Below are 56469 nucleotides of genomic sequence, written 5' to 3'. Positions count from 1 at the left end.
CCGGGCGGTGGTGCCCGTCGAGGGTCTCGCGGAGGCGCGGTTGGTCGAGGGCGTCGAGGTGCTCGGCGCGACCCGGCTGGACGAGGTGGTCCGCTGGCTGCGCGGCACCGCCGACCTGGTGACCGAGCCGCCGGAGCTCGCCGCTCCGGTGCGCGCGGAGCCCGAGGACCTGGCCGACGTGCTGGGCCAGCCGGAGGCGCGCTGGGCGCTGGAGGTCGCCGCGGCGGGCGGTCACCACCTGCTGCTGGTCGGGCCGCCGGGAACGGGCAAGACGATGCTGGCCCGGCGGCTCAACGGGCTGCTGCCGGAGCTGTCCGGGCAGGAGGAGCTGGAGGTCGCCGCGGTTCGCTCGGTGGCGGGTGAGCTCACCGGCGCGGTGCTGCCCGAGGGGCCGCCGTTCGTGGCCCCACACCACTCCACCTCGATCCCCGGCCTCATCGGTGGGGGAGCGGGCCTGGCGCGGCCGGGCGCGGTCAGCAGGGCGCACCGGGGAACGCTGTTCCTGGACGAAGCGTGCGAGTTCGGGGCGCGACACCTGGAGGCGCTGCGCACCGCCCTGGAGGAGGGGGAGGTCCGGTTGTCCCGGCGGGACGGGACCCTGCGCTACCCGGCGCGGTTCCAGCTCGTGCTGGCCACCAACCCGTGCCCCTGCGCCCCGGCGCGGGACGTGGACTGCCATTGCGCGCCGCAGGTGCGACGGCGCTACTTCGGCAGGCTCTCCGGGCCGCTGCTGGACCGGGTCGACCTGCGGGTGGACATGCGCCCCGTCACCGCGACCTCGATGCGCGGCGGGGATCAGGTGGAGGCCTCGGCGGCGGTGCGGGAACGGGTGTGCCGGGCGCGGGAGTGCGCGGCCCGGCGCTGGGCCGGCCACGGTTGGCGGACCAACGGTGAGGTGCCGGGTCCGGTGCTGCGCCGGGAGTTCGCGCTGCCGGGCGCGGCGACGGCGCTGCTGGACCGCGGGCTCGACGTGGGCGCGCTGACCGCGCGCGGTGCGGACCGCTGCCTGCGGGTGGCGTGGACCCTGGCGGACCTGGACGGCCGCGAGCGGCCCGAGGCCGAGCACGTCGCCTCGGCGCTCGCGTTCCGGGAACGGAGGGTCGGATGACTCCCGTGCAAGCGTTGCCAGCGATTCATCTCGATTCCGGGTGGTGCTCGTCCTGGACGCGGCGGACGCATCGGTTCGCCGTGCCGGACCACGATCACCCGGAGTCCGGCGGGACAGGCGGGGGGAGGCGGTCATGAGCCCTGACGACTCGCTGCGCCGGGCCAGGGCCTACCTGGCGGCGGTGGCGGAACCGCCGGCGCCCGCTCTGGCCGCGTGCGTCGCGGAGCACGGACCGGTCCGCGCCGCCGAGCTGGTGCGCCGAGGCGCGGTCCCCGGGGCCGTCACCGACGAGGTCGAGGCCCGCCGGGAGCACGTCTCCGGCACCCGGCTGCTCGCGGAGGCGGACCGGGCCGGGGCGCGGCTGCTCGTCCCGGAAGACCCGGAGTGGCCGCTGGAGCGGCTCGGCCTGCTGGCCGGGGCCGCCGAGGTGGGCGTGCCCGGCATGGGCGCCCCGCTGGCGCTCTGGGTGCGCGGCCGCGGCGACCTGCGCTCCGCGCTGAGCTCCTCGGTCTCCGTCGTCGGCGCCCGCGCCGCCACCGGGTACGGCGAACACCTGGCCGCTGAGCTCGCGCACGGCTTGGCCGGGGCCGGGTGCGCGGTCGTCTCCGGCGCGGCCTACGGGATCGACGGGGCCGCGCACCGGGGCGCGCTCAGCGCTGGCGGCACCACCCTCGCGTTCCTCGCCTGCGGCATCGACCTCGACTACCCGGCCGGGCACAGCAGGTTGTTGCGGGCGATCGCCGAACAGGGCGCGGTGGTGACCGAGTACGCCCCGGGCACGCCACCGCGGCGCCACCGGTTCCTGGTCCGCAACCGGCTCATCGCCGCCTGCGGTCAGGGCGCGGTGGTGGTCGAGGCCGGGGCGCGCAGCGGGGCGGGCAACACGGCGAACACCGCCGACGCGCTGGGACTGCCGCTGATGGCCGCGCCGGGGCCGGTGACCTCGGCGAGTTCCGTCGGCTGCCACGACATGATCCGATCCGGGAAGGCGGTGCTGGTGACCTCGACGGCGCAGGTGCTCGAAATGATCAACCCGCTCGGGGCGGCGCCACCGGTGGACCCGGTGCCCGCCTCGCGCCGCACCGACTCGCTGCAACCGCGCGCCCGGCTGCTGCACGATGCCGTGGTCGCCTGCAGCGGAGCGGATGCCGGGCAGCTGGCGCAGGAGTGCGGCCTGCCGCTGCGCAGCGTTCGGGCCCTGCTGCCCGAACTGGAGCTCGCCGGGTTGGTCGAGCGGCGGGACGGGGGCTGGAACGCGAGCGCCGGATGAACGCCCAGCGACCGCCGGTGGAATCGGGATGGGAGCGCGTTCACGGCGTGGCCCCCTTGACCGGACACCCGCCAAGGACGAGCGTTTCCGATATGGAACGCAGACGGCCCGCTGCGAGAGCCGACCTGCGCGCGGCGCGCGCGTCCCTGGCGAGCGAGCCCAGCTCCGCCGTCGACAGGTTCGAGCGCCACCTCGCCGCCGAGCGCGGCCTGTCCGAGCACACCGTGCGGGCCTACGTCGGGGACGTCGTCTCGCTGCTCGCGGACATCGCCGAGCAGGCGGGGGAACCGGTCGGCCTGGAGGCCGTGACGTTGCCCGCGCTGCGTGCGTGGCTGGCCGGCCAGCACGGCCGGGGCATCAGCAGGGCGACGTTGTCCCGGCGGGCCGCGTCCGTGCGGACCTTCACGGCGTGGGCCCACCGCGCCGGTCTGCTCGCGGCCGATCCCGGCCCCCGGCTGTCCGCCCCGGGCAAGCAGCGGACGCTGCCCGGGGTGCTGCGAGCCGAGCAGGCCGGATCGGCGATGGAGTCCGCCGCGCTCGGCGCCGAGCAGGGCGACCCGGTAGCGCTGCGCGACCACGCCCTGCTGGAGCTGCTGTACGCCACCGGGGTCCGGGTCGGAGAGCTCTGCGGGCTCGACCTCGACGACCTCGACCGGGAGCGCAGGCTGCTTCGGGTGCTCGGCAAGGGCGGGCGGGAGCGCGCGGTGCCGTTCGGGCTACCCGCCGATGCGGCACTGGAACGGTGGCTGTCGGCGGGACGCCCCGCGCTGAGCACCGAGCGCTCCGGCCCGGCCGTCCTCCTCGGCGCCCGCGGGGGTCGGCTGGACCAGCGCACGGCCCGCCGCGTCGTGCACGACGCGGTGCGCACGGTGCCCGGCGCCACCGACGTCGGGCCGCACGGGCTGCGGCATTCAGCTGCGACCCATCTGCTCGAAGGAGGAGCAGACCTCCGTAGCGTTCAGGAGTTGCTTGGTCACGCTACGCTCGCAACGACCCAGCTTTACACCCACGTGACCGTCGACCGGCTGAAGGCGATCCATGACCGAACCCACCCCCGTTCCTGACGACGCCGGGGGCGGTGCCCGCACCGTGGCCGCGGAGGCGACGTCGAGAGCGATGTCGTCGAGGAGGGACCCCGGCGAGTCGACCGCGCGGCAAGGCCGGAACGGCCACGGCCCCGCGACCAACGGCGCGCAGGTCAACGGCAGCCGCGACGAGGACACCGCCCGCCCTGGCGCGGCGTCCCGGTCCGCCCGCCCGGCCGAGCCGCGGCGGACGGCGGCGGCCCGGCTCTCCTACCTGGTCGACGACGACCAGCGCAGCGCGGACGAGGTCGAAGCGGGCATCGTCGCGCTCTGGCAGGCCTTCGGCGAACACCGCGACCAGGAGCTGCGGGACCGGCTGGTGCTGCACTACGCGCCCCTGGTCAAGTACGTCGCGGGCCGGGTCGGCACCGGCCTCCCCTCGCACGTCGAGGTCTCGGACCTGGTGCAGTCGGGCATCTTCGGGCTGGTCGACGCGATCGAGAAGTTCGAGCCCGAGCGCGGGCTGAAGTTCGAGACCTACGCCATGCAGCGGATCCGGGGCGCCATCCTGGACGACCTCCGCGCGCAGGACTGGGTCCCCCGGTCGGTGCGCAGCCGGGCGCGCGATCTCGAACGGGCTCTGGAGCGCCTGGAGGCCAAGCTCCAGCGGCACGCGACCGACGTCGAGCTGGCCGACGAGCTGGAGGTCTCCGCCGAGGAGCTGCACGATCTGTTCGCGCAGCTGCAGATGACCAGCGTGGTCGCCCTCGACGACCTGATCAGCGGCAGCAGCGGTCCCGCCTCGCTGGCCGAGACGCTGCCCGACGATCGCGCCGAGGACCCGGTGGCCGCCCTGGTCGACCGGGACAGCCGCAGGCAGCTGGCGGAGGCGGTTGAGCGGCTCAGCGATCGGGACCGGGTCGTGGTGACCCTCTACTACTTCGAGAACCTCACCTTGGCCGAGATAGGCAAGGTGCTCGGCGTGACCGAGTCCCGCGTCTGCCAGCTGCACACCCGCGCGGTCCTGCGGTTGCGCGGCAAGCTCACCGAGCCCCAGACCTGACCGCGCCGGGCACGCGCCCCTGAGCGCCTCGGCCGGTCAGTCCCACGGCAGGAGCCGGACCTCGACCCCGCCGAGCAGGGCCATCGGGTCGAGGTAGACCTCGCCCCGGAGCGCCCCCCAGTGCAGGCAGGCCGGGACGGCGCAACCGGGATGCCCAGGGGCGAGCAGCCCGATCAGCTGTCCGGCCGCGACCCGCTGGCCCGCTTCGACGACGGGCCGAACCGGCTCGTAGGTGGTGCGCAGCCCGCCCGGGTGCTGCACGGACACCAGCGGCCGTCCCGCGAGCGGTCCGGCGAACAGAACCACGCCCGAGCCCGCTGCCGACACCGGAGCCCCGGCGGCTCCCGGCAGGTCGATGCCGCGATGGCCAGGGCCGTAGGCCGTGGTGGGCGGGGCGAACGGCCGGGACACCTCGCCGCCGGGCAGCGGGCGCCGGAACCCGGCCTGCCCCGGTGGCTCACCGGAGGCGAGCGGCGCCCCGGCGCCGGGCCACAGCAGCACCGCCACCACGATCGGGGGGACCAGCGACGCGACCCGGTTCCGGCCGGCCTGACCAGCGCGGGAACGGGGAGATCGGGGAGCGGGGAACATGCTTCCACGGTGCGCGGTCGGCGGCGGCGCGGACAGGGTCGATCCGGAAATCTGTGGACGGATCGGCACCTTGTGGACAACTCCCGACCTCGCCCTGGGGTGCTTTGCCCGTCGAGTACACTGTTACCGCGGTTTCGTGTGCGCACGATCCGACTTCGCGTGTCCGCGCGTCGCCATCGCGAGATCGCACGATTCCAGTCCCGGAACCACGTGGCCGTCCCGTTCCCGCTCGACGCGGTGAACGCGGCCGACCCGGCCGGAGCTGGATCGCGCGATCGACCGACCGGCGGAACGCGGTGCCCTCGCGGTCCCGGCCCGGCAGGGCCTGGGTGGGGGCACCTGGTGCGGACACCAGGGCGGCAGGCCACCCGGCCCGCCGCGAGAACCGAACCGCGCACCGCCAGGCGGTGCGCCCGACACACGAGGTGCGAACAAGGCCATGGCCGTCGTCACCATGAAGCAGCTGCTCGACAGCGGCGTGCACTTCGGGCACCAGACCCGGCGCTGGAACCCGAAGATGAAGCGCTACATCTTCACCGAGCGCAACGGCATCTACATCATCGACCTGCAGCAGACGCTGTCGTACATCGATGCCGCGTACGACTTCGTCAAGCAGACGGTCGCCCACGGCGGGACGATCCTGTTCGTCGGCACCAAGAAGCAGGCGCAGGAAGCGATCGCGGAGCAGTCGCTGCGCGTCGGGATGCCCTACGTGAACCAGCGCTGGCTGGGCGGCATGCTCACCAACTTCCAGACCGTGCACCGTCGTCTCCAGCGGCTCAAGGAGCTGGAGACCATGGAGCAGACCGGGGGCTTCGAGGGGCGCACCAAGAAGGAAATCTTGATGCTGACCCGCGAGAAGGACAAGCTCGAGAAGACCCTCGGCGGCATCCGCGACATGTCCAAGATCCCCAGCGCGATCTGGATCGTGGACACCAAGAAGGAGCACATCGCGGTCGGCGAGGCGCGCAAGCTGGGCATCCCGGTCGTCGCGATCCTCGACACCAACTGCGACCCGGACGAGGTCGACTACCCGATCCCGGGCAACGACGACGCGATCCGCTCCGCCGCGCTGCTGACCCGCGTCGTCGCCGACGGCGTCGCGGCGGGCCTGATGGCCCGCAGCGGCCGCGGCAACGGTGCTGGCGAGGGCGGCGGCGAGGAGAAGCCGCAGCCGACCGGCGAGGAGCCGCTGCCGGAGTGGGAGCAGCAGCTGCTGACCACCGGCGCCGGTGACGGCGCCGCGGCTCCGGCCGCCGACGAGCAGCCCGCGCAGTCCTGATCGAATCGTGCTGGTCGCCCGCCGCCGCGCGGGTGACCAGCACGATCTGCGAGCCGACCGGCCACACTGGTGGCCGGGGCCGCCGCGGTGGGCGCCTTGGCGCGACCACCGCCTCTCCGCGTCGCGAGCGGTCCCGACGGTCCTGGTGCCGCGGGCACCGCCGCCGAAACCTACCGCTGTGCACACATTCCGAAAAAGGACGGACCCGCACGATGGCTAACTACACCGCGGCCGACGTCAAGCGTCTCCGTGACCTGACCGGCGCCGGCATGATGGACTGCAAGAAGGCCCTCACCGAGACCGACGGGGACTTCGACAAGGCCGTGGAGGTCTTGCGCATCAAGGGTGCCAAGGACATCGGCAAGCGCGCCGAGCGCTCCGCCGCCGAGGGCCTGGTCGCCGCCGAGGACGGCGCGATGATCGAGCTCAACAGCGAGACCGACTTCGTCGCCAAGAACGACGAGTTCATCTCGCTGGCCGCCGAGGTCGTCAAGGCCGCGAAGGCCGCCGGTTCCTCCGACCTGGAGACCGTCAAGGCCGCTCCGCTGGGTGACAAGACCATCGGCGAGGCCGTGCAGGAGCTCGCTGTGAAGATCGGCGAGAAGCTGGAGCTGCGCCGCGTCGTCGTCTTCGACGGCCAGGTCACCACCTACCTGCACCGCCGCGCCGCGGACCTGCCGCCGGCCGTCGGCGTGCTGGTCGAGTACACCGGCTCCGACGAGGACGCCGCGCGCAACGCCGCGATGCAGGTGGCGGCCCTCAAGGCCACCTACCTCAGCCGCGACGACGTCCCCGCCGACGTGGTGGCCAACGAGCGCCGCATCGCCGAGGAGACCGCCCGCGCCGAGAACAAGCCGGAGCAGGCCCTGCCGAAGATCATCGAGGGTCGCCTCAACGGCTTCTTCAAGGAGAACGCCCTGCTCGACCAGCCGTCGGTGCAGGACAACAAGAAGACCGTCAAGGCCCTGCTCGACGAGGCCGGCGTGACCGTGACCCGCTTCGAGCGGTTCGAGGTCGGCCAGGCCTGATCTCGTCCGGGGCGGCGCCCGTCGCCGCCCCGGACCCGCGTCGCCGCCGCCGGATCCGAGGCGTTCCGGCGGCGGGCTCGCGATCCCAGCACGCCCCGCCTCCGCCCCTGGGAGGGCGGGGCGTTCGCGCAACGCACCGGAATCCGGTGCCTCGACCACCGTGGAACAACGGCCTCGGGAGGAACCCAGTGACCGACGACGTGTCGGAAGACGGCTACGGGCGGGTGCTGCTCAAGCTGGGCGGTGAGATGTTCGGGGGTGGCGCCGTCGGCGTCGATCCCGACGTGGTGGGCAACGTCGCCAGGCAGATCGCCGAGGTCGTCGCTGGCGGCGTCGAGGTCGCCGTGGTCATCGGCGGCGGGAACTTCTTCCGCGGCGCCGAGCTGCAGCAGCGCGGCATGGAACGCGCGCGCGGCGACTACATGAGCATGCTGGGCACCGTGATGAACTGCCTCGCGCTGCAGGACTTCCTCGAACGCGAGCACGACATCGACACCCGCGTGATGACGGCCATCGAGATGGGCCAGGTCGCCGAGCCCTACATCCCGCGCCGCGCGAGCAGGCACATGGAGAAGGGCCGCGTGGTCATCTTCGGCGCGGGCACCGGGATGCCCTACTTCTCCACCGACACCGCCGCCGCCCAGCGCGCGCTGGAGATCGGCTGCGAGGTCGTGCTCATGGCCAAGGCGGTGGACGGCGTCTACACGGCGGACCCGAAGACGGACCCGACGGCGGAGCGCTTCGACTCGGTGAGCCACCGCGAGGTCCTGGAGCGCGGGCTCAAGGTCGCCGACGCGACCGCGTTCAGCCTGTGCATGGACAACCAGATGCCCATCCTGGTGTTCAACCTCCTGCAGGAGGGCAACATCGCGCGCGCCGTGCGCGGTGAGAAGATCGGAACCCTGGTCAGCACCCCGGCCGCAGCGTCGGAGTGACCCTGCTGGGATCCTGATCGGACCCGCTGCCGACGTCGCCGCGTCGAGCGGGGCGCGCACTGCACACACCGGCCGGCACACCTAAGGAGCAACCGTGATCGACGAAGCTCTCCTCGAAGGCGAGGAGAAGATGGAGAAGGCGGTGCAGGTGGCCAAGGACGACCTGGCCACGGTTCGCACCGGTCGTGCCAACCCGGCGATGTTCTCCGGCATCGTGGTCGACTACTACGGCTCGCCGACGCCGCTGAACCAGCTGGCCAGCATCAGCGTGCCGGAGGCCCGGCTGGTCGTGATCAAGCCTTACGACGCCAGCCAGCTGGCGGCGATGGAGAAGGCCATCCGGGACTCTGACCTGGGCGTGAACCCGTCGAACGACGGCCAGCTGATCCGGATCGCGATCCCGCAGATGACCGAGGAACGCCGCAAGGAAATGGTCAAGGTCGCCAAGCAGAAGGGCGAAGAGGGCCGGGTCACCGTGCGGGGCATCCGCCGGAAGGTCAAGGAGACCATCGACCGCGCGGTCAAGGACGGCGAGGCGGGCGAAGACGAGGGCACTCGCGGTGAGAAGGAGCTGGACAACCTCACGCACCGCTACACGGCGCAGATCGACGAGCTCGTCAAGCACAAGGAAGCAGAGCTCCTCGAAGTTTGAGAGGCTGTCTTGCAACTGTGGTTCGCGGCTGCCGGGCCGCTCTCGCCGGCGGTGCCCGAGAGGGCACGTGGTCGTTCCCGACCGTCACCCTCCGTCGCCCGGCCGTGCGCGGTGCCGGGTCCTTCGGCCCCGGGCGCCCCTCGGTGACGACCAGCCAGCGCGAAGGTGAGTCCGGGATGTCTGCTTCCGCACCGGACCCGCCCTCGCGTCCGTCCCGGGCGGGCCGCGACCTGCGGGCCGCGATCGCGGTCGGGGTCGTGCTCGGCGCCGCGATCATCCTGTCGCTGCTGATGCTGCGGCACCTGTTCATCGGCATCGTCGCGGTGGCCGCCGCGATCTCGACCGTGGAGCTGGCCGGGGCGTTGCGCCGCGGTGCCGACATCCGGGTCAGCCTGGTTCCGGTGCTCGCGGGCGGGCAGCTGATGATCTGGCTGTCCTGGCCGTTCGGTCTGCGCGGGGTGCTGGTGGCCTTCGCGATCACGACCCTGGGCTGCCTGGCCTGGCGGTTCCGGCACGGCGTGGACGGCTACCTGCGCGATGTCACGGCCTCGGTGTTCACCGCGGCCTACGTGCCGATGTTCGCCTCCTTCGCCGCGATGCTGGCGGTGCCGGAGGACGGCGCGTTCCGCGCGCTGTGCTTCATGATCGGTGTGGTGGCGTCCGATACCGGCGGCTACGCCTTCGGCGTGCTGCTGGGCAAGCACCCGATGGCGCCGTCGATCAGCCCGAAGAAGTCCTGGGAGGGCTTCGGGGGCTCGATGGTGACCGGCGCCGTCGCCGGTGCGCTGTCGGTGTGGCTGCTGCTGGGCGGGCAGTGGTGGCAGGGGGTGCTCTTCGGCGCCGCGCTGGTGTGCTGCGCGACGCTGGGCGATCTGATGGAGTCCGTGATCAAGCGGGACCTGGGCATCAAGGACATGGGCACCCTGCTGCCCGGTCACGGCGGTCTGATGGACCGGATGGATTCGCTGCTGCCCTCGGCCGTGGTGGCCTGGATGATCCTGTCCTGGTTGCTCCCGCAATGATCGGCCCGGTGCGGCGGGCGGTGCGGTGATCGGCTCCGATCCGGAGCCCCGGATCACGCCGAGCCCGAACATCTGGCACTGGCCGGACGTCTACGAGCGGGAGAACCGCGCGCAGGACGTGACGGGCGCGCTGTGGGCCGCGCTGCGCGCGCGGTGCGGCTGGTCGGGGCGCGACGTCGTCGACGTGGGCTGCGGGGACGGCTTCCACCTGGAGACCTTCGCGGGGACCGCCCGCTCGGTGATCGGGATCGAACCGCACCCGCCGCTGGTCGAGCGGGCTCGGCGTCGGGTCGCCGGGTTGCCCGGGGTGGACGTGCGACTGGCTCCGGCGCAGCGGCTGCCGCTGCCGGACGCGAGCGCGGACCTGGTGCACGCGCGGACCGCGTACTTCTTCGGGCCGGGTTGCGAGCCGGGCCTGGCCGAGGCGGAGCGGGTGCTGCGGCCGGGCGGCACGCTGGCGATCATCGACCTCGACGGCGGTTGCGCGCCGTACGGCGACTGGATGCGCGCGGACTCGCCCCGCTTCGATCCGCCCGGCGTGGAGCGGTTCTTCCAGTTGCACGGGTTCCGCAGCGAGTCGGTGCGTGCGGTGTGGCGCTTCGCGGATCGCGCGGAACTCGCCGAGGTGCTGGGCATCGAATTCTCCCCGAGAGTGGTGCGCCGAGCCTTGCGGCAGATCTCGGGATGTGCTCTTGAAGTGGGTTATCGGGTGCGCATTCGGAGTCGGCCGAAGGGCTTGATCCGGGGTCCGGCGCATTCGGATTCCTGATGCTCGAATGGCGTGTTGAGCCGTACTCGCCGGTAGTCCGTTGCGCGGTGAAATACCTGGTGAGAAGGTGTCCGCGTCGCCGCTCCGCCGAGTCGTCGACACGTGGGGTGATGGCCCCTCTCGAAGGGTTGGGAAACCGCACCGACCGGCCTATCAAGCCAACTCGCATTGTGCGGTCCTGTTACCCCCCGGTGCTCCCGGTGCAATGTCGACGCCCCCGAATGACGCCTTGTTCCAGTCGGTCCCCCGTGATCGACTCGTACTGGTGACGGAGTGCGCGCGCGGCGACCGCGCCGCGGCCGCTCCGGGCGCCGCAGCGCTCCTCGCGGGACGCCCGGGTCCCGGCCGAGGCGGGGGTACACCCGATCGCGGTGCCCGGAACACCCTTGGAACCGATCAGCAGCACCCCGGCGCGCGGCGCGCGACCCGGACGGCACCTCGCGCGGCAGGAGCGACCCAGATGGCCATTCACGCGGGCGGACCGGTGACCGCGGGCTTGAGCCAGGTCGCCCGGATGAGCCGGCGGGAGCGGGCCAGGCTGGTCCGCGACCTCGCCGGGCAGCACTCGCTGTTCCGCGCGTTGTGGCGGCGGCTGATGCTGGCCAGGGCCATCGCGTTCACCTCGGTGGTGCTGCTGGCCGCGGCGGTGGTCCTGGTGCTGCAGCGCGAGGTGCCCGCGGAGTGGGTCTCGGTGCTGGTGCTCGGCGGGCTCGGCGGTTTCGCGCACGTGGCGATCGTGCTCTCCGATCACCGCTTCGACCTGCTGCTGGCGGTGCTGGGCGCGCACCGCACCGACGAGCTGCACGATCGCCTGCTCGGCGATGAGCTCTACGGCGCCGATCACCCGGAGGACGGCTCCGGGAGCGCCGAGCGGGAGCCGGGGTGGGAGCGCCGCGCCTGCTGAGCCCGGTCAGGTGCGGATCGAGAGCGTGCCGGCGATCTCGGTGCCGAGGAAGTGCGTCTCCGCCTCCGCGGCCTCTCCGATGCGCACCACGAGCGGGCCGCCGAAGGGCTTGCGCTCGACGACCTCGATGCGCGCGCCGAGCGTCATGCCGTGGTCGGTGAGGTAGCGCAGCAGCTCCGAGTCGGTGTCCCAAACCCGGGCGATGGTGCCGATCGTGCCCGGCTCGACCTGGTCCAGCAGCCGGGTGGCCGGCTTCTCGACGACGCCGTCGGCGGTGGGGATCGGATCGCCGTGCGGGTCGTGCGTGGGGTGGCCGAGCTTGGCGGCGATGTGCTCGATGAGCTCGTCCGAGACGGCGTGCTCCAGCGCGTCGGCCTCCGGGTGGACCTCGTCCCAGGTGTAGTCGAGCACCTCGACCAGGAACAGTTCGAGCAGCCGGTGCCTGCGCAGCACGTCGTAGGCGAGCCGGCGCCCGTCCGCGGTGAGCTCGACGCTGCGGTAGCGGACGTGCGTGACGAGGCCGAGCTGGGCCAGCTTGGTGATCATTCCGGACACCGACGAGGGGCTCAGACCCAGCCGCTGCGTGAGCGTCGCGTTGGTCACGGCCACTCCGCGCTCGGTGAGCCCGTAGATCGCCCGGACGTAGTCCTCGACGGACGCGGACGGACGCTCGGCCATGCTTGTCATGCTCTCCACGATAGGAGACCGACCCGCCCCCCGGACGGGTGGATCACGGCGCCGCGGCCGCTGCCGCGCGCCGCGTGCGCCGCCGCAGCAGCTCCCGCACGAGGCCCTGACCGGGCGCGAACAGGTAGGCGAGCAGGAACAGCGCGGCCTGGCAGAGCACGATCATGCCGCCGGTGGAGGTGTCCAGGTGGAAGCTCAGGTAGGTGCCCGCGATCCCGCTGCCCACCGAGAGCGCCGAGGCGGTGGCGAGCATCCGGGGGAACCGCCGGGTGAGCAGGAAGGCCGTCGCGCCCGGGGTGATCAGCATCGCCGTCACCAGGATGACCCCGACCGCCTGCAGCGCCACCACGACGGTGAGCGCCAGCATCGTCAGCAGCAGCGCTCCGATCCGCTTCGGCCGCAGCCCGATGGCGTGGGCGTGGGTGGGGTCGAAGGCGTAGAGCGTGAGGTCGCGGCGCCGCAGCAGGGCGATCCCCAGCGTGATGGCGCTGATCACCAGGACCTGCGCGATGTCGCCGTCGGTGACGCCGAGGACGTTGCCGAACAGGATGTGGTTGAGGTCGACCTGGCTGGGGATGCGCGAGATGAGCACCACCCCGAGCGCGAACAGCCCGGTGAACACGACCCCGATCGCCGCGTCCCCCTTGAGCCGGGTCGTCCCCCGCACGGCGCCGATCATGGCCACGGCGAGCCCGCCGAACAGGAACGCGCCGACCGAGAACGGCATCCCGAACACGTACGCCAGCACCACCCCGGGCAGCACCGCGTGCGAGACGGCGTCGCCGAGCAACGACCAGCCGATCAGCGTCACCCAGCAGGAGAGCACCGCGCACACCAGCGCGGCGACCACGCTCACCAGCAGCGCGCGCCGCATGAACCCGAACTGCAGCGGTTCCACCAGCCAGATCAGCAGGTCGTTCACCGGACTCCTCCCGGAACGCCGAAGGTGCGGGCGAGGACGTCCGGGGCGAGCACCTCGTCGACGGGACCGTGCGCGAGCACCCGCTGGTGCAGCAGCACCGCCTCGTCGCAGAGCGCGGGCGCTCCGGCGAGGTCGTGCGTGGAGATCAGGATCGTGCGGCCCTCGTCCCGCAGCTCGCGGAGCAGCTCGATGATCATCGCCTCGGATCCCTTGTCGACCCCGGCGAACGGCTCGTCGAGCAGCAGCAGCTCCGCTTCCTGCGCGATGCCCCTGGCCACGAACGCGCGCTTGCGCTGGCCGCCGGACAGCGCGCCGATCGGGTTGCGGGCCAGCGCGGTCAGGCCGACCCGCTCCAGCGCGTCGGCCGCCGCCCGCCGGTCCGCGCTCCGGGCCCTGCGGGTGAGCCCCATCCGGCCGTAGCGGCCCATCAGCACGACGTCCGCGACGGTCACCGGGAAGGTCCAGTCGACCGCCTCCGACTGCGGGACGTACGCGATCAAGCCCTCCGCCCGCGCCCGCCTCGGATCGCGGCCGAGCAGGTCGATCTCGCCCCGGTCCGGGCGAACCAGCCCCATCAGCGCCTTGAACAGCGTCGACTTGCCCGATCCGTTGACCCCGAGCAGCCCGCAGACCCGGCCGGGCGCGATGTCCAGGGTGACGTCGTCCAGCGCGAGGGCCTCGCGGTAGGAGACGGTGACGTGGCGTGCCCGCACGCTCATCGGCGACCTCCGGTGAGTCCGGTGACGACGGTTTCGGCGTCGTGGCGCAGCAGGTCCAGGTAGGTGGGCACGGGTCCGCCGGCTTCGGACAGCGAGTCCACGTAGAGGGTGCCGCCGAAGCGCGCCCCGGTCTCCTCGGCGACCTGGCGCTGCGCCTTGTCGTTCACGGTCGACTCGCAGAACACCGCCGGGATCCGGCGCTCCTGGACGAACCTCGTGGTGCTCTTGATCTGCTGCGGGGTGCCCTCGGAGTCGCTGTTGACCGGCCACAGGTACGCCTCCTGCAGGCCCGCGTCCCTGGTCAGGTAGGAGAACGCCCCCTCGCAGGTCACCAGGGCCCTGCGCTGCGCGGGAAGCCGGTCCAGCTCGGTGCGCAGGTAGGTCTCGATCTCGTCGAGCCGCCGGGTGTAGTCCTCGGCGTTGGCCCGGAACAGCCCGGCGTGCGCGGGGGAGAGGCGGGTGAGCGCGTCCCGGATGTTCGCCACGTAGATCTTCGCGTTGCGCGGCGACATCCAGGCGTGCGGGTTGACCGCCCCCGGGTGGCCGCCGGCCCGGATCGGGAGCGGGTCGATGCCGGTGCTCAGCGTCACGTGCGGGGCTTCGCTGCGGGCGACGAACTGCGCGAACCAGCTCTCCAGGCCGAGACCGTTGTCCAGGACCAGGTCGGACTTCGCGGCGGTGAGCAGGTCGCTGGGAGTGGGTTCGTAGCCGTGCACCTCGGCGCCCGGCTTGGTGATCGACTCGACGGCGATCGCGTCCCCGGCGACCGCGCGGGTCATGTCGGCGAGCACGGTGAAGGTGGTGACCACCGAGGGCCGCTCGTCCTCGGCCCGGCCGAGACCGGCGCCGCAGCCCGCCAGCAGCGGTGCTCCCGCGGCCAGCGCGGCGAGCACCGCGACCGCTCGGCGCGCCCTCGTGGCGCGCGGATTTCGGCGCACCGGTGAGCGTGGTTTCGGCATGGCGAAACGGTATCCGATGGGAGGAGGACCCGACCAGGGACTCCCGTCGCGGACGTGCCGACGGGAGCGCGCCGCCGCCGTGGGACACTGGGGGACGCTATGCCGACTTCACTGCCGCTGGTCTTCGACGCGCCCAAGCGCGGTATGCCTCCCCGCCACCTCGCCGACCTCTCGGCCGAGGAACGCCGCGCCGCCGTGGGCGAGCTGGGCGAGAAGCCGTTCCGCGCGAAGCAGCTCGCGCACCACTACTTCGGCAGGCTCAACGCCGACGTCGAGTCGATGACCGACATCCCCGCCGCGAGCCGGGCCAAGCTCGGCGCCGACCTGCTGCCCACGCTGCTGAGCCAGGTCCGCACGCTGGACACCGACGAGGGCACGACTCGCAAGACGCTGTGGCGCGCGCACGACGGCACGCTGATCGAGAGCGTCCTCATGCGCTACACCGATCGCGCCACCGTCTGCATCTCCAGCCAGGCCGGTTGCGGCATGGCCTGCCCGTTCTGCGCCACCGGCCAGGGCGGCCTGCAGCGGAACCTGTCCACCGCGGAGATCGTGGACCAGGTGCGCACGGCGGCCGCGATGATGCGCGACGGCGAGGTCCCCGGCGGGCCCGGGCGGCTGTCCAACGTGGTGTTCATGGGCATGGGCGAGCCGCTGGCGAACTACAAGCGGGTGATCGCGGCGGTGCGGCGGATCTGCGACCCCGCCCCGGACGGCCTCGGCCTCTCGCAGCGCTCGGTCACCGTCTCCACGGTCGGCCTGGTGCCGGCGATCAGGCGGATGACCGCCGAGGACCTGCACGTGACGCTCGCCGTCTCGCTGCACACCCCCGACGACGAGCTGCGCGACACCCTGGTGCCGGTGAACAACCGGTGGAAGGTCTCCGAGGTGCTGGAGGCCGCGCGCGGCTACGCCGACCACACCGGGCGGCGGGTGTCGATCGAGTACGCGCTCATCCGCGACATCAACGACCAGCCGTGGCGCGCCGATCTGCTGGGCAAGCTGCTGCACAAGCACCTCGGCCAGTTCGCGCACGTGAACCTCATCCCGCTGAACCCGACCCCGGGCAGCAAGTGGGACGCCTCCCCGAAGCCGGTGCAGCGCGAGTTCGTGCAGCGCGTCCAGGACGCAGGGGTGCCCTGCACGGTCCGCGACACCCGCGGTCAGGAGATCGCCGCGGCCTGCGGTCAGCTCGCGGCGGAGAGCTGACGGCGCGGCGTCATCAGGACGGATGATCCGCGCGGCCGCGCGCACCGGTGGTGCCCGCGGCCCGGTCGTTGATTCCGCACATACCGGGGTTTCCGTCATGGCGCTCTCCTGACCAGCGCGAACGCTCCTCCCCTGGTGGGGTCGAGGTGGGTCGCGCCGTCCGTGCCGGGCAGCGAGCGGGCCCCGTGCAAGGGGTGTCCATCGACCGTGTGGAGGTCCTGGAATCCGGGCCGCGCGCAGATCATGCTGGGAAGCGTGGTCCCGGTGCCCAGCCGGGACACCGGCCCGGCGCCGACGCCCCCGACCGGTGTCGGGCCTGCCGCGGGCCAGTCGGACAGCGCTCCCTTCCCCTCGCACCGCGCTGTCCGGCTGGCCTCCCACCGCGATGGCGGCTCGGGCGGGGGAACCCGACTTCGAGCTGAGCGGTGGCGTTGCTGCCCGCGTCCCGGCCGGCGCCGTCAGCAGCGCCCCGGGGCGAGCGCGGGAGGTCCCGCGTCAGGGGAGGTCCTGGGGCCAGGAGATCGGGGTGCCCACGGGGTCGCCCAGGGCGGGTTCGGGGGCGGCCGTTCCCCGGGCGTGGATCTCGTCGTCGGTGAGGGCCTCGCGGAGGGCGATGAGGACGCAGAGCTCGTAGGCGGTGCGGTCCACCCGGCCCTGGCGGTCCAGGACCGCGTGCAGCCAGGGGGCGGGAACGATGCCGCGCAGCGGCACCGACCGGCCGTCGAGGTAGCGGCGCTCCGAGCCCCAGCAGCGCGTAGCCTCGCCGACCTGCTCGCCCAGCACGGCCAGCAGCGGCCAACGCGCTCGATCGGAGCACCCGAACTCGAGGACCTCCAGGATCGCCGTCAGCACCTGCCGGTAGTCGGAGGTGAACGCGACGTGCAGCGCGGCACGCGCGGCCCGGCAGCGGTGCTCGTCCACGTCCTGCGGCAGCCAGCCATCGCCCCGCTGCTCCCACCGCTGCCAGCGGCGCCCGCCCGCCGGGGCGGTGGCTCGGCGAATCCGCTCGGCCACGCGCTCCCGCAGCTCGCCGATCAGCGCGAGCAGCACCGCGAGCAGCTCGCGGGTCAGCTCGGCCTGCCTGCACCAGCAGAGGGCGGCCAGCAGCGGCAACCGGGCACCGGGCGACTCGGCGGGCAACCCCGCGAGCGCGCGGTGCCGCCAGCAGTCGACGGTCGCGGCGGGAACCCCGTCGAAGGCGTCCCCCGGGAGCCGCAACGCCCGCAATCGGCCCAGCCGGTCGACCTCGCGGAGCAGCACGGGCAGCAGTTCGGGGGCGGGAGCTCCGGCGACCTCGTCCAGGAACGCCGTCGGCAGCCGCAGCGAGCCCACCGCGCTGAGCCCGTCGAGCTCCCGGCACAGCCCGCGCACGTCGATGCGCGCGGGGGTGCCGAGGAGTTCGTGCGGGATCCGGCCGCGCCCCCGAGCGCTGAGCAGCTCCGCGAGTTCACCCTCCGCGGCCCCCAGTCGCCCCAGGACCAGCCGGTGCAACCGCGGCTCCGGGTAGTGGCCCACGAGGCGCAACGTAGACCTCGCGGGGCAAACCCGTTCGGGCGACCTCCGGAGCAGCGGTGATCATCACCGCAGGTCGCGCAGGGCCTCCGAGCGGCCGAAGAGGTGAACGCCCTCGGAGGACGGTTCAGTCCGGGCAAGTTCCAGCAAGAATCGCCCGAACGGGGTCAGCGGCGCAGGCGGGAGCGCCGACGCAGGTCGGCCAGCAGGCCGACGGCGACGATCGCGGCGATGCCGATCAGCCAGAGGTCTTCCAGCTTGAAGGTGTCACCGCCGCTGAGGATCCCGTGGTGATTGCCCACGAGCATGATCAGCAGCGCGAACACGGTGAACCAGCCGGCGATCTGGGTGGCCTTGGGGAAGCCGCCGTGCCAGCCCCAGTCGACGGACGGCTCCTCCGCCGCATCGGCCTGGCCGGACTTGGTCTGCAGTTCCGTGCTCGCCACGTAACCCTCCTGCACCGCAACCGGCCACCGGGTCGGTTGGACCTGCTCCTGGACGCGGCCCGTGCCACGTGTAGTGCATCTTCGCATATGGGCGCGGCAGCTCCGGTGGACCCGGGTGGCCCGGTGGGGTGCCGACGAAAAGCCGCGGAACGGGATCACCCGTTCCGCGGCTTCCTGGGAGTGGACCTGGGGCCTGTCAGCCCCTCTTGGCGGCCTTGCCGGTCCGGCCGACGATCAGCCGGTAGATGCCGAGCACGATCACCGCACCGATGATGGCCAGCAACCAGGTGCGCCACGACCAGAAGCTCTCGAGTCCGACGTTGAACACCCAGTTCCCGATCAGGCCGCCCACGAAAGCCCCGACCACGCCGAGCAGCAAGGTGACGAGGATCCCGCCCGGATCCTTGCCCGGCATGATCAACTTTGCGATGGCGCCCACGATGAGTCCGAGAACGATCCATCCGATGATGCCCATGGCGCGACCCCTTCCTGCCTGGTGAGCTGGACGCCGAACCAGCGGGAGCCCCTGGTTCGGGCGCCCCGTGCCCGAGGCTTCCCCCTCGATCGTGACGCCAATCGCGTCTTCGCGCACCGCGAGCGACCGCCGACCACCTGGGTCGGGGAGAATGGCGGTGATGGACACCGCGACCCCCGCCTCGAGCGCGCACCCCGAGTCCCCCGTTCCCGGCTCCCCGCGCCGCGTGCTGATCCTCGGTTCCACCGGGTCGATCGGCACCCAGGCGCTCGACGTGATCCGCGACAACCCCGGCCGGTTCGAGGTCGTGGGCCTGGCCGCGGGCGGCAGCGATCCGGCGGCGCTGGCGGCGCAGGCGCTGGAGTTCCAGGTCGGTGCGGTCGCGGTCGCCAAGGACGAGGCCGTCGAGCAGGTGCGCGGCGCGCTGCGCGCGGAGGCCGAACGCCTCGGGCGCGCCGACCGCGCGCTGCCGGAACTGCTGGCCGGGGCCGACGCGGTGACCGAGCTGGTGCGGCGGGAACCGGCCGACGTGGTGCTCAACGCGGTCGACGGATCCCGCGGCCTCAAGCCCACGCTGGCCGCGCTGGAGTCCGGTGCGACCCTCGCGCTGGCCAACAAGGAGTCGCTGGTCGCGGGCGGCTCGCTGGTGCTGCGCGCGGCGAAGCCGGGGCAGATCGTGCCGGTGGACTCCGAGCACTCCGCGCTCGCCCAGTGCCTCGCGGGCGGCAAGGCCGCCGAGGTCGACCGGCTGGTGCTCACCGCCTCCGGCGGCCCGTTCCGCGGCCGCGAGCGGCACGAGCTGGAGGGCGTGACGCTGGAGGAGGCGCTCCGGCACCCGACCTGGGCGATGGGCACCGTCGTCACGATCAACTCGGCGACCCTGGTGAACAAGGGGCTGGAGCTGATCGAGGCGCGGCTGCTGTTCGACGTGGACTACGACAGCATCGACGTGGTGGTGCACCCGCAGTCGATCGTGCACTCCATGGTCACCTTCGTCGACGGGTCCACGCTCGCGCAGGCCAGCCCGCCGAACATGCGGTTGCCGATCGCGCTGGGGCTGGACTGGCCGCACCGGATCGCGAAGGCCGCGCCGCCGCTGTCGTTCACCGAGGCGTCCTCGTGGACCTTCGAACCGCTCGACGACGAGGCCTTCCCCGCGGTGTCGCTGGCCCGCCACGCCGGGTCCACCGGTGGCTGCCTGCCCGCGATCTTCAACGCCGCGAACGAGGAGGCGCTGGCCGCCTTCGTCGAAGGGAGCAGCGGCTTCACCGGGATCGTGCAGACTGTGGAGCGAACCCTCGCCGCCGCCGACCAGTGGCGCGGCGAACCGCGGAGCGTGGACGAGGTCTTCGCAGCAGAGGAGTGGGCGCGAGTGAAATCCCGCGAGCTCGTCGCGGCCGGGAAGGGGCAGTGATGCTCGTCGTCATCGGCATCGTCCTGTTCTTCGCCGGGCTGCTGCTGTCCATCGCGTGGCACGAGCTGGGCCACCTGCTCACCGCGAAGCTGTTCGGCGTCAAGGTCACTCAGTACATGGTCGGCTTCGGTCGCACCGTGTGGTCCCGCAAGACGGGGGAGACCGAGTACGGGCTGAAGATGATCCCCTTCGGCGGCTACATCCGGATGATCGGCATGTTCCCGCCGAAGAGGGACGAGGAGTACGGGCGCACGGCCTCCTCCGCGCCGTGGCGGGTGATGATCGAGGACGCCCGCGAGGCGGCGGCCGAGGAAGTCGTGCCCGCCGACGCGCACCGGCAGTTCTACCAGCGCAAGCCGTGGAAGCGGATCATCGTGATGGCCGCCGGGCCGTTCATGAACCTGATCCTCGCGGTGCTCATCTTCGCCGGGATCCTGATGGGGTACGGAACCCCGCAGCCGACCACCACGGTCGCCTCGATCAGCGAGTGCGTGGTCCCCGCCGATGCCAAGGACACCAGCAGCTGCCCGGCGGGCGCGCCGCCCTCGCCCGCCGCGGCCGCCGGCTTCGAGCCCGGCGACAAGATCGTCGAGTTCAACGGGAAGCCCTACGACTCCTGGACCGACCTGCAGCTGGCCATCCGCGGCTCGCAGGGCTCGGTGCCGGTCGTGGTGGAGCGCGACGGGCAGCGGCAGACCCTGCGGGCCGACCTCATCCAGGACGAGCGGCCCTCGCTGCGGAACCCGGACCGGACCGAGGTGGTCGGCTTCCTCGGGCTGTCCCCGGACCAGGTCCTGGTCCGCCAGGACATCGGGGGCGTGGCGAGCACCATCGGCGGCTTCGTCAGCCTCACCGCGCAGAAGATCGTGGAACTGCCGCAGCGGGTGCCGGACCTGATCTCGGCGATCGGCGGTCAGGAGCGGTCGGCGGACTCGCCGGTGGGCATCGTGGGCGCCAGCCGCATCGGCGGCGAGGTGCTGTCCATGGACGACGTGTCGGTGGCGAACCGGCTGATCACCATGCTCAACCTGCTGGCGGCGGTGAACCTCTCGCTGTTCGTGATGAACATGCTGCCGATCCTGCCGCTGGACGGCGGGCACATCGCCGGTGCGCTGTGGGAGTCGCTGCGCCGCGGCTTCGCGAAGCTCGTGCGCAGGCCGGACCCGGGGCCGTTCGACACGGCGCGGCTGATGCCGCTGGCCTACGGGGTGACGCTGGTGTTCATCGCGTACTCGCTGCTGGTGCTCGTCGCCGACGTCGTGAACCCGGTGACGCTGCTCTAGCGCGGCGGGTTCGCGCGCGGTTCGCTTCGGAGCGACGAGGTGACTCGCTCGGCCGGTTTCCCCCGCTGATCACGGTCGGTGATCTCGCCTGCGCCGAACCTTGGCCTTTCGGGTGAGCGGCTATCGGTATCGTGGGTTCGGGAACGGCGCGCGACGGATGGGCGGGAGGCCGGTCCGGAGCGCACCGGGCAGCGGGTTCCGCCGCGCTGTCCGCGTTCGCCGGGGCGCGTGCGCATCGCTCGCCCCGCAGGCACTCGTCAGCGCACCCGCGCAGCGCAAAGGTGGAGAGGAATCGATGACCGTCGATCTGGGGATGCCCGCAGCACCCGCCCCGACACTGGGCGAACGACGCAAGACCCGTCAGTTGCAGGTCGGGCCGGTCGGGGTGGGCAGCGACCACCCGATCTCGGTGCAGAGCATGACCACCACCAACACGGCCGACATCAACGGCACGCTGCAGCAGATCGCGGAGCTCACCGCGGCGGGCTGCGACATCGTCCGGGTGGCCTGCCCGAGCGCCGACGACGCCGAGGCGCTGCCCGCGATCGCGAAGAAGTCGCAGATCCCGGTGATCGCCGACATCCACTTCCAGCCGAAGTACGTCTTCGCCGCGATCGAGGCGGGCTGCGCGGCGGTGCGGGTCAACCCCGGCAACATCCGCAAGTTCGACGACCAGGTCAAGGAGATCGCGCAGGCCGCCAAGGACCACGGCACGCCGATCCGGATCGGCGTCAACGCCGGCTCGCTGGACCCGCGCCTGATGAAGAAGTACGGCAAGGCGGTGCCGGAGGCGCTGGCCGAGTCGGCGTTGTGGGAGGCGAGCCTGTTCGCCGAGCACGACTTCCACGACATCAAGATCTCGGTCAAGCACAACGACCCCGTCGTGATGGTGCGGGCCTACGAGCTCCTGGCCGAGCAGTGCGACTACCCGCTGCACCTGGGCGTGACCGAGGCCGGTCCGGCCTTCCAGGGCACGATCAAGTCGGCGGTGGCCTTCGGCTCGCTGCTGCGCCAGGGCATCGGTGACACGATCCGCGTCTCGCTCTCGGCGCCGCCGGTCGAGGAGATCAAGGTCGGCACCCAGATCCTGCAGTCGCTGAACCTGCGCCCGCGCAAGCTGGAGATCGTCTCCTGCCCGTCCTGCGGTCGCGCCCAGGTGGACGTCTACACGCTGGCCGAGGAGGTCACGGCGGGCCTGGAGGGCATGGAGGTGCCGCTGCGCGTCGCGGTCATGGGCTGCGTCGTCAACGGCCCGGGAGAGGCCCGCGAGGCCGACCTCGGCGTCGCCTCCGGAAACGGCAAGGGGCAGATCTTCGTGAAGGGCGAGGTCATCAAGACCGTGCCCGAGGCCAAGATCGTGGAGACCCTGATCGAGGAGGCCATGCGCATCGCGGAGACCATGGAGGCTCCCGAAGCCGAGGGCGAGGGCAGTCCGGTCGTCACCGTCGGCTGACCGGGTCCCGGAACCGCGCCGGGTGTTGCGGACCGTCAGGGAGGCCGGCGAGGGCGGTCGCGTCATCCGGCCATTCGGGTGATACCCGGACGGATTGACCTGCACACGCCGGGTAGGCGACCCCGCGGTCCGCGCGGTCTGGCAGTCTTGTCCCGTGCTGAAGCTCGTCGGTGCCCGCCTCCTGGAGGAGCGGGACGCTGCGCAGGTGCGCGCCGCGCTGGCCAGGGACCCCGTGGCCGCCTGCATGGTCGCCTCCCGGGTGGAGGCCGCGGGGCTGCGGCCCGGCCGCCTCGGCGGCGAGGTCTGGGGCTTCGGGGGCAAGCTCGACGGGCTCTGCTTCTCCGGCGTGAACCTCATCCCGCTCACCGGCGGACCGGACGCGATGCGCGCGTTCGCCGAGCGCGCGCTGCGCCGCCGCCGGGCCTGCTCCTCCCTGGTCGGTCCCGCCGAACAGGTGCTGCCGCTGTGGGACGAGCTCGTCGGCGAGTGGGGTCCCGCGCGCGAGGTGCGCGAGGACCAGCCGCTCATGGTGCTGACCGGTGAGCCGGCGGTCCCCCCGGACCCGCTGGTCCGCCAGGTGCGTCCCGAGGAGCTGGACCGCTACCTCCCCGCCGCGATCGCCATGTTCACCGAGGAGGTCGGCATCGACCCCTCCCGCGACGGCGGTGCCGCCGGGTACCGCGCCCGCGTCGCGGAGCTGATCGCCAGCGGCCGGGCGTTCGCCCGGTTCGAACACGGCGAGGTCGTGTTCAAGGCCGAGATCGGCGCGATGTCCAGCACCGTCGGCCAGATCCAGGGCGTGTGGGTGCACCCGGACAAGCGCAGCTCCGGGCTCGGCACCATCGGCACCGCCGCCGTCGCGGACCGGCTGGTGCGGGGCCTCGGGCGGGCGGCGAGCCTCTACGTCAACGGCTTCAACGTCGCGGCCCGGGTCGCCTACGGCAAGGTCGGCTTCCAGCAGCTGGGCACCTTCAGCACGGTCCTGTTCTGATCCGCGGGCCCTGCTGAGCCGTCGCGCCGCGACCCGGCGGGTCGGGTGGCGGCAACCGCCGCGCGCTCCCGCTTCCCCGCACCCGTGCGGCTGCTCCGGGCGGGGAGACGGCTGGCGGGACCCGCGGGGCGAACGGGTGGGCGGTACGGGGTGTCGGTCGGCTTCGGCATACTTCGGCGGGTGCGTTCCTCACGGATCTTCCCCCGGCCGGGTTCGCGGGCGAGGGTGCTCGCCGCGTTCACCGGACTGGCGCTGACCCTTCCCCTCTCGGGCTGCGGCCTGTTCGATTCCGGGCCGTCCGCCCGGGAGGTCGCCACGTCCTTCCTGGACACCTACGCCGCCGGTGACTCGGCGGGAGCCGCGGGCCGGACCGACGCGCCGGAGCAGGCCAGGCAGGCCCTGGACGCCGCGCGCCGGAGCCTCGCCCCGCAAGCGGTGCGCTTCGCCGTCGGCGATGTCGCCGAGGACGAGGGGGGCGCCCCGGCGCGGGCCACCTTCGACGCGAACTGGGACCTCGGCGACGGCCGCGCCTGGCAGTACCGGGGCGCGGTGGAGCTGACCGAGACCGACGAGGGCTGGAAGGTGCACTGGGACCCGTCGGTGCTGCACCCGGAGCTGGAGCCGGGCCAGCACCTCGTGCTGGAGGAGCAGCGCCCGCAGCTGCTGCCGGTGCTGGACCGCGAGGGCACCGAGCTGCTGCACCCGGAGCAGATCGTCACCGTGAGCCTCGACCCGCAGCAGGCCGGGGACCTGCCGGACGTGGCCTCCCGGCTGGCCGAGGGCCTGGCGCCGGTGGATCCGGAGATCACCCAGCGGACGATCCTGGACGGCGTGGGCCGCACTCCGCCGGGTCAGCCGTACGCGGTGGTCTCGCTGCGGCAGGACGACTACGACCGGGTGCGCCCGGCGATCTACGACCTGCCGGGGGTGCGCTTCCCGGCGCAGGCGAAGCTGGTGGCCGCCGAGCGCGGGTACGCCTCGCGGGTGTTGTCCGGGGTCGTCGGCGAGGTGGACGAGCAGGTCGCGGCGAACTCCGGCTGGCGCGTGGTGACCGCCGACGACGCCGGGACGGTGGGGCAGGTCCTGCGGGACGAGCCCGCCCGCCCGCTGCGACAGGCGCGGACCACGCTCAGCGACCGCACCCAGCGGGCCGCGGAGAAGGCCGTCGAGGACGTCCCGCAGGCCGCCATGGTGGTGGCGCTGCAACCCTCCAGCGGCGACGTGCTCGCCGTGGCGCAGAACGACCCGGCGGACGCCCAGGGCGCCCCGGCGCTGACCGGGCAGTTCCCGCCCGGGTCCACCTTCAAGATCGCTACCGCGGCGGCGGGCCTGGAGGCGGGCGCGGTGACCCTGGACGGCCCGGTGGAGTGCCCGGCCAGCAAGGTCTTCGACGGCCGCACCGTGCCCAACGACAAGGACTTCGACCTGGGTGTGGTGCCGCTGCGCACGGCGTTCGCGAAGTCCTGCAACACGACCTTCGCGCAGCTGGCCGTGGACCTGCCCGCGCAGGCGCTCACGGACGCGGCCCGGCAGCTCGGCGTCGGCGTCGACTTCGACGTCCCCGGGATGATCACGATCACCGGGCAGGCTCCGCCCGGGGAGACCACGACGGCCCGCGCGGCGAACGGCTTCGGGCAGGGAAAGGTGCTGGCCAGCCCGTTCGGGATGGCGCTGGCCTCGGCGACCGTGGCCCGCGGCTCGATGCCCACCCCCCGGCTGTTCGAGGGCGCGGAGACGAAGGCCGACTCGCAGGTGGCCCCCCTGTCCCCGAAGGTGCTGGACCAGTTGCGGCCGATGATGCGCGAGGTCGTGCTGTCCGGGACCGCGACCGGGGTCGCCGGGGCGGGCGAGGTCGCGGGCAAGACCGGGACAGCGCAGTTCGGCGACGGCACCCACTCGCACGGCTGGTTCGTCGGCTACCGGGGCGATCTGGCCTTCGCCGTGCTGCTGGAGGACGCGGGCGAGTCGAAGCCCGCCGTCGCCGTCGCCCGGCGGTTCCTGTCGAACGTCCCGTGAGGCGTCCGCGCCGGCGGGCCCGGTCGTCCCGGGCCCGCCGGCCGGTGCCTGAACAGCGGTGACGGGATCCGCTCCGGTGCGGGGCGGGGCGCGGCCGGGGGCGGGCGGCACGTTCTAGAGTGAGCACATGCCCGTACGCGCACCGTTGCAGCCAGGAGTCCAGACGCCCCGCCGGCCGGTGCCGGTGACGATCGAGCGGCCCGAGTACGTCGACAAGCCCGCGCCCCGGCGCAACGCGGACCCCGACGTGCAGCCTCCCGAGGTGATCGAGGCGATGCGGGTGGCCGGGCGGATCGCGGCGCAGGCCCTGGAGCTCGCGGGCAAGACGATCGAGCCGGGAGTGACCACCGACCGCATCGACGAGGTGGTGCACGAGTTCTTCCTGGACCACGGCGCCTACCCGTCGACGCTGGGCTACCGGGGTTTCCCGAAGTCCTGCTGCACCTCGCTCAACGAGGTCATCTGCCACGGCATCCCGGACTCGACGGTGATCGAGGACGGCGACATCGTCAACGTGGACGTCACCGGGTTCATCGGCGGCGTGCACGGCGACACCAACGCCACCTTCATCGCGGGCGAGGCGTCCGAGGAGGTGCGGCTGCTGGTGGAGCGCACTCACGAGGCGACGATGCGCGGCATCAAGGCGGCGAAGCCGGGGCGGCAGCTCAACGTGGTGGGCCGGGTCATCGAGTCCTACGCGAAGCGCTTCGGCTACGGGGTGGTGCGGGACTTCACCGGGCACGGCATCGGCCGCTCGTTCCACTCCGGGCTGGTGGTGCTGCACTACGACGAGCCGTCGGTGCAGACCGTGCTGGAGCCGGGCATGACCTTCACCATCGAGCCGATGATCACGCTGGGCACCCACGAGTACGACATGTGGGAGGACGGCTGGACCGTCACCACGCAGGACAAGTCGTGGACCGCGCAGTTCGAGCACACCATCCTGATCACCGAGGACGGCAACGAGATCCTCACCCGGCCGTGAGCGGTCTGCTCGTCGCGGGCACGACCTCGGACGCGGGCAAGAGCGTGCTGGTCGCCGGGATCTGCCGCTGGCTGGCGCGCTCCGGGGTGCGGGTGGCGCCGTTCAAGGCGCAGAACATGTCGAACAACTCCGTCGTCTGCGCGGACGGCGGGGAGATCGGCCGCGCGCAGGCCGTGCAGGCGGCGGCCTGCGGGCTGGCGCCCTCGGTGCGGTTCAACCCGGTGCTGCTCAAGCCCGGCGGGGACCGGAGTTCGCAGGTCGTCGTGCTGGGCGAGGTCGCGGGGGAGGTCACCGCGCTGTCCTACCGGGACCGCAAGGCCGCGCTGCTGGAGACCGTGGCGAGCACGTTCGAGGGGCTGCGCGAGGACTACGACCAGGTGATCTGCGAGGGCGCCGGGTCTCCGGCGGAGATCAACCTGCGAGCCACCGACATCGCGAACATGGGCTTGGCGCAGGCCGCGCGGCTACCGGTGCTGGTGGTCGGCGACATCGACCGGGGCGGGGTGTTCGCCGCGCTCTACGGGACGCTGGCGCTGCTGGACGCGGCCGATCAGGCGCTGGTGTCCGGCTTCGTGATCAACAAGTTCCGGGGTGACCCGGCGCTGCTGACCTCGGGGCTGGAGCAGGTCCGCGCGCTCACCGGGCGCTCGGTGCTGGGCGTGCTGCCCTGGTCGGACGAGCTGTGGCTCGACGCCGAGGACTCGCTGTCCTACGTCGCGGACGGTGTGGTCGGCAGTCCGGCGCCGCCGCGCGGGCAGCAGTGGCTGCGGGTCGCGGTGCCGAAGCTGCCGCGGATCTCCAACGCGACCGACATCGAGGCGCTGGCCGCCGAGCCCGGGGTCGCGGTGCGGTTCGTGACCGAGCCGTCCCGGCTGACGGACGCCGATCTGGTGGTGCTGCCCGGTTCGAAGGCGACCGTGCAGGACCTGGCCTGGCTGCACCGCACCGGGCTGGCCGACGCGGTGCTCGCGCACGCGCGGGCGGGCCTGCCGGTGTTCGGGATCTGCGGCGGGTTCCAGATGCTGACCCGGCGGATCACCGACGAGGTGGAGTCCGGCGGCGGCGTGGTGGACGGTCTCGGCCTGCTCGACCTGGAGATCGAGTTCGCCGCCGCCAAGACGCTGCGGACGCCGCGCGGCACCGCCCTCGGCGCCGAGGTCACCGGCTACGAGATCCACCACGGGCAACCGGTGCGGCCGGGCGACTCGCTGCGACCGCTGATCGAGGCGGAGTCCGGACCGGAGGGCGCGGTGCGCGAGGCGGTGGCGGGCACGCACTGGCACGGGTTGTTCGAGAACGACGGGTTCCGCCGCCGGTTCCTCGCGGAGGTCGCGGAACGGGCGGGCCGGGACGGCTTCGAGGCCGCTCCGGACGTCTCGTTCGCGGCGCTGCGGGAGCAGCAGCTGGACCTGCTGGGCGACCTCGTGGAGCAGCACCTGGACACCGGTGCGCTGCGGCGGTTGCTCGATCGCGATGCTCCCGGCGGGATGCCGGTGATCGGACCCGCCGCGGTGCGAGCCGGGGAGCTGCCCGGGTAGCCTCGGGGGCATGGCGACAGAGATCTCCGCTGACGACGCCCAGGACCGGCTCCCGGAGCTGCTCGACCGGGTCGAGGGCGGGGAGGAGATCGTCATCACCCGGTTCGGCGTCCCCTCGGCGACGTTGCGACCAGCCGCCGACGGCGGCCGGTCCCGCACCGTGATGGCCGGGGTCGTCGCGGGGGCGTGGATCCCGCCCGTGTCCGACGGCCTGTCCCACCAGGGCGGGTTCGACGTCGGCACCGACTACTCGGTGGGGGACTCCGGCTTCTCCGGCTGAACCTCGATCGCGTCCAGCAGCTCGTCCAGGAACCCGCCCGCCTCGGCGGCGGCCAGCTCGGCCTCGCCGGAGCGCACCGCCTCCAGCAGCGCCGTGTGCGAGACCTGGGTGACCGAACCCGGGTCGAAGGTGGTCGCGACGCTGGACTGCACCGCCTCGCTGATGCCCTCGTAGAGCCCGACCAGCAGCGGGTTGTGCGAAGCGGCGACCAGCCGCAGGTGGAACCGGGTGTCGGCGCTGACGACCGTGCCCCGGTCGAGCCGTTCCACCGCCTCGTCCCGCGCGGTCAGCAGCGTGTCCAGCTCGGCGAGGTCGTCCTCGGTGCGGGCGGCGGCGGCCAGCCGGGCGGCCTCGACCTCCAGGGCCCGGCGCACTTCGAGGATGCGGCGCAGCTCGGAGCCGCAGAGCCTGCGGACGGCCCCGGAGAGCTCGTTGGTGGCGCGGACGAACGTGCCGTCGCCCTGGCGCACCTCCAGCAGGCCCGCGTGCGCGAGCGCCCGCACCGCCTCGCGCACGGTGTTGCGCCCGACGCCGAGCGCGGTGACCAGCTCGGTTTCGGTGGGAATGCGTTCCCCGAGCGGCCACTCGCCCGCGCTCACCAGGGACCGCATCTGCGCGATGACCTGCTCGACCAGACCCGTGCGCTGGGTGGTGACCAAAGGCACTGAAGGGTCCTTTCATCCAAACATCCTATGTTTGCCATACTAGGTGCCGATGTCTGCCGAGTCGCACACCCAGCCCCCGATCGATCGAGTTCCCGCCGACCGTGTGACCGACCAGGATGCCAGCAGGGCGGCCGCGCCGACCCCCGGCACCCTGGCCGACGACGCCTCCGCGCTGGCCGCGGCCGAGGCGTTGGTGAACGAAGGCGCGGCTGAGGCGATCCCGTCCCGCCGCCGCGCCGCGGCCGGTGGCGGGCTGCTCCTCGCGGGCGTCGCGCTCGCGGCGGCGAACATGCGCCCGGCCGTGACCAGCCTCGCCTCGATCCTCGGCGAGGTGCGCGACTCGCTCGGCGCGTCGAGCACCTGGGCGAGCGTCGTGACCTCGGTGCCGACGCTGTGCTTCGGCGTGGCGGGCATCGGCGCCCCGCTGCTGGCGCGCCGGTGGGGGATGAACCGCGTCGTCGGCGCCTCGCTCGCCCTGCTCACCGCCGCGATGGTCGTCCGCGTGCTCGGCGGCCCGGCCACGCTGCTGGCGGGCACGGTGCTGGTGTGCGCGTCGATCGCGATGTGCAACGTGCTGATCCCCGTCGTGGTGAAGGAGTCCTTCCCCGGTCGGGTCGGTCTGGCCACCGGCCTGTACACCACGGCGATGGCCGCCGGTGGTGCCACCGGCTCGGCGATCACGCCGTGGCTGAACTCGGCGTCCGGGAGCTGGCGCTGGTCGCTGGCGACCTGGATGGTCGTGGCGCTCGCCGCGCTGTGCGTCTGGGTGCCCGGTACCCGCAAGCGCCCGGCTTCGACGGCGGTCGGGGCGGTCAAGGGCGAGCGGCGCTCGCTCATGCGCAGCCCGCTGGCCTGGGTGATCACCGCCTACTTCGCGATGCAGTCCACGATCGCCTACGTCGTGATGGGCTGGCTGCCCGAGGTGTTCAAGGGCGCGGGCATGGACGCCACCTCGGCCGGGGCGCTGCTCGGTGTGCTGCTGCTGATCGGGGTGCCGATCAACATGGTGCTGCCGCCGCTGGTGACGCGGACCCGCGGTCAGTCCGGGTGGGCGCTGCTGATGGGCGCGCTCATGTTCGCCGGGTTGCTCGGGCTGCTGCTCGCGCCGCTGAGCGCGCCGGTGCTGTGGGCGGTGCTGATCGGGCTCGGCATGAGCGCGTTCCCGCTGGCGCTGGTGATGATCTCGCTGCGCACCCGCAACGCCGCCGACACCGGGCAGCTCTCGGCGATGTCGCAGAGCATCGGCTACCTCATCGCGGCCTCCGGTCCGTTCCTGTTCGGGATGCTGCACGACGTCACGGCGACCTGGACGTTCTCGATGGTCGCGGCGCTGGTGATCGTCGCGGTGCAGACGGTCCTGGGTGTCGTCGCGGGGCGGCCGCGCACCATCTGAGCCGCCGGAGCCACGGCCCTCCACCCGCGGGTGGGGGGCCGTTCGCCTACCCGGCGAGGATGCGCCGGATGGCGCGGCGGGCGCGGTCGGCGGCGGCCCGGTCGCGGTGCAGCTGGAGGTCCTGGTTCAGCGCCAGGCCGACGGCGATGATCTCGAAGACCGCCTGTTCGGCGTCGAAGTCCGCCGGGAGCTCGCCCGCCGCCACGGCGGTGCGCAGCTCCTCGCCGAGCCGTCCCCGCCACCGCGTCCAGCGCTCGGCGACCGCGTCGCGCACCAGGCCGGGGCGGCCGTCGAACTCGCTGGAGGCGGCGGTCAGCAGGCAGCCGCCGGGCAGCTCGATGGTCGACAGGAAGAGCACCGAGTTCTCGCAGAGCGCCCGCGTCCTGGTCAATCCCGGCGGGTGCTGCGCCGTCGAGTCGACGACGCGCCGCCAGAAGTCCTCGAAGGCGTCGTCCAGCGTCGCGGCCTGCAACGACTCCTTGGTGCCGAAGTGCCCGAGCACGCCGGACTTGCTCATCTCCAGCTCGCTCGCCAGGCGGCCGATGGTGACCCCTTCGAGCCCTTCCTCGGACGCGATCTCCGTGGCGCGGCCGATGATCTTCATCCGGGTGGCGCGGGCTTCCGCTGCGGATCGGCGTGGCGACATGCCTCCCAGCTTAGCGTCCACTCGTTCGCTATTGACTTGGCGAACGACCGGACGCTAAATTTCGCCGCACTCATCGGCGAACTGAGAGGAAGCGCGATGCACATCCGGCGTCTGGCCTGGGCGGGCCTGGAGATCGAAGCTGCGGGAACGACCCTGGTGGTGGACCTGGTCCGGTACCCGACTGAGCTGTTCGGGTTGCGGAACCCGGAGGCGGAACTGCCCCTCCCCGCCGCGGGCTCCGTCGACGCGGCGCTGGTCACGCACCTGCACGCCGATCACACCGGCGTGCCCGCTCTCGTGCGGGCACTGCGGCCGGGGGCACCGGTGTTCCGGCCCGCGCCCTTCGCGGACGCGCTCACCGAGCAGGTCGAGCGGGACCTGAGCGCGAGCGGCCTGGTCACCGAGGTGATGGCCGAGTGGGATCGGCGCGAGGTCGGCCCGTTCCGGATCACCGCGGTACCGGCTGTCGACGGTTTGGGCTCCCCGCAGGTGAGCTGGGTCGTGGAGGCGGGCGGCAGGCGGGTCCTGCACGGCGGCGACACCCTGTTCCACGGCGCGTGGTGGTCCATCGCGCAGCGCTGCGGGCCCTTCGACGCGGTGTTCCTGCCGATCAACGGTCCGGTGGTCGACGCGCCCGCGCTGCAGCCACCGAGCCCGTTCCCCGCGGCGCTGACCCCGCGGCAGGCGGCGGTGGCGGCGCGCATCCTCGGCGCGAGCGCGGCGGTGCCGATCCACCACGACGACGAGCACCTGATCAAACCCGCCGGCTACGTCGAGGCCGATGGGCCGATCGCCGAATTCCGCCGCCACGCGGGAGAGCTCGCGCACGTCCTCGACGTCGGCGAACACCTCGACCTCGCCCCGGACCTCGCCGCGTGAGCGGACCGTCGGTCTAGTCCGGTTGGTCGAACGGTCCGTTGACCCGGTTCAGTTCTCGGGTGAGCGGACCGTCGGTCCAGTCCGGTTGGTCGAACGGTCCGTTGACCCGGTTCAGTTCTCGGGTGAGCGGACCGTCGGTCTAGTCCGGTTGGTCGAACGGTCCGTTGACCCGGTTCAGTTCTCGGGTGAGCGGACCTTCGGTCCAGTCCGGTCGGTCGAGCGGTCCGTCGTCCCGAAGCCGGGGAGGGGTGAGCGGACCGTCCGTCCCAGCGGGTTGGTCGAACGGTCCGTTGACCCGGTTCGACCCCCGGGTGAGCGGACCGTTCGGCCGGAGCGGTTGGGCGGACGGGCCGTTCACCCCGCGCCCGTCGGGCGTGCGCGGGGCGAGGTGCCGCGGCTGGTCCGGCCTGCGTCAGATCTGGGCGAAGCCCCCGTCGACGGCGAGCTCGGAGCCGTTGACGTAGCTGGACGCGTCCGAGGCGAGGAAGACGGCCGCCGCGGCGATCTCCTCGGGCTCGGCCAGCCGACCGAGCGGAATCGAGGCGCCGGCGACGTCGAGCTCCTCGGCGGGCACCAGGTCGATCAGGCCCTGCGTGCGGGTGCTGCCGGGCGAGAGCGCGTTGATCCGGTACTGGCGCGCCCCGGATTCGTGGGAGAAGCCGCGAACCAGGTTGCGGATCGCTGCCTTGGTCGCCCCGTAGGCCGGCAGGTACGGCTGGGGCCGGGAGCCCGCCGTCGATCCGGTGAGGATGATCGAGGCCCCGGGGTTGAGCAGCGGCAGCGCCTTCTGCACGGTGAACAGCGCGCCCTTGACGTTGGTGGTGAACATGGCGTCGAACTGCTCTTCGGTGATCTCGCCCAGCGGGGCCGCGATGCCGATCCCGGCGTTGGCCACCACGACGTCGATCCGGCCCGCCCGCTCGGCGACCGTCGCGTAGAGCGCGTCGATGTCGTCGAGCCGGCCCACGTCGCAGCGGACCCCGGTCACCTCGGGGCCGAGTTCGGCCTCGGCCGCGTCGAGCCGGTCCTGGCGGCGTCCGGTGACGAACACTCGCGCGCCCTCGTCCCGGTAGGCCCGCGCGATCGCCAGCCCGATGCCCGCGTTCCCCCCGGTCACGACCGCGACCTTGCCCTCCAGCGCCTTCATGCGCACTCCCGCCTCAGATTGTGGACTGGCTGGTCCATAAAAGCCCATATGGACCGTTCGGTCAACAACTCGCGGGCATCGTGCCGCACGTCACCGTCGCGGGGAGGAGGCTCAGGGCGCGGATAGCAGGGCGTCGACCAAGGCCTCGGCCGTGGTCGCCAGGGTCTCCGGGTCCTGGCCGATCCGGCCGAGCACGATCAGCCCGAGCTGCCCGGCCAGCACCGCGCGGGCGACGACCTCCGGGTCGCGGTCCGGAGCCACGTCGCCCTCGCGCTGGGCGCGGCGCACCGCGTCGGTGAGCACGGCGGTGGTCGCGGCATAGCTGCGCCGCGCTTCCGCCGCGACCTCGGCGGCGTTCGCCGACAGCTCCATCGCGGTGTTGGCGAGCAGACAACCTCGGCGGGCCTGCTCGCCGCTGGGGTCGCGCGCAACGCCGGTCGCGAAGCGGCGGATCACGTCGACGCCGCGGTCGGCGTGCTCCAGCCAGGTGCGCAGCATCCGGTCGTTGGCCTCGTCGTACTCGCGCAGCACGCGCAGGAACAGGCGCTGCTTGTCCCCGAAAGCGCCGTACAGGCTGCCCTTGCCGAGGCCGCTGGCGGCCAGGAGGTCTTCGAGCGACGTGCCCGCGTACCCGTTGTCCCAGAACGCCGACTGCACGGCGGACAGCACGCGATCCTCATCGAATTGGCGTGGACGCGGCATGAGCCCGAGATTACCGATTGTGGACCGACTGGTCCATGCCGGAGCGCGGCGAGCGGCCCGTCCGACACGATGGTCGAACGGGCCGTCGGCTCCGGTCCGGGCCCCTCGGACGGGTGGAGTCGGCGCACGCCTCCTCGGACCGGCCCGTCGCGACCTGCCGGCCAGGTCGGGCGGGTGGCCTCGCGCTCGGCGGCTGGTCCTCAGGTGCGTGGCGGCAAGCGGTGCAGCTCCACGTCCCCGAGCGTCCCGCCGCTGATCTCCGCCGTCTGGTAGGTGCAGCGGGGCTGGCGGCGGCGGTCGGTGGGGGAGCCGGGGTTCAGCAGGCGCAAGCCCGCGGGGGTGACCGAGTCCCACGGGATGTGGCTGTGGCCGAACACGAGCACGTCGGTGTCGGGGAAGTCCCGGTCGCAGCGGCGTTCCCGGCCCTGGGCGGACCCGGTCTCGTGGACCATCGCGAAGCGCAGGCCGTCGAGCTCGACCCGCGCCACCTCCGGCAACCGCCGCCGCAGCTGCTCGCCGTCGTTGTTGCCGAAGACGCCGACGAGCCGCGCGCTGCGGGATTCCAGCTCGTCCAGCAGCGGCGGCTCCACCCAGTCCCCGGCGTGGAAGACGACGTCGGCGCGCTCGACCTCCCGCCACACCTGCTCGGGCAGCGCCTTCGCGCGCTTGGGCAGGTGCGTGTCGGCGATCAGCAGCAGGCGCACGCTCACTCCGGGTGCAGCTCCAGGCCCAGCAGGGCGTTCTCGATGAGTTCCGGCATCGCCGGGTGGATCCAGTACTGGCCGCGAGCCATGGTCCGCGCGTCCAGCCCGAACTGCATGGCCTGGATCAGCGGTTGCAGCAGCGTGGGGGCCTGCGGGCCGATCAGGTGCGCGCCGAGCAGCGCGCCGTCCGACGGGTCCGCCAGCAGCTTCAGGAAACCGGTGGTGTCCTCCATCGCCCAGCCGTAAGCGATGTCGCCGTAATCCTGGACCTTCACGACGTACTCGATCCCGCGCTCGCGGGCCTCCTGCTCGGTGAGGCCGACCGCCGCGATCTGCGGCGAGGAGAACACCGCGTGCGGGACGTAGGTGTGGTCGGAGTCGATCAGCTCGTCGGGGTGCAGCAGGTTGTGCCGCACGACGCGCATCTCGTGGTTGGCGACGTGCTTGAGCTCGTGGTCGGAGCTGATGTCGCCCAGCGCCCAGACGCCCTCGACGGAGGTCCGCTGCTCGGCGTCGACCCGCACCTTGCCGTCCTCGCGGACCTTCAGGCCGCCGGCGGTCGCGTCGATGAGGTCGGAGTTCGGCCGCCGCCCGATGGCCACGAGCAGCTGCTCGGCCTCCACGGACTCCGGGCCGTCCGGCCCCTCCAGGTGCAGCCGCACCACGTCGCCGTCGCGCTCCACCGAGGTCTGCCTGCGGTTCAGCCGCACGTCCCAACGGGCCTGGGCGAGCTCGGTGAACCGCCGCGAGACGTCCTCGTCCTCGTAGCGCAGCAGGGCTTCGGAGCGCGCGATCAGCGTGACCTCGACGCCCAGCGCGGAGAACACGTGCGCGAACTCGGCGGCGATGAAGCCGCTGCCGAGGATGACCAGGCGGCGGGGCAGCTCGTCGAGCCGCATCACGCTGTCGCTGGTGTGGAAGCCGACGTCCTCGATGCCGGGCAGGTCCGGCACCACCGGGCGCCCGCCCGCGGCCACCACGAACCGGTCCGCGGTGAGCGTTTCCGCGCCGTCGGCGGTGGCGACGGTCAGCTCCTTGACGCCGGTGAAGCGGGCTTCGCCCTCGAACAGGCGCACGTTCGGGCTGCCCTCGGCCCGGTAGCGGCGACCGCCGTCGGAGATCGAGTCGATGCGACCGAAGATCCGGTCCCGGATCTCGCGCCAGCGCACGTCGCGCAGCTCCAGGTCCACGCCCAGCTTGGCGCCGACCCCGGGGCTCGCGGCGGTGTCGGCGGTGTGCACGAACATCTTCGTCGGGATGCAGCCCACGTTCAGGCAGGTGCCGCCGTAGCTGCCGGTGCTGCCGACGCCCTTCTCCACGATGGCGACGTTCCAGTCGGCGAACCGCTCGTCGAGGATCGAATTTCCGGAACCGCTGCCGATGATGACCAGGTCGAAGTGGGGCATGTCCATCCTGTGCTCGTGGGTGCGGGCGTCTTGGCGTACAACCGCGGCGGCGGCCCGCGGATTCCCGGCCGCGCCGCGGTGGGCCCGCCGAGCTCGTCCGCTACCGCGCAGGTTTACCCCGGATTCACCCCTCTGGTCGGTGGTCCGGGAACGACCAAGATCACTAACTTGGGGTTCGCGTCGTCGTGCGCGATGCCGGAACGGGTGCGGTCGCACGACGACACGGGGAGGCACGGGCAGGGATGGCCTCCAGGGGGGTGGCCATCCCTGCTTGCCCGGGCCCGCCGGAGCACCCGCGGCCGCGTTCGGCCGCGGGACTCCCCGGTTCGCTCAGCCCGCCAGGCCCCGCTCGATCGCCTCGATGATCCGGGGCCGCAGCTGCGGCGCGCTGATGATCTCGTCCACCGAACCGACCTCGACCGCGCGCTGGATGCTGTGCACCCGGTCGAACTCGGAGGCCACCTCGCCCAGCTTCTCCGCCCGCACCGAGGACTGCACCTCGGCCAGCTGCGCGTGCAGCGCGGCCCGCTCGGTGGCCGGTGCCTCGCCCGCGCGGGCCTGCAGCTCGGTGACCCTCGGGTCGTTCGCGGTCCGCTTGCTCACCTCGGCGGAGAACACCACGGCCGCCGCCGGGGCACCGCCGAGCACCGAGGCGAACGAGCCCTCCAGCGCCAGCACCGTCATGTTCGGGTTCAGGGCCTTGGAGAACACCACGAACGCGCCGCCGTGGTAGCGCGAGATCACGCAGAACACGATCGGGCCCTCGAAGTTCACGATCGCCCGGCCGATCTCCGCGCCGTACTCCAGCTGGAGCTTGCGCATCGACTCCGGTGAGCCGTCGAAGCCCGACAGGTTCGCCAGCACCACCAGCGGCCGGTTCCCCGACGCCGCGTTGATCGCCCGCGCCGCCTTCTTCGACGACCGGGGGAACAGCGTGCCCGCGGTGTAGGCGTCCGGACCGTCGGTGGGGGGGAAACCGCGCCGCTGCACCGAGCGGGACTCGATGCCCAGCAGGCACACCGGGTGCCCGCCCAGGTGGACGTCCTGCACGGCCGCGGTGTCCGCGTCCGCCATGCCCGCCCAGCGCTCCAGCACCGCGTGGTCCTGGTCGGACAGCGCGCGCATCACCGTGCGGATGTCGAAGGGCTTCTTGCGGTCCGGGTTGTGCTCGGCCGAGAAGATCTCGCCGACCGTGCGGAAGTCCCCGCCGAACTCGTGCGGGTAGGAGGAGACGTCCCGGTCCGACGGGTCGGTGGTGGCGGCCGCGCGCGGCGCGGACTCGCCCGGAACCACGTAGGTGTGGTCGTAGTGCGCCATCAGCACGTCGCGCGCGGCGGGCAGGTTCGGCGCCCAGTACTGCGCCTGGCCGTTCGGGCCCATCACGCGGTCGTAGCCGCCGATGCCGAAGTTGTCCTCCGCCGACACGCCGCCGGAGAAGTCCAGCGACTGCTTGCCGGTGAGCACCATCGCCGAATCCGGCGTCATCACCAGGATTCCCTTGGTGTGCATGAGCATCGTGGCCTCGGCGTTCCAGTACGGCTGAGCGCCGACGGTGATCCCGGCGACCACGATGTTGATCTCACCGCCGCGCTGGGTGAACTCCACGATCCGCTTCAGCGCGGCCGCCACCCAGTCCATGTTCTCGGTGCCCGAGGACATCGAGATCCGCGCGCCCGCCGAGAGCGCGAACCACTCCAGCGGCAGCTCCAGCCGCTCGGCCAGGTCCAGCGCGGCGATCACCCGCGCGCACTCCGGCTCCGAGAGCGCGCCCAGCGCCTTCGTCGGGTCGCCGAGCAGCACCACGCGCCGCACGCCCTCCGGGTGCCGCTCGGTGGGCGTGGAGATCACGCCCGCCACGAGCGCCGCCGAGTTCTGCCCGCGCGGGCGGTCCACCGGAACCAGCGCGCCGCGCTCGTCGAGGTCGTGCTCGACGAACCCGCCCCGGTCCCCGGCCAGCATCCCGGTCAGCTCGTACGGGTAGGCGTTGCCGCGCCGCGCCGCGCGCAGCACCTTCTGCCGGTAGTCGTCCAGCGGCAGCAGCGGCTCCGTCGAGGGCTCCTCCACGTGCAGCTGGGCGTCGTCCCCGCTCAGCGCGATCCGCACCGCCATGTCGGTGAGCTCCCCGTCCGCGCCGCGCTGGCGGGCCAGGAAGGTGACCTCCTCCACGCCGGAACCGGCCGTGGTGGGCAGGATCCGCTGGGTGAGCGTGTTGAGCTCCTCGGTGGTCAGCTCGGTCGGCGGCCACACGTACATCAGGATCCGGTTGGTGTCGAAGCGCTTCTTCGCCGGGCGCTGCGCCTGCACGGTGCGGATCGCGTCCAGGCAGCCCGCGAGGGTGTCCTCGACGGCGGGCAGCGCGACGAGCCTGCCCTCGGCGTCGCGCAGCGGCGTCAGGTCCCGGATCTGGGCCATCGCGACCAGCCGCTCGTCCGCCGGGTTCTCCCTGGCCACGCAGGTGAACAGGTAGACCTCCTCGTCGGCGGAGGGGACCCGGGTGAGGTCGAACTCGCGCAGCCGCTCCAGCTGCATCCGCTGCGCGATCAGCGGGTGCAGCCCCCGGATCAGCCGGTCCTCGGCGAACCCGCCGTCCGCGGTGCGGCGGAACGTGCAGTGGTGGTGCATCACCGCGCCCCGGGTGCCCGCGACGGTGGTGGTGATCCGGCCAACGGCGGCGGGCAGTTCCTGCGCCGCCAGCTCCTCGCCCAGGCGGGCGGCCATCGCGTCCGCGTCCGGCTGGCCCTCCCAGGTGACGTAGAGGTCGGCGACCGCGCCGGTTCCCTCGGGCACGTCGGCGGCCAGCTCGCCGACCGCGCGCACCGCGGCGGGCAGCTCGGCGAAGTCGACGGCGGTGGTCACCAGCCGGGTCGCGCCCTCCGGCGCGGAGTGCTCGGCGGTGACGAACCGGCATCCGGCCGCGTCCCGCGCGGTGACCTCGCGCAGCGAGCGGTTTCCGTAGTACCGCCGGGTCAGCACCTCCAGCAGCGGGGCGTGGTCGTAGCCGCCGCGCACCACGCGCTGCCCGAGCAGCCGCACCAGCGGTTCCGCGCTGGCGACCATCGCGGCGACGCGCTCCGCGCGGTCCGGGGAGTCCGGGTGCTCGTCGAGGTGGCGCAGGTGGGCGCGCACGCCCGCGTAGACCTCGGCGCGCGCCCTGCGCAGCAGCGGCTGGGCGAACCAGCGGAACACCACGCCCCTGGCCAGGTCGGAGACCGCCGGGAAGCGCACCTGGGTGGCCTTGACGACGTGCTCCAGGGTGAGCCCGGCGTGCTCGTGCAGGTCCTTGCCGGGCGGCGCCTCCACGGCCCACTGCCGCAGCAGCGCGGTGACGATGGCGACGTCCGAGGACGCCCGCTGCTGGGCCAGGAAGATCCGGAATACCGCGGACTCCAGCTCCGGCGAGCGCTCCAGGTCGGTCACGCCGTAGTGCGCCAGGACGCGGCGCAGCCTGGTCTCGAACTCGGAGCTGACCCCGGCCCGCTCCACGTCGAGGCTCTGCAAGTAGCTGTGGAAGAACTCGCGCGGGCTGTGCACCGGGCCGGCCTGCTCGTCGCGGTCCCCGGCGGGCCGGTTGCGGCTGAGCTCGGAGAGGTCGGCGAACACGCCCAGCAGCTCGATCTCGTCCGGCAGCGAGGCCGCCGGGGCGTCCAGCTCGGCGCGGGCGGCGAGGTAGCCGCTGAGCACCCGCTTCTGGTCGTGCGGGTCCACGTCGAAGCCGAGCAGCAGGCTGCGCAGGTCCTGCAGGCCGCGCTCGGCGCGCTTGGCGGGGGAGACGCTGCTGGGCTCCGCGGGCAGCTCGATCTCGGCGGTGTCCCCGGCGTCCTGCTGGTCGCCCTCGTCGTCGTCGGCCAGCGGCTCCAGGCGCATCAGCGGGGCGCCGGTCTCGACCTGGCTGCCGGTGGAGACCGGCAGCTCCCGCACCCGGGCGCGGAACGAGGCGCGCAGCACCGTCTCCATCTTCATGCTCTCCAGCACGAGGATGGGCGCCCCCGACTCGACCTCGTCGCCGACGGCCAGCGGAGTGGCCACCACCAGCGCCGGGGCCGGGGCCCGGACCACGCCGCCCTCGTCGCGGGTGACGCGGTGGGTGACCCCGTCGACCTCGACCAGGTGGATCGGGCCGTGCGTGCCGCTGACCAGGCGGAACCGGTGTCCGTTGACGGTGATCTGGCCGCTGTGCGCGTCGAAGCGGTCGATCTCGACGTCGGCCGGGTGGACCTCGCCGCCGCCGGAGATGCCGACCCGGAACCGCGAGCGGCCGACCCGGGCGACGCCGACCCGGTAGCCGACGCCGCGCAGCTTGAGGTCCAGCGGGCGCCCGCTCTCGTGCTGGACCTGCGGGCGGCCGCCGAAAGCGGTGGACAGCAGCCGCTGCCGGGTCGCGGTCTCCTCGTCCTGGTAAGCCTCGATGGCGGCCGCGGCCAGCGCGATCGCCGAGTGTCGGTGGGTGACCAGGCGGCCCTCGGCCCGGACCCGGTCGATCCAGCCGGTGTCCGCGCTGCCGTCGATCACCTCAGGCTGGTCCAGCAGCTCCAGCACGAAGCTCTTGTTCGTCGCGCCGCCCTCGATGATCACCGTGGTCTCGGCCATCGCGCGGCGCAGCCGGGCCAGCGCTTCGTCCCGGTCCCGGCCGAAGGCGATGATCTTCGCGATCATCGAGTCGAAGTCCGCCGGGATCGTGTCGCCCTCCGAGACGCCGGTGTCGACGCGGACCCCCGGCCCGGCGGGCAGCGCGAGCCGCGCGATGCGGCCGGGCGCCGGGGCGAAGTCGCGGTCCGGGTCCTCGGCGTTGAGCCGCGCCTCGACGGCGTGCCCGCTCTCCACCGCGCGCAGCCCGTCGAGCGTGCCACCGGCTGCCACGTGCAGCTGCAGCTTGACCAGGTCGGTCTCGGTGGTGATCTCGGTGATCGGGTGCTCGACCTGCAGGCGGGTGTTGACCTCCAGGAAGGCGAACAGCTCCTCGCCCGGGTGGTAGAGGAACTCGACGGTGCCCGCGCCCCGGTAGTCCACCGCCAGCGCCAGCCGCTCGGCGGAGGCCTTCAGCTCAGCGGCCTGCTCCGGCGACAGCACCGGGGAGGAGGACTCCTCGATGATCTTCTGGTTGCGGCGCTGCACCGAGCAGTCGCGCACGCCCAGCGCCAGCGCGGTGCCCTGGCCGTCGGCGATGACCTGCACCTCGACGTGGCGGGCGCCGGTGACCAGGCGCTCCAGGAAGACCACGCCCGAACCGAAGGCGCGCAGCGCCTCCTGGCTGGTGCGCTCGTAGGCGTCGGCGAGCTCCTCGGCCGAGTCGACCCGGCGGATGCCGCGGCCGCCGCCCCCGGCGGTCGCCTTGAGCATCAGCGGGTAGCCGATCCGCTCGCCCGCGGCCAGCGCCTCCTGCTGGCTCGCGACCTCGCCCCGGCTCCACGGGGCCACCGGCACGCCGACCTCCTCGGCCAGCAGCTTCGCGCCGATCTTGTCGCCGAGCTTGCGCATCGCCTCCGCGCTCGGGCCGACGAAGGTCACGCCGGTCCGCTCGCACAGCTCCGCGAAGGCCGGGTCCTCGGCCACGAAGCCCCAGCCGACCCAGGCGGCGTCCGCGCCGGACTCCACCAGCGCGCGCTCCAGCACCGCGTGGTCCAGGTAGGGGCGGGCGGAGGCCGGGCCGAGCGGGTAGGCGATGTCCGCCTCGCGCACGAAGGTCGCGGACCGGTCGGCGTCGGTGTAGAGCGCGACCGTCTCGATCCGCTTCCCGGTTGCCGCGGAGAGATCCCGGACGGCGTGGATGAGCCGCATCGCAGCCTCTCCACGATTGACGATGGCGACACGACTGAACACCGGCTGAGCCTCCTGATTGCCACGCACAACAGGCGACGTCCGGTTCTCGGAGCGTCGCCTGCACCTGTCCTACACCCTGCTCCGTCCGCGCCCGGCGCACCAATGTGCGCAGCGGCGCACGCCGGGCCCGAGGTTTTGTAGGAACCCGCCAAAAAGCTAACCGAGATCGCCGTGGGCGCGAACAACCGGGGCGGGCTACCACACGAACTCGGGTCCGTTCCCGCGAGATGCGCCCGCGCGGGGACCGGGTTCCCGGGGCGGCCCGGCCCCGGTGGCGCGGGATTCCCCGCGCGGTTCGCACCGCGTTCGTCGGCCACCACCCGCCCGGCATCGCCCGAACCCGCCGCTCGGGCCGCGAGGGTGCCGCCCCGGCGCGCGCCTCCGCCCGGCGGCACGGTTTGATCGGCCGGTGCGAACGGGTGAAGGGTTGGGGAGCGGTCGGTGCCGGGCGTCGGCTCCAGCGCCGGCTGCGCGCTCCCAGCGGTGGCGCGGTCCGGCCGGCGGGGGAGCCGGCGCGTGATCCGCGTGCTCGTCGTCGACGACCAGGAGCTGCTGCGCGCCGCGTTCGCCGCGTTGGTGCGCCACACCCCGGGCATCGAGGTGGCCGGGGAGGCCGCGAACGGCCGGGAGGCCGTCGAGGTGGCCGCCGAGCTGCGGCCCGACGTGGTGCTGATGGACCTGCGGCTGCCCGGCCTCGACGGGGTGCGGGTCATCGAGCTGATCCGCTCCGGGGATCCGCCGCGTCCCGGAGTCCTGGTGCTCACCACGTGCGACCTGGACGACCACGTGCGCTCGGCGCTGCGGGCCGGGGCCTCCGGCTTCCTGCTCAAGGACAGCCCGCCGGAGACGCTGCTGGCCGGGGTCCGCGCGGTCGCCGAGGGCGGGATGCTGTTCGGGCCCACCATCACGCGGCGGCTGGTGGAGACCTACGTGCGGGTGCCGCCCGCGCGCTCCGGCGCCCCCGCTCCGCTGGCCGCGCTGACCCGGCGGGAGCTGGCCGTGCTGCGGCTCATCGCCACCGGCGCCACCAACGCGGAGATCGCCGACCGGCTCGTGGTCAGCGAGGGCACGGTGAAGACCCACCTGAACCGCGCGATGACCAAGCTCGGCGTCTCCAGCCGGGCGCAGGCGGTGGTCGTGGCCTACGAAACGGGCCTCGTCGTCCCCCGGAACTCGGGGTGAGTTCGCGCCGCGATCGGTCCGGCCCCGTCCGGCGGCCTCGCCCCGGGCAGGGCGGGGCCGAGACCGCTCCCGGCCGCGCACGAGCGGTCGGGAGCTCGCGTCAGGCCAGGCCCGCGTCGTGGGTGGCGATGGCGACCTGGGTCCGGTTCGAGGCGCCGAGCTTGCCCATGATTCGTCCTATGTGGACCTTCACGGTGGAGGCGCTCATGTAGAGGTGCGCGGCGATCTCCGCGTTGCTCAGGCCCTGCGCCACCGCGATCGCCACCTCCCGTTCGCGGGCGGTGAGCTGCTCCAGCTTCCGGCGCGCGTCGGAGTTCTCCTTGCCCGCCGCGAAGGCGCCGAGCAGCCGCTTGGTGATCCGCGGCGAGAGCATCGCCTCCCCGGAGGCCACCGTGTGCACCGCGGCCGCCAGTTCCCGGGGCGGGGTGTCCTTGAGCAGGAATCCCGACGCGCCCGCCTGCAGCGCGGCGTGCACGTACTCGTCCACGTCGAAGGTCGTCAGCACCAGCACCGCGGGCGGGTCCGGCAGCGCCGCGACCCGCTTGGTCACCTCCAGGCCGTCCACCCGGGGCATCTGGATGTCCGTGATCACCACGTTCGGCTGGTGCTTGGCGATCAGGTCGACGATCGTGGAACCGTCGGCGGCCTCGGCGGCCACCTCGATGCCCGGATCGGATTCGAGGATCAGGCGGATGCCACCGCGCACCAGCTCCTCGTCCTCCAGCAGGACCACCCTGACGCCCACGTGACTCCCCGTGCCCGACGACGTTGCCGCCCCACGGTATCCAGCGCGGTCCCGGCAGCGGCACCCGGCTCGTCCGCGACGAGCCGTCCGAGGTGATCGGCCCGCGCGCCCGCGCCGGTCAGGCGGTGGCCGGTTCCAGGGCGGGGAAGGCCGCGCGGACGCGGTAGCCGCCGCCCTCGGTGCGGCCGACCTGCAGGGTGCCGCCCGCGAGGGTGACCCGCTCCCGCATCCCGATCAGCCCGTACCCCGAGCCCTCGACCACGGTGGCCCCGCCGCCGCGCCCGTTGACGACCTCCACCACGAGGCAGTCCTCCTCGGCCGCGACCCGGGTGCGGACCGGGGAACCGGGAGCGTGCTTGCCCGCGTTGGTCAGGGCTTCCTGCACCACCCGGTAGGCCGCGCGGCCGACCGCGGACGTGGTCTCCGGCATCTCCCCGGGCAGCTCCAGCGCGATGTCCGCGCCCGCGGCCACCGAGTCGGCCACCAGCTCCTGGACCCCGTCCAGGGTCGGCGCGGCGTGATCGCCGCCCGGGTGCTCGGCGTCGTCGCGCAGCGCGCGCAGCATCTCCCGCAGCTCGCTCAGCGCCGCTGAGCTCGACACCCGGATGACCTCGGCGACCTCCTCGGTCCGCTGGTCCTTGGCGGTCATCGTCAGCGCCCCCGCCTGCAGCGAGATCACGCTGACCCGGTGGGCCACCACGTCGTGCATCTCGCGGGCGATGCGCCGCCGCTCGGCGGTGACGGCCCGCTCGGCGAGCAGGTCGCGCTCCCGCTCGGCCTGCACCGCCCGCTCGCGGAGGCTGCGCAGCAGGTCCTGGCGCCCGTACAGCCACAGGCCCAGCAGCGTCGGCATCCCGACCATCGCGACGATGCCGAACGTCAGGCCCAGGAAGACCGTCATCAGCCCGTCTTCCCACAGCCTGCCGGTCTCGGGCAGCAGCAGCCGCACCACCAGCGCCGCTCCGATCACCGCGACGGAGCCCCAGGTCGAGGCGCTCGGCCCGCGCCTGCTGGCCATCGTGTAGGCCGCCACCACGACAGCCGTACCCGCGCCGTCCGTTCCCCCGAGCGGTGACATCGCGGCGGCGACGATCACCGCGGCCCACGGGAACCGCCTGCGCAGCAGCAGCGCGCAGAAGAGCACGATGTTGCCCGGGATCAGCACCCACTGCTGCCAGGGCGCCGGATCGTCCGGCATGGCCACGGCGAAGAACGCGATCAACAGGTCCAGCAGCAGGGAGCGGAACTTCCCGTCCCACCACGCCAGCCTGGTCTCCCACTTGCTTCCCTCTCGCACCCGGTCACGGTAAGCGGCGGCCCACTGCATCACGCGCCCCACCTGCCGAACGCGGCGCTCCCGCTCGTGGCGATTTCCCCGGCGGCGCCCGCCCGCTCTTGCGCAGTGATCATGTCCTGCTCCTCTCCGGGGACCAGCGTCCTGCGCGAGGGCCGCGCGCGGCGTCCCGCTTCGGGACAGCCGGGCGTACGACTTTCCGCCAAGTCGATCCGGACCGCTCAGCCGACGTGCGCGGACCCCGGCCCGGGGCACGATCGTTCTCGTCGCTGGCAACGGCCACCGGCACCGAGGACCCCGGCTTCTGCGCCGGGAACACGAACAGGAGGCACTCCCATGCCGGAGATCCAGCTCACCGCGCTCGCCCAGGCCGCCGACACCACGCCCCACGCGTTCTTGACCGTGCTGGCGATCGCCGTCCCCGTGCTCATCGGGCTCGGCCTGCTCGCGCTGTTCATCGGCGCGCTGGTCAGCATCTTCCGCTCCGAGGCCGACAGCACCGGCAAGGCCGTCTGGACGCTGATCGTGCTGTTCGCGCCGGTGCTCGGCTGCGTGCTCTGGTTCCTGCTCGGCCGCTCCAGCACGCGGGGCCCCGCCCCCGCCGAACAGCCGGTCACGACCGCCTGACCGCCCCGTGCACCCGTCCTGCGCAGGGGTCCGGTGGCGAGCTCCCGGCGTCCCTCCCCGGGGCGCGGGAGCTCCCCGCACGGCGCCCTCGCGCCGACCCCGGCGCGAACCGAGGCCGGTCCGCGCCGCTCACCGGCTCCGCCGCGAGCACCTGGAGGGCGCCGCGGTGGACGCGGTTCCGCGAGCGGTCATCGGACCGCTTCGGCGGTGGCGCGGGCGTCGACCAGGTCGGTGCCCGCGAGCACGCCGGTGAGCCCCCGGTGGTGGCGGCTGCGCGGCACCACCAGCGCGTGCGCCGCGCACCAGGCGAGCGCGAACGCGGTCCCCGCGACCGGGAACAGCGCGTTGATCAACCCTTCGGCCAGCGCGAGCCCGCCCAGCCCCGCCAGCCAGCGCCGCAGCACCGCGCGGATCCGGGGCCGACTCCCGTCATCCACGACGCGCAGCAGCACCGCCCGCTGTCCCAGCGAGCTGCCCCGCCCGGCGGCGGTGGCGAGCAGCAGCACGGCGGCCGGGACGAACCACAGCGCCGCCGACTCCAGCCACAGCCGCGCCACCGGAGCGAGGTCCACCCCGCCGAGGCGCAGCAGCAGATCGGCGGCGCGGGCCAGCGCCACGCCCAGCCACCACAGCAGCAGCACGTCGCACACCATGCCGAGAAGCCTGCGGTAGGGACCGACCGGGCGGGGCGAGCCCGCCTCGGCGCGGTCGAGCTGACCGGGGATCCGCCGCAGCACCGGCGCCAGCAGCGCACCGAGCAGCGCCCCCGAGGTGTTCGCGATCAGGTCGTCGACGTCGAACAGCCGGTACGGGCACGGGTACAGGAACCAGATCCCGGTGATCTGGGTGAGCTCCACCGCCAGCGAGGTCATGAACCCGGCGAGCACCGCGCCACCGATCCCCTCGCGCAGCAGGTGCCGCACGAACATGCCCAGCGGCACGAAGAGCAGCACGTTGAAGCCGAACTGCTGCACCGAGGAGTCGGTGAGCAGCCCGGTCAGCTCCGACCAGCTGCCGGGGCGCCGGACCTGGTCGAACCCCGCGAACGGCCGCCACTGCGGGCGCAGGTCGCCGAAGACCTCGCAGAACCCGGGTCCCACCGGCGGCAGCGGCACCAGCACGTAGGCGACCAGGCCGAGCGCGTAGAGCAGCGCGGCCGCGGCCAGCAGCACCGTGCCGGGCCGCAGCTCACCGCGCCTGCGGTGCTCCCGGGCCACGTAGGGCACGAACACCAGCACCACGAGGGCCACCGCGACCACCGCGGCGGCCACCGCGGGCAGCACCCGGATGTGCACCGGGACCTCCTACCGGGGTCAGTGCGCGTAGGTGGGGCTCAGCACCGCGCGGCCGAGGACGTGGCCGAGCGCCGTGAAGTTGACGACGGTGGGCGTGACCTGGTCGTCCACCCCGAGCTTCGGCACGTCCAGCGCGAGCACCGCGAACATGTAGCGGTGCGGCCGGTCCCCGGGCGGCGGCGCGGCGCCCGCGTAGGCGCGCTCGCCGAGGTCGTTGGGCACCTGGAAGGCGCCCTCGGGAAGCCCGGCGCCGTTGGCGGAGCCGGCGCCGGTGTCCAGCGAGGTGACCTCGGCCGGCACGTCGACGACGGTCCAGTGCCAGAATCCGCCCGGCACCGGTGCGTCCGGGTCGAAGCAGGTGACGACGAAGCTGCGGGTCCCGTCGGGGAAGCCCGACCAGCTCAGCTGCGGGGAGCGGTTCTCGCCGCCCGCGCCCATGCCGCTGTAGACGTGCGCCAGGGACATCGGCTCGTCCGCGCGGACGTCCTCGGACGTGAGCGTGAACGAGGGCACCTCCGGCAGCAGCGAGTACGGGTCCGGGTCGATCGGGCGTTGCAGGCTCATGCGATCTTCCTCTCGCGACGGGCGGCAGGGCCTGGACGATCATCGGTGTCGCCCGGGGGGAGCCTAGTGGGAAGGCTGGGGCCGTCCCGGCCGGGAGGCGCCGCGCACCGACCGCGACCACTGCCGATGCAACCCGTGCAAGTATTCACTTGATCGAGTTATTGTCGCTGTCGGCGGGGATCGAGATCATGGATATCGAGCCATGCCGATCCCGGTGTGGAAGGCTGCGGTCAGGTGAGATCGGCGCAATTCCGCGCGGTACTTTCCTTTGCCGGTTTCGCCGGTGCGCGGTGGCTCCGGAAACCGCGTGATCGCCCACTGCGAGAATCGGTCCGCCGGATTCCGGACGTCCGGAAAAGCGGCCCGGTCCGATGGTGTACACATGTTCACTGATCCGCGCGGCCCGGTCTTCGGCCACGCCGGATTTCGCCAGATCCGAGCCAGGGATGTCGATGCTGGGGGAAAGCGCAGTCATGCCGGGAAATCGCCACACGTCAGTCCGGTCCCGTCAGGTGGCGGCAGAACTCCGCCGCCACCGGGAGCGCGCCGGGCTCAGCTGCACCGCCGCCGGAGCGCGGCTCGGCGTGTCCGGGAGCAAGATCAGCCGCATCGAGACCGGCGCCAGCGGAGTGCAGCTCGCGGACGTCACCGCCCTGCTGCGGCTCTACGAGGTGGGTGAACGGGAGCGGGCGCACCTGGTGGAGCTGGCCCGCAACGCGGGTCGCTCCGCGTGGTGGCAGCGCGCGTCCGCCGCGCCCGCCCGGTGGCGCGATTTCCTCGACTACGAGGGCAAAGCCGTCCGGATGCACAGTTTCGAGCCGATGCTGATACCCGGCCTGCTGCAGACGCCGGAATACGCGCGGGCGGTCATCTCGGGTATGGAACCGGGGCGTTCCGAAGAAGAACTCGACGAACTGGTCGCGACCAGGATGGCCCGGCAGATCATTCTGAGCCGATCCCGCGCCCCGCTGTTCCACGCGGTGCTGGAGGAAACGGCGCTGCGCCGCCCGATCGGCTCTCCCGGGGTGATGAAGCGGCAGCTGCTGCACTTGCTGATGATGGTGGAATCCGAGCACGTGTGCCTGCGACTCGTTCCGCGTTCGGTCGGGGCCTATCCCGGACTGCACGGGTCATTTCTGCTTTTGGAATATGACGGGGAGCCGGACGTCGTCTACGTCGAAAACCACCACGCCGCCGCCTTCCTGGATTCCGAGCGCGCCGTGAGCTCCTACCGCGGGATGCTGGGCGACATCCTGCGGCTCGCCCTCACCCCCGATGCCGCGGCCGAGCTCATCCAGCGGATCCTCGGCGAGCTCTGACCGCGTCTGCCCGGCCGCCGCCCGGGCGCGGACGGGAAGTGACCCGTTCGGCCGCTCGGGGCGGGGCGCGGCCGGGTGGCGTCGGCCGGACGCGATCTCCGACCCCCTCGGTGGTTCCCGGGGTCGGGAAGCGCCACGGCCGGCGGGTTGCTCCGGTCCGGTGATCTCCTGCGCCGACCGGGTGACCGCGAACCCGTTTGCGCGAGCGTCGCGGGCGGCCCGGCCGGGCCCGGGTGCTCGCGCGGGCCGCGTCGGCACCAGTTCGCCGCCGTTCCCGATTCGTCCGATGTGGACTGAATGCACTGCTCCCCGCGAGGGATTTTCTCCCGATATATCACCTGATCAGGTAACGCCGATCGGCCGTTGTGGACGATTGCCGCGCCGTGATCGGCTCGCTCCGCGACACTGTCACGAGCCGGAGGCGGGCCGGTCGCCCCGACCGCGCCGCACGGGCTCCGGGGGATGGAGAGCAGCGGGATGACACGCACACAGCGCTTGCGCACCCGGTGGTGGTCGGCGTCCGGGGCACTCGCCGCGGCCGCGCTGGCCTCTGTCGCGATCACGGCTCCGGCGGGCGCGAGCGCCCCGCCGCGATCGGAGTCCGCGGGTCCGGTCGGCGCCAGGATCGTCGGCGGCGAGGCGGCGAGCACCGCCCAGTACCCGTGGGCCGTCTACCTCACCGACTCCGCCGGGAACCAGTTCTGCGGCGGCACGATCGTCGGCGACACCAAGGTCGTCACCGCGGCGCACTGCGTCACGGGCAGTGCTCCTTCGCGGATCACCGTCGTCGCCGGCCGGGACGACAAGACCACCGAGGAGGGGACCGAGGCGGCGGTCCGCGACGTCTGGGTGCACCCCCGGTTCCAGAGCGCCAGCACCGGCGCGGACGTCGCGGTGCTCACGGTCGACCAGTCGCTGAACCGGCGGACACTGCCGCTGGCCTCCGCGCGGGACGAGGCGCTCTACGAGCCCGGGACGGCGACCACGGTGCTGGGCTGGGGGACCACCGAGGAGGGCGGCTCGCCCTCCCGAACCCTGCGCCAGACGCACCCGCCGATCAGCGGTGACCAGGACTGCTCGCGCGCCTACGGCGGGCAGTACGACCCCGCCGCCATGGTGTGCGCGGGCCTGCCGGAAGGCGGGGAGGACAGCTGCCAGGGGGACTCCGGCGGCCCGCTCGTGGCGAACGGGCGGCTGATCGGGATCGTCTCCTGGGGCAACGGATGCGCCCGGCCGGGGACTCCGGGCGTGTACACCCGCGTCAGCACCTATCACGACGAGGTGCGGGCCCAGCTGGGCTGAGCCGACGCGGGTGGTCGGGGAGCAAGGACCGGGGTCCGCCCCGGTCCTTGCTGTTTCCGCTGTTCCCCCGACCGTCGCCCGCTCCGCCTGGCGATCAGCTGGCGACGAGTCCCGCGGAGATGGTGAGGAATGCCGCCGCGCTGACCACGTCCAGGGAGCGGGCGATGCTGGGGCGGCGCAGCCGGTCGGCGATGCGAGCGGCGGCCAGCACGATGACGAGCTCCCAGATCGCGGCCAGCACCAGGAACACCGCGCCCAGCAGCACCAGCTGCAGCGGGGGAGAGGTCGCCGCACCCACGAACTGCGGCAGGAACGCCAGGCTGAACAGCAGCATCTTCGGGTTCGTGAGGTTGCTCAGCAGGCCCTGCCAGTACGGCCGGCCGGACGTGGTGCCGCGCTCCAGCCCCTCCCCGGTCTCGGCTCGGGTCAGCCACAGGCCGCGCACGATCATGATCGCGAGGTAGCCGAGGTAGGCGGCGCCCGCCCACTTCAGCGCGGCCAGCACTCCCGGGTTGTTCGCGATCAGGGTGCCGAGGCCGCAGATCACCAGCGCCACCTGCAGGACGCTCGCGGTGTGGATCCCGGCGAGCGCGCGCAGTCCCGCGCCGACGCCCCGCCGCAGCGAGGTCCGCAGCAGCAGGAACGCGTCGACCCCGGGGGTCAGCACCACCACCGCGCTGGCGATCAGGAACGCCGGCAGGGTTGTGAGGTCCAGCAGCATGACGGGGTCGCTCCTCGGGTTCGGGTCGCGGCGCGGATCTCGCGCGCGGAGGTGGCCGGTGGGCGGGTGTGCCCACCGGCGGGTGTCACCGGATCGGGGGTGATCCGGGAGCCGCCGCGTCGCGGTCGTCCCGGATCGGAAGGCTGGAATGCGGGAGGAACGGCGATCGGCCGTGCTTATGCTCCGCAGCTTTTCCTGCCTGTAGCCATATTAACGAAAAATTCTTGTGATGCGGTGTGACCTCGCCCTCGTGATCTCGCGGTGATCGGCTCGCTACCGTGTGCCGCCGTACGCAGCAGCGAGCCAGGAGGTCGCCGTGTCCGACCACGCCCGCCCAGCCGTCCGGACGGCCTCCGGAGGCCTCGCGGCGACCGCCGCCCTCGCGCTGCTCGCCGCCCCGGCCCACGCCGGGGAGCGGGTGCTCGGCGGCACCGAGGAGGCGTCCGCGTCCTGGGTGGTGGCGCTGACCGACCGGGACGGCCGCCAGTTCTGCGGCGGCACGCTGGTCACCCCGGTCAAGGTCGTCACCGCCGCGCACTGCGTGGACTCGCGCGCTCCCGCGGGCCTGCGGGTGATCAGCGGGCGGCCGGACCTGCGCGCGAGCACCGGCGCGGTGCGCACCGTGGGCGAGGTCTGGGTGCACCCCGGCTTCCGCGACGTCACCGCGGGCGACGACGTCGCCGTGCTGACGCTCGCCGAGCCCGCACCGGAGCCGACCTTGCCGCTCGCGGGGGCGGAGGAGACCGAGCGCTACCGGCCCGGCGCCCCGGCGCGGGTCTTCGGCTGGGGTCGCACCACCGAGACCGGGCCCTCCTCCGAGGTGTTGCGCTCCGTCGAGGTCGCGATCAGCGACGACGCCGGGTGCCGGGTCGCCTATCCGGAGCACGATCCGGGAACCCGGGTCTGCGCGGGCGTGCCCGACGGGGGCAGGGACGCGTGCGCGGGCGACTCCGGCGGCCCGCTGGTCGCGGACGGGATGCTGATCGGCGTGGTCTCCTACGGCACCGGATGCGGTCGCCCCGGCGTGCCGGGCGTGTACACCCGGGTCTCCTCGGTGGCCGACGCGGTGGCGGCGCGGCTCTGACCGCCCGCCCGCGCGCCCGCCCGCGCGCCGGCCCGGCGGCAGCCGCCCACCCCGGGGAGGGCGCTGGTCGCGTGGAATGTCCGTTTCCCCGGGGTCGTCGGGGCGTGCGCAGCGCTTCCCGCTCGGGCGGCGCCGCGGACCCCTGATCGCGGAGCGTGTCGTGCGCTACTCCCGCCGCAGGTGATGGGGGTTCCGTAGCCGGAATGTGATATCCCGTGGGGGTGACCCTGCAACCGCTCGCCACCGCCGTCCACCGCGCCTACACGGCCGACCTCGACGCCGAGGACCTCTACCGCATGCTCCGCCTGCGCGTGGACGTGTTCGTGGTCGAGCAGAACTGCGCGTACCCGGAGCTCGACGGGCGGGACCTGGAGAACAGCACCCGCCACTTCTGGATCGACTCCGCCGACGGGTACGTGCTCGGCTACCTCCGGTTGCTGGAAGACCCCGATGGCGGCTTCCGCATCGGCCGCGTCGCCACCGCGAAGAGCGCGCGCGGTCTCGGCCTCGGGCGCAAGCTGATGCGCGCGGCGCTGGCGGAGATCCAGCGCGCCCCCGCCGCCCTCTCCGCGCAGAGCCACGCGCAGGACTTCTACCGGAGCTTCGGCTTCGAGCCCGCGGGTGAGGAGTATCTCGAAGACGGCATCCCGCACGTCGACATGCGCCGATGCCCCGCTCCGCGCGGCTGAGCCCGCCGACGCGGTTCCTCGGCCGAGCGTGATCTGCGACGATGCACGCTGGTCCCAGCCTGGGCAGGTCAGGAAGCCGGTGCGAATCCGGCGCGGTCGGCGCCACTGTGACCGGGGAGCGGACCTCCCCCGCGAGCCACCGGGCGCGTCAGCGGACGCTGCTGCCTGGGAAGGCCGGAGTTCCGCGCTGATCCGGGAGCCAGGACACTGCCTCGCCCGGCACAGCCGACATCGGGGCGTCCGAGACCCGAGGAAGGAACCTGGCATGTCTGCTCCCGGGAGCCCGCGCTTCCCGTTCACCGCCGTGGTCGGGCATGACGACCTGCGGCTGGCGCTGCTGCTCAACGCGGTGCACCCGCGCATCGGCGGAGTGCTGGTGCGCGGCGAGAAGGGCACCGCGAAATCGACGGTGGTGCGCGCCCTCGCGTCGCTGCTGCCCGCGCTGGAGGTCGTGCCCGGCTGCCGCTTCGGCTGCGATCCGCACCGGCCCGACCCGAGCTGCCCCGACGGCCCGCACGGGCCCGCCCCGGGCGAGGTCCGGCCCGCCGAGCTGGTGGAGCTGCCGGTCGGCGCGACCGAGGACCGGTTGGTCGGTTCGCTGGATCTGGAGCGCGCGCTGGCCGAGGGGATCAGCGCCTACCAGCCGGGGCTGCTCGCCGCCGCGCACCGCGGCGTGCTCTACGTCGACGAGGTCAACCTGCTGCACGATCACTTGGTGGACCTGCTGCTCGACGCGGCGGCGATGGGTCGCGCGCACGTGGAGCGCGAGGGCGTGTCGGTGACGCACGCCGCCTCCTTCCTGCTGGTGGGCACCATGAATCCGGAGGAGGGCGAGCTGCGGCCGCAGCTGCTCGACCGGTTCGGGCTGACCGTGCACGTCGCGGCGTCTCGGGACGTGGCGACCCGCACCGAGGTGGTGCGCAGGCGGTTGGCCTTCGAGGCCGACCCGGCCGGCTTCGCCGAGCGGTGGGCCGGGCCGGACGCCGAGCTGGCGGACCGGATCGCCGAGGCCCGGTCCAGGGTGGACGCGGTGCGGTTGCCCGATTCCGAGCTGCGGCGCATCTCCGCCCTGTGCGCCTCCTTCGACGTGGACGGGATGCGCGCGGACCTGGTGCTGGCCCGCACCGCCGTCGCGCACGCCGCCTGGCGCGGCGCGGACGAGGTGGCGGAGTCCGATGTGGAGGCCGCGGCCCGGCTGGCGCTGCCGCACCGCCGCCGCCGCGACCCGTTCGACGAGCCCGGGGTGGAGGAGGACCAGTTGCAGCAGGCCCTCCAGGACGCCGCGCAGCACGCGGGCGAGGACTCCGGCGACGGCGATCCGGACGACGACCCGGACGGCCCCGGGGACGGCCCGGGTGGCGGTGGCTCCCCGGACGGCGGTCCGCAGGACGGCCCGGACGGCCCCGGTGGCGGGGAGGCGCCCGCGCCGGACGACGACGCCGGCGGTGCCGGGCAGCAGGACGGGAACGGCCGGGGCGGGGAGCGCGGACCGGCTCCCGCCGACAAGCCCCCGGCCGCGCCCGCTCCGGCGTTCCGGGCCCGGCTGCTGGAGGTCCCCGGCATCGGCGAGGGCGCCCCCGGTAGGCGCTCCCGCGCCCGTTCCCGCAGCGGACAGGCGGTTCGTGCCTCCACAGTGGACGGACATGGCGTGCACCTGCCCGCCACGCTGATCGCCGCCGCCCCGCACCAGCGGGCGCGCGGGCGCGGCGGCCCCGGGCTCGTGCTGCGGCGCGAGGACGTCCGCCGCTCGGTCCGCGAGGGGCGGGAGGGCAACCTGGTGCTGTTCGCCGTGGACGCCTCCGGTTCGATGGCCGCCCGCGAGCGGATGTCGGCGGTGAGCGGTGCCGTGCTCTCGCTGCTGCGGGACGCCTACCAGCGCCGGGACAAGGTCGGCGTGGTCACCTTCCGGGGGGCGGACGCCGAGCTGGCGCTGCCCCCGACCTCCTCGGTGGAGATCGCCGCCACCCGGATGCGCGACCTGCGCACCGGGGGCCGCACCCCGCTGGCCGCGGGCTTGCTCAAGGTCCGGCAGGTCGTCGGCACCGAGCGCACCCGCGACCCCCAGCGGCGTCCGCTGCTGGTCCTGCTCACCGACGGCAAGGCAACTGTTCCCGCCGGGGAGGGCGGTGACGGGCGGAGCCGGGCGCAGCGCGCGGTGCGGGACTCGATGCGGGCGGCGGGACTGCTCGGCGGGCTGGGCGTGGCCTCCGTGGTGGTCGACTGCGAGCAGGGCGTGGTGCGCCTCGGGCTCGCCGCGCAGGTCGCGGCCGCCCTGGGTGGCGCCTGCCTCCGGCTGGATGAGCTGTCCGCGGACGCCGTCGCCGGGGTGGTCCGCGCTGCCCGGGACGTGGGGTCTCGCGCTGCTTGATTCCGATTCGATTACGACACCAGTCGGACGGAGTAGGAATATCCCGGCGAAGTTGGTAAGCTGTGAATCGTCCACCTGACCCCCAGGGGTGGACCACGAAGCACCCTCGCGCTCCCGATGACCCCCAGGTCGGTTGAGCGCGGGGGTGCTTTTTTGTCCTTGTGCGGCCCCGGAGTCCGCTCGCCGCGAGACCCGGCGCGCGGCGCCGGAGATCGTCCGCGCTCGGCGGAGAACGTCTCGAAGGGCAGGGCGCGCGCGGGGGTCCGATCAGCGCCTCCGGCGCCGTCCTCGTTGGCGGAGCGGGAAATCGTCGCCCCGCCCCGAGCGGACGAGCCGGGAAATCGTCGCCCCGGAGCGGATGAGCTCGGATACAGCTCGCCCCGGGCGTCGCCATCCGTGACCTAGGGTCGGGCCATGCCTCAGGGAAAGCCATCCACCGTTCCGGCCGACGGCCTCACCACCCGGCAGCGCCGCAACCGCCCGCTGCTGGTCGTGCACACCGGGGAGATGAAGGGGAAGTCCACCAGCGCCTTCGGCATGGCCCTGCGCGGCTGGAACCAGGGCTGGTCGCTCGGCGTGTTCCAGTTCGTGAAGTCGGCGAAGTGGAAGGTCGGCGAGGAGACCGCGTTCCGCGCCCTCGGCAGGCTGCACGAGGAGACCGGGGAGGGCGGTCCCGTCGAGTGGCACAAGATGGGCGAGGGCTGGTCCTGGGCGCGCAAGCAGGGCAGCGAGGAGGACCACGCCGCCGCCGCGCTGGAGGGCTGGCGGGAGATCGCCCGCCGCCTCGCCGACGAGCGGCACGGGATGTACGTGCTCGACGAGTTCACCTACCCGCTGCACTGGGGCTGGGTCGACGTGGACGAGGTCGTCGCGACCCTGCGCGACCGCCCCGGCCACCAGCACGTCGTGATCACCGGCCGGAACGCGCCGCCGGCGCTGGTGGAGGCCGCCGACCTCGTGCTGGAGACCACCAAGGTCAAGCACCCGATGGACGCCGGCCAGAAGGGCCAGAAGGGCATCGAGTGGTGAGCCCGCGCGTCGTCATCGCCGCCCCCGGCTCGGGGCAGGGCAAGACGACGGTGGCGACCGGGCTGCTCGGCGCGTTGCGCCGTCGCTCGCTGCGGGTGGCGCCGTTCAAGGTCGGACCGGACTACATCGACCCCGGGTACCACCGGATCGCCTCGGGGCTGCCCGGGCGGAACCTGGACCCGGTGCTGGTGGGGGAGGAGCGGATCGCGCCGCTGTTCCGGCACGGCAGCGCCGGTGCCGACCTCGCGGTCGCCGAGGGCGTGATGGGCCTGTTCGACGGCAAGATCGACGGGCCCGGGGGGGGGGGGGGGGGGGAACGGCCCACCCCCCCCCCCCCCCCGCGGCTGCTGTTC

At 73.3% G+C, this 56469-nt stretch carries 52 protein-coding genes and 1 riboswitch (1 of these 53 only partly in view); of the genes, 31 read left to right on the top strand and 21 right to left on the bottom strand.

Going from position 1 to position 56469, the window contains the following annotated elements; translation table 11 throughout:
- The 4 genes from ACL03H_RS18870 to whiG form a co-directional block, all read left to right on the top strand.
- Nucleotides 1-1108, top strand: the 3' portion of a protein-coding gene (locus ACL03H_RS18870; RefSeq protein WP_412812592.1) for a YifB family Mg chelatase-like AAA ATPase. 407 nt of this gene lie to the left of the window's left edge; only the last 1108 of its 1515 coding nucleotides appear in the window; its start codon lies beyond the left edge, outside the window; its stop codon occupies nucleotides 1106-1108.
- Between the two features lie 133 nt (nucleotides 1109-1241).
- Nucleotides 1242-2378, top strand: coding sequence for a DNA-processing protein DprA (dprA, locus tag ACL03H_RS18865; protein ID WP_412812591.1), 1137 nt, complete (start codon nucleotides 1242-1244; stop codon nucleotides 2376-2378).
- Between the two features lie 92 nt (nucleotides 2379-2470).
- Nucleotides 2471-3442 carry a tyrosine recombinase XerC gene (locus ACL03H_RS18860; RefSeq protein ID WP_412812590.1) on the top strand — a complete coding sequence of 324 codons (972 nt, stop codon included), beginning with the start codon at nucleotides 2471-2473 and terminating at the stop codon, nucleotides 3440-3442.
- Nucleotides 3417-4466, top strand: a complete 1050-nt coding sequence (gene whiG, locus ACL03H_RS18855) for an RNA polymerase sigma factor WhiG (RefSeq protein ID WP_412812589.1) — start codon at nucleotides 3417-3419, stop codon at nucleotides 4464-4466. Before ACL03H_RS18860 ends, whiG begins: the two co-directional genes overlap by 26 nt.
- Nucleotides 4467-4502: 36 nt before the next feature.
- On the opposite strand, the gene ACL03H_RS18850 is transcribed toward whiG, so the two are convergent.
- Nucleotides 4503-5057: a M23 family metallopeptidase gene (locus ACL03H_RS18850; RefSeq protein ID WP_412812588.1), complete on the bottom strand. Its 555-nt coding sequence runs from the start codon at nucleotides 5055-5057 to the stop codon at nucleotides 4503-4505.
- Between the two features lie 439 nt (nucleotides 5058-5496).
- Here ACL03H_RS18850 and rpsB point away from each other — a divergent pair, with 439 nt between their 5' ends.
- The 7 genes from rpsB to ACL03H_RS18815 all read left to right on the top strand — a co-directional run bounded on the left by rpsB (nucleotide 5497) and on the right by ACL03H_RS18815 (nucleotide 11649).
- Nucleotides 5497-6339 (top strand): 30S ribosomal protein S2, encoded by an 843-nt coding sequence (gene rpsB / locus ACL03H_RS18845; RefSeq protein ID WP_412812587.1) that lies wholly within the window; start codon nucleotides 5497-5499, stop codon nucleotides 6337-6339.
- A gap of 212 nt (nucleotides 6340-6551) precedes the next feature.
- On the top strand, nucleotides 6552-7367 hold the full coding sequence (gene tsf / locus ACL03H_RS18840) for a translation elongation factor Ts (protein ID WP_412812586.1): 816 nt from the start codon (nucleotides 6552-6554) through the stop codon (nucleotides 7365-7367).
- Between the two features lie 188 nt (nucleotides 7368-7555).
- Nucleotides 7556-8302 carry a UMP kinase gene (pyrH, locus tag ACL03H_RS18835; RefSeq protein WP_412812585.1) on the top strand — a complete coding sequence of 249 codons (747 nt, stop codon included), beginning with the start codon at nucleotides 7556-7558 and terminating at the stop codon, nucleotides 8300-8302.
- 94 nt (nucleotides 8303-8396) lie between these two features.
- A complete protein-coding gene (gene frr / locus ACL03H_RS18830; protein ID WP_412812584.1) occupies nucleotides 8397-8954 on the top strand; it encodes a ribosome recycling factor in 558 nt (185 codons plus the stop codon).
- A 176-nt stretch (nucleotides 8955-9130) separates the two neighbouring features.
- Nucleotides 9131-9976, top strand: coding sequence for a phosphatidate cytidylyltransferase (locus tag ACL03H_RS18825; protein ID WP_412812583.1), 846 nt, complete (start codon nucleotides 9131-9133; stop codon nucleotides 9974-9976).
- 25 nt (nucleotides 9977-10001) lie between these two features.
- Nucleotides 10002-10745: a class I SAM-dependent methyltransferase gene (locus tag ACL03H_RS18820; RefSeq protein WP_412812582.1), complete on the top strand. Its 744-nt coding sequence runs from the start codon at nucleotides 10002-10004 to the stop codon at nucleotides 10743-10745.
- 460 nt (nucleotides 10746-11205) lie between these two features.
- A complete protein-coding gene (locus ACL03H_RS18815; RefSeq protein ID WP_412812581.1) occupies nucleotides 11206-11649 on the top strand; it encodes a hypothetical protein in 444 nt (147 codons plus the stop codon).
- A gap of 6 nt (nucleotides 11650-11655) precedes the next feature.
- On the opposite strand, the gene ACL03H_RS18810 is transcribed toward ACL03H_RS18815, so the two are convergent.
- The 4 genes from ACL03H_RS18810 to ACL03H_RS18795 are packed head-to-tail and all read right to left on the bottom strand — an operon-like array spanning nucleotide 11656 to nucleotide 14936.
- Nucleotides 11656-12327, bottom strand: a complete 672-nt coding sequence (locus tag ACL03H_RS18810) for a metal-dependent transcriptional regulator (RefSeq protein WP_412812644.1) — start codon at nucleotides 12325-12327, stop codon at nucleotides 11656-11658.
- Nucleotides 12328-12379: 52 nt separating this feature from the next.
- Complete coding sequence (locus ACL03H_RS18805) at nucleotides 12380-13258, bottom strand: metal ABC transporter permease (protein WP_412812580.1); 879 nt, start codon at nucleotides 13256-13258, stop codon at nucleotides 12380-12382.
- Nucleotides 13255-13977, bottom strand: coding sequence for a metal ABC transporter ATP-binding protein (locus tag ACL03H_RS18800; RefSeq protein WP_412812579.1), 723 nt, complete (start codon nucleotides 13975-13977; stop codon nucleotides 13255-13257). The genes ACL03H_RS18805 and ACL03H_RS18800 overlap by 4 nt, the downstream gene beginning before the upstream one ends.
- Nucleotides 13974-14936, bottom strand: coding sequence for a metal ABC transporter substrate-binding protein (locus ACL03H_RS18795; protein ID WP_412812578.1), 963 nt, complete (start codon nucleotides 14934-14936; stop codon nucleotides 13974-13976). The genes ACL03H_RS18800 and ACL03H_RS18795 overlap by 4 nt, the downstream gene beginning before the upstream one ends.
- 99 nt (nucleotides 14937-15035) lie before the next feature.
- Between ACL03H_RS18795 and rlmN the strand changes: the two genes are divergently transcribed.
- Nucleotides 15036-16145 (top strand): dual-specificity RNA methyltransferase RlmN, encoded by a 1110-nt coding sequence (gene rlmN, locus ACL03H_RS18790; protein ID WP_412812577.1) that lies wholly within the window; start codon nucleotides 15036-15038, stop codon nucleotides 16143-16145.
- 495 nt (nucleotides 16146-16640) lie between these two features.
- Here the strand turns inward: rlmN and ACL03H_RS18785 are convergent, their stop codons facing one another.
- The 3 genes from ACL03H_RS18785 to ACL03H_RS18775 all read right to left on the bottom strand — a co-directional run bounded on the left by ACL03H_RS18785 (nucleotide 16641) and on the right by ACL03H_RS18775 (nucleotide 18578).
- On the bottom strand, nucleotides 16641-17660 hold the full coding sequence (locus ACL03H_RS18785; protein WP_412812576.1) for a hypothetical protein: 1020 nt from the start codon (nucleotides 17658-17660) through the stop codon (nucleotides 16641-16643).
- 164 nt (nucleotides 17661-17824) lie between these two features.
- Nucleotides 17825-18103, bottom strand: a complete 279-nt coding sequence (locus ACL03H_RS18780; RefSeq protein ID WP_412812575.1) for a DUF2631 domain-containing protein — start codon at nucleotides 18101-18103, stop codon at nucleotides 17825-17827.
- Between the two features lie 196 nt (nucleotides 18104-18299).
- On the bottom strand, nucleotides 18300-18578 hold the full coding sequence (locus tag ACL03H_RS18775) for a GlsB/YeaQ/YmgE family stress response membrane protein (protein WP_412812643.1): 279 nt from the start codon (nucleotides 18576-18578) through the stop codon (nucleotides 18300-18302).
- Nucleotides 18579-18738: 160 nt separating this feature from the next.
- On the opposite strand from ACL03H_RS18775, the gene dxr reads away from it, so the two are divergent.
- The 8 genes from dxr to ACL03H_RS18735 all read left to right on the top strand — a co-directional run bounded on the left by dxr (nucleotide 18739) and on the right by ACL03H_RS18735 (nucleotide 28538).
- Complete coding sequence (dxr, locus tag ACL03H_RS18770; protein ID WP_412812574.1) at nucleotides 18739-19992, top strand: 1-deoxy-D-xylulose-5-phosphate reductoisomerase; 1254 nt, start codon at nucleotides 18739-18741, stop codon at nucleotides 19990-19992.
- On the top strand, nucleotides 19992-21275 hold the full coding sequence (locus ACL03H_RS18765; protein ID WP_412812573.1) for a M50 family metallopeptidase: 1284 nt from the start codon (nucleotides 19992-19994) through the stop codon (nucleotides 21273-21275). Before dxr ends, ACL03H_RS18765 begins: the two co-directional genes overlap by 1 nt.
- Before the next feature lie 295 nt (nucleotides 21276-21570).
- Nucleotides 21571-22728 carry a flavodoxin-dependent (E)-4-hydroxy-3-methylbut-2-enyl-diphosphate synthase gene (ispG, locus tag ACL03H_RS18760; protein ID WP_412812572.1) on the top strand — a complete coding sequence of 386 codons (1158 nt, stop codon included), beginning with the start codon at nucleotides 21571-21573 and terminating at the stop codon, nucleotides 22726-22728.
- Between the two features lie 154 nt (nucleotides 22729-22882).
- Nucleotides 22883-23719: a GNAT family N-acetyltransferase gene (locus tag ACL03H_RS18755; RefSeq protein WP_412812571.1), complete on the top strand. Its 837-nt coding sequence runs from the start codon at nucleotides 22883-22885 to the stop codon at nucleotides 23717-23719.
- Between the two features lie 180 nt (nucleotides 23720-23899).
- Nucleotides 23900-25735 (top strand): penicillin-binding transpeptidase domain-containing protein, encoded by a 1836-nt coding sequence (locus ACL03H_RS18750; protein ID WP_412812570.1) that lies wholly within the window; start codon nucleotides 23900-23902, stop codon nucleotides 25733-25735.
- 127 nt (nucleotides 25736-25862) lie between these two features.
- Nucleotides 25863-26720 (top strand): type I methionyl aminopeptidase, encoded by an 858-nt coding sequence (gene map, locus ACL03H_RS18745; RefSeq protein WP_412812569.1) that lies wholly within the window; start codon nucleotides 25863-25865, stop codon nucleotides 26718-26720.
- A complete protein-coding gene (locus ACL03H_RS18740) occupies nucleotides 26717-28258 on the top strand; it encodes a cobyric acid synthase (RefSeq protein WP_412812568.1) in 1542 nt (513 codons plus the stop codon). The genes map and ACL03H_RS18740 overlap by 4 nt, the downstream gene beginning before the upstream one ends.
- A 10-nt stretch (nucleotides 28259-28268) precedes the next feature.
- Nucleotides 28269-28538 (top strand): type II toxin-antitoxin system Phd/YefM family antitoxin, encoded by a 270-nt coding sequence (locus ACL03H_RS18735; protein WP_412812567.1) that lies wholly within the window; start codon nucleotides 28269-28271, stop codon nucleotides 28536-28538.
- On the opposite strand, the gene ACL03H_RS18730 is transcribed toward ACL03H_RS18735, so the two are convergent.
- Complete coding sequence (locus tag ACL03H_RS18730; protein WP_412812566.1) at nucleotides 28505-29203, bottom strand: FadR/GntR family transcriptional regulator; 699 nt, start codon at nucleotides 29201-29203, stop codon at nucleotides 28505-28507. The genes ACL03H_RS18735 and ACL03H_RS18730 overlap by 34 nt on opposite strands.
- Before the next feature lie 103 nt (nucleotides 29204-29306).
- Here ACL03H_RS18730 and ACL03H_RS18725 point away from each other — a divergent pair, with 103 nt between their 5' ends.
- On the top strand, nucleotides 29307-30596 hold the full coding sequence (locus ACL03H_RS18725; RefSeq protein ID WP_412812565.1) for a CynX/NimT family MFS transporter: 1290 nt from the start codon (nucleotides 29307-29309) through the stop codon (nucleotides 30594-30596).
- Between the two features lie 46 nt (nucleotides 30597-30642).
- Here the strand turns inward: ACL03H_RS18725 and ACL03H_RS18720 are convergent, their stop codons facing one another.
- The gene (locus ACL03H_RS18720; protein WP_412812564.1) at nucleotides 30643-31242 is read right to left on the bottom strand and encodes a TetR/AcrR family transcriptional regulator; all 600 of its coding nucleotides are present in this window, start codon (nucleotides 31240-31242) and stop codon (nucleotides 30643-30645) included.
- A gap of 96 nt (nucleotides 31243-31338) precedes the next feature.
- Here ACL03H_RS18720 and ACL03H_RS18715 point away from each other — a divergent pair, with 96 nt between their 5' ends.
- Nucleotides 31339-32121, top strand: coding sequence for an MBL fold metallo-hydrolase (locus ACL03H_RS18715; protein ID WP_412812563.1), 783 nt, complete (start codon nucleotides 31339-31341; stop codon nucleotides 32119-32121).
- 412 nt (nucleotides 32122-32533) lie between these two features.
- Here ACL03H_RS18715 and ACL03H_RS18710 read toward each other — a convergent pair whose 3' ends face one another.
- The 5 genes from ACL03H_RS18710 to ACL03H_RS18690 form a co-directional block, all read right to left on the bottom strand.
- Complete coding sequence (locus ACL03H_RS18710) at nucleotides 32534-33268, bottom strand: SDR family NAD(P)-dependent oxidoreductase (protein WP_412812562.1); 735 nt, start codon at nucleotides 33266-33268, stop codon at nucleotides 32534-32536.
- Nucleotides 33269-33379: 111 nt separating this feature from the next.
- The gene (locus tag ACL03H_RS18705) at nucleotides 33380-33937 is read right to left on the bottom strand and encodes a TetR/AcrR family transcriptional regulator (protein WP_412812561.1); all 558 of its coding nucleotides are present in this window, start codon (nucleotides 33935-33937) and stop codon (nucleotides 33380-33382) included.
- Nucleotides 33938-34170: 233 nt separating this feature from the next.
- Nucleotides 34171-34674: a metallophosphoesterase family protein gene (locus tag ACL03H_RS18700; protein ID WP_412812560.1), complete on the bottom strand. Its 504-nt coding sequence runs from the start codon at nucleotides 34672-34674 to the stop codon at nucleotides 34171-34173.
- A 2-nt stretch (nucleotides 34675-34676) separates the two neighbouring features.
- Nucleotides 34677-36080, bottom strand: a complete 1404-nt coding sequence (locus tag ACL03H_RS18695; protein WP_412812559.1) for a mycothione reductase — start codon at nucleotides 36078-36080, stop codon at nucleotides 34677-34679.
- A gap of 330 nt (nucleotides 36081-36410) precedes the next feature.
- A complete protein-coding gene (locus ACL03H_RS18690) occupies nucleotides 36411-41897 on the bottom strand; it encodes an ATP-binding protein (protein WP_412812558.1) in 5487 nt (1828 codons plus the stop codon).
- Between the two features lie 516 nt (nucleotides 41898-42413).
- On the opposite strand from ACL03H_RS18690, the gene ACL03H_RS18685 reads away from it, so the two are divergent.
- Nucleotides 42414-43079, top strand: a complete 666-nt coding sequence (locus ACL03H_RS18685) for a response regulator (RefSeq protein ID WP_412812557.1) — start codon at nucleotides 42414-42416, stop codon at nucleotides 43077-43079.
- A 100-nt stretch (nucleotides 43080-43179) separates the two neighbouring features.
- Here the strand turns inward: ACL03H_RS18685 and ACL03H_RS18680 are convergent, their stop codons facing one another.
- Complete coding sequence (locus ACL03H_RS18680; RefSeq protein ID WP_412812556.1) at nucleotides 43180-43824, bottom strand: response regulator; 645 nt, start codon at nucleotides 43822-43824, stop codon at nucleotides 43180-43182.
- Between the two features lie 118 nt (nucleotides 43825-43942).
- Nucleotides 43943-45121 (bottom strand): sensor histidine kinase, encoded by a 1179-nt coding sequence (locus ACL03H_RS18675; RefSeq protein WP_412812555.1) that lies wholly within the window; start codon nucleotides 45119-45121, stop codon nucleotides 43943-43945.
- Between the two features lie 333 nt (nucleotides 45122-45454).
- On the opposite strand from ACL03H_RS18675, the gene ACL03H_RS18670 reads away from it, so the two are divergent.
- On the top strand, nucleotides 45455-45745 hold the full coding sequence (locus ACL03H_RS18670; protein ID WP_412812554.1) for a PLD nuclease N-terminal domain-containing protein: 291 nt from the start codon (nucleotides 45455-45457) through the stop codon (nucleotides 45743-45745).
- A gap of 188 nt (nucleotides 45746-45933) precedes the next feature.
- On the opposite strand, the gene ACL03H_RS18665 is transcribed toward ACL03H_RS18670, so the two are convergent.
- The 3 genes from ACL03H_RS18665 to ACL03H_RS18655 all read right to left on the bottom strand — a co-directional run bounded on the left by ACL03H_RS18665 (nucleotide 45934) and on the right by ACL03H_RS18655 (nucleotide 48079).
- Nucleotides 45934-47040: a VanZ family protein gene (locus ACL03H_RS18665; protein ID WP_412812553.1), complete on the bottom strand. Its 1107-nt coding sequence runs from the start codon at nucleotides 47038-47040 to the stop codon at nucleotides 45934-45936.
- 18 nt (nucleotides 47041-47058) lie between these two features.
- Complete coding sequence (locus ACL03H_RS18660) at nucleotides 47059-47604, bottom strand: YbhB/YbcL family Raf kinase inhibitor-like protein (RefSeq protein ID WP_412812552.1); 546 nt, start codon at nucleotides 47602-47604, stop codon at nucleotides 47059-47061.
- Between the two features lie 145 nt (nucleotides 47605-47749).
- The gene (locus tag ACL03H_RS18655) at nucleotides 47750-48079 is read right to left on the bottom strand and encodes a hypothetical protein (RefSeq protein WP_412812551.1); all 330 of its coding nucleotides are present in this window, start codon (nucleotides 48077-48079) and stop codon (nucleotides 47750-47752) included.
- Between the two features lie 37 nt (nucleotides 48080-48116).
- On the opposite strand from ACL03H_RS18655, the gene ACL03H_RS18650 reads away from it, so the two are divergent.
- The gene (locus ACL03H_RS18650; RefSeq protein WP_412812550.1) at nucleotides 48117-48923 is read left to right on the top strand and encodes a helix-turn-helix domain-containing protein; all 807 of its coding nucleotides are present in this window, start codon (nucleotides 48117-48119) and stop codon (nucleotides 48921-48923) included.
- A gap of 477 nt (nucleotides 48924-49400) precedes the next feature.
- Nucleotides 49401-50225, top strand: a complete 825-nt coding sequence (locus ACL03H_RS18645; protein ID WP_412812549.1) for a S1 family peptidase — start codon at nucleotides 49401-49403, stop codon at nucleotides 50223-50225.
- Between the two features lie 94 nt (nucleotides 50226-50319).
- Here ACL03H_RS18645 and ACL03H_RS18640 read toward each other — a convergent pair whose 3' ends face one another.
- Nucleotides 50320-50946, bottom strand: coding sequence for a LysE family translocator (locus ACL03H_RS18640; protein WP_412812548.1), 627 nt, complete (start codon nucleotides 50944-50946; stop codon nucleotides 50320-50322).
- 316 nt (nucleotides 50947-51262) lie between these two features.
- Here ACL03H_RS18640 and ACL03H_RS18635 point away from each other — a divergent pair, with 316 nt between their 5' ends.
- The 5 genes from ACL03H_RS18635 to ACL03H_RS18615 all read left to right on the top strand — a co-directional run.
- Entirely contained in the window at nucleotides 51263-52030 is a 768-nt protein-coding gene (locus ACL03H_RS18635) for a S1 family peptidase (protein WP_412812547.1), read from the top strand.
- Nucleotides 52031-52251: 221 nt separating this feature from the next.
- Nucleotides 52252-52719 carry a GNAT family N-acetyltransferase gene (locus ACL03H_RS18630; RefSeq protein ID WP_412812546.1) on the top strand — a complete coding sequence of 156 codons (468 nt, stop codon included), beginning with the start codon at nucleotides 52252-52254 and terminating at the stop codon, nucleotides 52717-52719.
- Nucleotides 52720-52788: 69 nt separating this feature from the next.
- Nucleotides 52789-52929, top strand: a riboswitch (cobalamin riboswitch).
- Between the two features lie 55 nt (nucleotides 52930-52984).
- Nucleotides 52985-55087 (top strand): putative cobaltochelatase, encoded by a 2103-nt coding sequence (locus ACL03H_RS18625; protein WP_412812545.1) that lies wholly within the window; start codon nucleotides 52985-52987, stop codon nucleotides 55085-55087.
- A gap of 414 nt (nucleotides 55088-55501) precedes the next feature.
- Entirely contained in the window at nucleotides 55502-56116 is a 615-nt protein-coding gene (gene cobO, locus ACL03H_RS18620) for a cob(I)yrinic acid a,c-diamide adenosyltransferase (RefSeq protein WP_412812544.1), read from the top strand.
- The coding region (locus tag ACL03H_RS18615) for a nucleotide-binding protein (protein WP_459561778.1) at nucleotides 56113-56469 on the top strand (357 nt) is incomplete at its 3' end. The genes cobO and ACL03H_RS18615, both read left to right, overlap by 4 nt.

The sequence above is a fragment of the Saccharopolyspora antibiotica genome, assembly GCF_047200635.1.
Taxonomy (GTDB): domain Bacteria; phylum Actinomycetota; class Actinomycetes; order Mycobacteriales; family Pseudonocardiaceae; genus Saccharopolyspora_C.
Note: the sequence above shows the minus strand (reverse complement) of the source record. Positions and strands in the feature narration are given on the sequence as shown.

Coding starts and splice junctions, on each gene's coding strand:
- dprA (WP_412812591.1), top strand. CDS start 1,242: ATGAGCCCTGACGACTCGCTGCGCCGGGCCAGGGCCTACCTGGCGGCG.
- ACL03H_RS18860 (WP_412812590.1), top strand. CDS start 2,471: ATGGAACGCAGACGGCCCGCTGCGAGAGCCGACCTGCGCGCGGCGCGC.
- whiG (WP_412812589.1), top strand. CDS start 3,417: ATGACCGAACCCACCCCCGTTCCTGACGACGCCGGGGGCGGTGCCCGC.
- ACL03H_RS18850 (WP_412812588.1), bottom strand. CDS start 5,057: ATGTTCCCCGCTCCCCGATCTCCCCGTTCCCGCGCTGGTCAGGCCGGC.
- rpsB (WP_412812587.1), top strand. CDS start 5,497: ATGGCCGTCGTCACCATGAAGCAGCTGCTCGACAGCGGCGTGCACTTC.
- tsf (WP_412812586.1), top strand. CDS start 6,552: ATGGCTAACTACACCGCGGCCGACGTCAAGCGTCTCCGTGACCTGACC.
- ACL03H_RS18825 (WP_412812583.1), top strand. CDS start 9,131: ATGTCTGCTTCCGCACCGGACCCGCCCTCGCGTCCGTCCCGGGCGGGC.
- ACL03H_RS18815 (WP_412812581.1), top strand. CDS start 11,206: ATGGCCATTCACGCGGGCGGACCGGTGACCGCGGGCTTGAGCCAGGTC.
- ACL03H_RS18810 (WP_412812644.1), bottom strand. CDS start 12,327: ATGGCCGAGCGTCCGTCCGCGTCCGTCGAGGACTACGTCCGGGCGATC.
- ACL03H_RS18800 (WP_412812579.1), bottom strand. CDS start 13,977: ATGAGCGTGCGGGCACGCCACGTCACCGTCTCCTACCGCGAGGCCCTC.
- ACL03H_RS18795 (WP_412812578.1), bottom strand. CDS start 14,936: ATGCCGAAACCACGCTCACCGGTGCGCCGAAATCCGCGCGCCACGAGG.
- rlmN (WP_412812577.1), top strand. CDS start 15,036: ATGCCGACTTCACTGCCGCTGGTCTTCGACGCGCCCAAGCGCGGTATG.
- ACL03H_RS18775 (WP_412812643.1), bottom strand. CDS start 18,578: ATGGGCATCATCGGATGGATCGTTCTCGGACTCATCGTGGGCGCCATC.
- dxr (WP_412812574.1), top strand. CDS start 18,739: ATGGACACCGCGACCCCCGCCTCGAGCGCGCACCCCGAGTCCCCCGTT.
- ACL03H_RS18765 (WP_412812573.1), top strand. CDS start 19,992: ATGCTCGTCGTCATCGGCATCGTCCTGTTCTTCGCCGGGCTGCTGCTG.
- ispG (WP_412812572.1), top strand. CDS start 21,571: ATGACCGTCGATCTGGGGATGCCCGCAGCACCCGCCCCGACACTGGGC.
- map (WP_412812569.1), top strand. CDS start 25,863: ATGCCCGTACGCGCACCGTTGCAGCCAGGAGTCCAGACGCCCCGCCGG.
- ACL03H_RS18735 (WP_412812567.1), top strand. CDS start 28,269: ATGGCGACAGAGATCTCCGCTGACGACGCCCAGGACCGGCTCCCGGAG.
- ACL03H_RS18720 (WP_412812564.1), bottom strand. CDS start 31,242: ATGTCGCCACGCCGATCCGCAGCGGAAGCCCGCGCCACCCGGATGAAG.
- ACL03H_RS18715 (WP_412812563.1), top strand. CDS start 31,339: ATGCACATCCGGCGTCTGGCCTGGGCGGGCCTGGAGATCGAAGCTGCG.
- ACL03H_RS18710 (WP_412812562.1), bottom strand. CDS start 33,268: ATGAAGGCGCTGGAGGGCAAGGTCGCGGTCGTGACCGGGGGGAACGCG.
- ACL03H_RS18695 (WP_412812559.1), bottom strand. CDS start 36,080: ATGCCCCACTTCGACCTGGTCATCATCGGCAGCGGTTCCGGAAATTCG.
- ACL03H_RS18670 (WP_412812554.1), top strand. CDS start 45,455: ATGCCGGAGATCCAGCTCACCGCGCTCGCCCAGGCCGCCGACACCACG.
- ACL03H_RS18660 (WP_412812552.1), bottom strand. CDS start 47,604: ATGAGCCTGCAACGCCCGATCGACCCGGACCCGTACTCGCTGCTGCCG.
- ACL03H_RS18655 (WP_412812551.1), bottom strand. CDS start 48,079: ATGACTGCGCTTTCCCCCAGCATCGACATCCCTGGCTCGGATCTGGCG.
- ACL03H_RS18645 (WP_412812549.1), top strand. CDS start 49,401: ATGACACGCACACAGCGCTTGCGCACCCGGTGGTGGTCGGCGTCCGGG.
- ACL03H_RS18640 (WP_412812548.1), bottom strand. CDS start 50,946: ATGCTGCTGGACCTCACAACCCTGCCGGCGTTCCTGATCGCCAGCGCG.
- ACL03H_RS18625 (WP_412812545.1), top strand. CDS start 52,985: ATGTCTGCTCCCGGGAGCCCGCGCTTCCCGTTCACCGCCGTGGTCGGG.
- cobO (WP_412812544.1), top strand. CDS start 55,502: ATGCCTCAGGGAAAGCCATCCACCGTTCCGGCCGACGGCCTCACCACC.